We start from the raw sequence: 57,159 nt of genomic DNA on the forward strand, positions 1-57,159 counted from the left end.
CGTTGTCGGCGGGGGTGGCGGCGGAGGGGGCGGAGGCGTCGTCGTCAGAATCTCGTCCTGCACAGGCGGCGCGGACTGCGTCGTCGTCTCGGGGGTGGCCAGATTGTCGGTGTCCGTGCGGGTCACCAGCACCGAAACCGACACCACGAGGGCGATCGCGGCAACGATCGCGACGACGCCGACGACCCACGGCCAGCGCGGCGGCGGTGGCAGCTCGCTTGCATTGCCGGCGTCGTAGCTGTCGTAGTCGTACGGCACGATGTCCGACGACGCCGCGTAGGCGCTGCTGACGAATTGCTCGGACTCGGGCGCCGAATAGGCACGCGAATAAAAGTCGGTCTGACCGGTATCGGGGTTGTCACCGCTCGCGCCGCTGACATTCTGTGTCGCGTTGTCGGCAACGCTACCCGGCTCCTCACCTGGATGGCCAGAGCTGCCAGAGTCCCGCCCGGGAGGATTCGGCCCGCTCATCTACGTCTATCCTTCTCGACTGCTTCTGCAGCGCCGGTGATTGCCACAGCGGCTCGTGGCGCCCCGGCAACACTACCCAACGGCGGCACTCGATCGGATCTCCCGAGGAGGGTTGCGGGCGAAGTCATGCCCTGATTGTGACCTTGGCGTCGGTCAGTGCTTCTCGGGTCCGGTGTGGTACTCGAAGACCAGCCCCGCCACCGTCGTCAGGATGAAGCACACGCCGGCGATGATGAGCCACGGCAGCCACATCGCCATACCGACCGCGGTGATCGAACCCGACAGGGCGATCATGATCGGCCACCAGCTGTGCGGGCTGTAGAAGCCGAGCTCCCCCGCTCCGTCCGCGATCTCGGCGTCCTCGTAGTCCTCGGGCCGGGTGTCCAGGCGACGGGCGACGAAACGGAAGAAGGTTCCGGTGATCAACGTCAGACCGGTGGTCAGGGCCAAGGCGGTGGTGCCCGCCCACTCCACGCCGCCCGGATCCTGGAACAGGTGCGTCAGGACGGCGTAGACGACGGTCGACAGCGCAAAGAACGCAGTCAGAAACTCGAACAACCTGGCTTCGATATGCATCTGCTGTCCTTACCTGATCGCCTCGGGCATACCGGGCGCCAATTCACCGCGGCGGCTGTCGAACGGCTGGGTGGTGACAGCCAGCGGAGGCTGGTTGATCGCCTGCAACGCCTCGGCGTTGGTCTTTCCGGCCTCACGCTGAGCGAGGTAGGCCTTGAAGTCGTTGGGCTCCACGACCCGCAGCTCGAAGTTCATCATCGAGTGGTAGGTGCCGCACATCTCCGTGCACCGGCCGACGAAGGCGCCGGTCTGCATGATCTCGCTGATCTGGAAGATGTTGTCGGAGTTGTTCTCTTTGGGGTTCGGCAGCACGTCGCGCTTGAACAGGAATTCCGGTACCCAGAACCCGTGGATCACGTCGGCCGAGGCGATCTGGAATTCGATCCGCTTGCCCGACGGGACGACGAGGACCGGGATTTCGCTGGTGGAGCCGAGCGTCTCGATCTTGTCGAAGTTCAGGTAGGTGCGGTCCTCGGGGTTGAGTCCGTTGAGCGCGCCGACCTCCTCGATGCCGTGTTCGTCTTCGCCCTCAGGGCGCGACACCATGGCTTCCTTGCGCTCGTTGTCGACCCCGTCGTAGCTCAGCGTGCCGTCGGCGAACTCGACCTTCTGGTAGCCGAACTTCCAGTTCCACTGGTAGGCCGTGACGTCGATGACGACCTCGGGGTTGGGCTCCTTGTTGAGCATCTCTTCCTGCACCACGACGGTGAAGTAGAAGAGCACCGAGATGATGATGAACGGGATGACCGTCAGGGTCAGCTCCAGCGGCATGTTGTAGCCGAACTGACGGGGCAGCTCCGTGTCGGACGCCTTCTTGCGGTGGAAGGCCATCGTCCAGAACAGCAGGAGGTACACGATGCCACCGACGACGAACGCCGCGATGACCGAGCCGATCCACAATTCACGGTTGAGATGGGCCTCGGGGGTGATGCCGTTCGGCCACCCGAGGCCGAGGACCTCAGACCAGCTGCATCCGCTGAGTAGCACCGCCGTCCCGCCCAGGAGCAGGGACAATGCCACCAACTTCAGGCCGCGAGCGGGCACGTTGGCGCCTCCTACTAAGTCTTTTGACCGGGTGACGGTCAGACGGCTGCACTGAATACTACGCAGCGTAGACCACGCCGGCGGGCGGGAGCGAAGCGACCGGGAAATGTGGTCGGCGGGCAGCAGCGAAGCGACCGGGAAACGTGGCCGACGGGTGGGAGCGAAGCGACCGCGCGATTCGGCATACTGGCGCGGTGTGTGGACTGCTTGCGCTGGTAACCGACCCCTCGTCTGACGTCTCCCCCGCGATCGTCGAGGCAGTGTCGGGGGCGTCCGCCCAGATGCGCCACCGCGGCCCCGACGAACCCGGCACCTGGAACGACTCGCGTGTCGTGCTGGGTTTCAATCGGCTGTCGATCATCGATATCGCGCACAGCCACCAGCCGCTGCGGTGGGGTCCGGCCGAGGCGCCGGAGCGCTACACCCTGGTTTTCAACGGTGAGATCTACAACTACTTGGAGTTGCGTGAAGTACTGCGTTCCGAATTCGGCGCGGTCTTCCACACCGACGGGGACGGCGAGGCGATCCTGGCCGCCTACCACCACTGGGGCACCGACGCGCTGACCCGGCTGCGCGGCATGTTCGCGTTCGCGCTGTGGGACACGGTGGAACAGGAACTGTTCTGCGCGAGGGACCCGTTCGGCATCAAGCCGCTCTACATGGCCACCGGGGCCGGAGGCACCGCGGTGGGCAGCGAGAAGAAGTGTCTGCTCGACGTCGCCGACGAGCTCGGCATCGACCTGGCGATCGACGAGCGCGCCGTCCAGCACTACACGGTGCTGCAATACGTCCCCGAGCCTGAGACGTTGCACCGCGGCATCCGCAGGCTCGAATCGGGCAGTTACGCTCGCGTGCGGCCCGGCGCGCAGCCAAAGGTGAAGCGTTACTTCACGCCGCGGTTCGACGCCGTGCCGTTCGCGGCAGGCAGCGAGCAGGCGCGCTACGACGAGGTCACCCGGGCGCTGGAGGATTCGGTCGCCAAGCACATGCGGGCCGATGTGACGGTCGGCGCGTTTCTGTCCGGAGGCATCGACTCGACCGCGATCGCCGCGCTGGCGATGCGGCACAACCCGAGGCTCATCACCTTCACCACCGGGTTCGAGCGCGAGGGGTTCTCGGAGGTGGACGTGGCGGTGGCGTCCGCTGAGGCGATCGGCGCTCGGCACGTCACCAAGGTCGTCGGACAGGAAGAGTTCGTCGCCGCGCTCCCCGAGATCGTCTGGTACCTCGACGAACCCGTCGCGGACCCGGCCCTGGTGCCGCTGTATTTCATCGCCAAGGAGGCGCGTAAGCACGTCAAGGTGGTGTTGTCCGGCGAGGGCGCCGACGAACTGTTCGGCGGCTACACCATCTATCGGGAGCCGTTGTCGCTCAAGCCTTTCGACTACTTGCCGAGGGGCCTTCGCAAATCAGTGGGCAAGATGGCCGGTCCGTTGCCCGAGGGTATGCGCGGCAAGAGCCTGCTGCACCGCGGTTCGCTGACGCTCGAGGAGCGCTACTACGGCAATGCCCGCAGCTTCTCCGACGCCCACCTGCGGGCGGTGCTTCCGGGGTTCCGCCAGGACTGGGTGCACACCGACGTGACCGCACCGGTGTACGCCCAATCGCAAGGTTGGGATCCCGTCGCGCGGATGCAGCACATCGACCTGTTCACCTGGCTGCGCGGCGACATCCTGGTCAAGGCAGACAAGATGACGATGGCCAACTCGTTGGAGCTGCGCGTCCCGTTCCTGGATCCCGAGGTGTTCGCGGTCGCGTCGCGGCTGCCCTACGACCAGAAGATCACGCGGTCGACGACGAAGTACGCGCTGCGCCGCGCGCTCGAGCCGATCGTGCCCGCCCATGTGCTGAACCGGCCGAAACTGGGCTTCCCCGTGCCGATCCGGCACTGGCTGAGGGCGGGCGAACTCCTGGAGTGGGCCCACTCGATCGTCGGCTCGTCACAGGCAGGCCACCTGGTCGATCTTGCCGCGGTGCGCACGATGCTCGACGAACATCGAAGCGGCACAACCGATCACAGTCGCCGCCTGTGGACGGTGCTGATTTTCATGCTGTGGTACGCGATCTTCGTCGAAAAGAGCGTCACACCGCAGATCAGCGAGCCGACCTACCCGGTTCAGATCTGACCGGAGCGCCTCCCGGCGCTAGAGCGCCTGCGCGATTTCCCGACCCGCCTCCGCGCCGTAGGCATCGGAGAGGCGCTGTACCGCCGAATCCGTGTCCCAGGACCATTCCTGCGGGCCCGGCGCCTCGAGCACCAGTGTCGCCACCAGTGAGGCCAGCTGCGCCGATCGCTCCAGCGAAAGGCCGGCGTCGCGGCCGGTGAGGAAGCCTGCGCGGAACGCGTCGCCGATTCCGGTCGGGTCTTCCTTGTGGGTCTCGGGCACGACGTCGACGTGGACGAACGTGCCGTCGCGCCCGACGAGATCGACACCCTTCTCGCCGAGGGTGGTCACGCGCAGCTGGATCTGCCTCATCACCTCGGCCTCGGACCAGCCGGACTTCTGGAGCAGGAGATCCCACTCGTAGTCGTTGGTGAAAAGGTACGTTGCGCCGTCGATCAGCTTGCGGATCTCCTCACCCGACAGGCGGGCCAACTGTTGGCTCGGGTCGGCGGCGAATGCCAACCCCAGGGCGCGGCATTCCTCGGTGTAGAGGAACATCGCCTCCGGATCGTTGGCGCCGATGATCGTCAGGCTCGGCGACCCGGTCTTGGCGACGATGTCGGCGAGCTTGATGTTGCGCGATTCGGACATGGCGCCCGGATAGAACGACGCGATCTGGGCCATGTCCTCGTCGGTGGTGCAGACGAACCGCGCGGTGTACGCGGTGTCAGACACCAGCACGTTGTCGCAGTTCACGCCGTGCGAGGTGAGCCACTGCCGGTAGTCGTCGAAGTCCGCGCCGACCGCACCCACCAGCGTCGGGTTTCCGCCGAGCACGCCCATCGCGAAGGCCATGTTGCCCGCGACGCCGCCGCGGTGCATGACGAGGTCGTCGACGAGGAAGCTCAATGACACCTTCTGCAGGTGATCGGCCAGGAGCTGCTCGGAGAACTTCCCGGGAAAGCGCATCAGATGGTCAGTTGCTATCGATCCGGTCACCGCAATGGTCACGCAGTCTCACCCTTCGTCGTTTGGCGGTTCAGCCTAATGTCAGCCCGTCGAAGCTGCTCACGTCGGCAGGGTCACGGACAGGGTTCACCGGTCGAGGTGCGCTAACCTGCCTATAAGCGCCTGCTCGGCCACTGTAGATGCCGCAGGATCCGACCGACCTTCCCGGGAGCACATTGATGACTGGTCCCTACCCGCCCCCATACGGCGCTGGACCAGCAGGCCCTCAGATGTATCCGGAGCCTTACCCCCAGCAGACCTACCCGCCGATTGCGCAGCCCTACCCCGGCGGTATCGAGGCGTCCTACCCGGGGACACTTCCCCCGCCTGTGCAGTATCCGAAGCGCAAGCGCACCCCGTGGATCCTGATCGCCGTCGCGGTGGTCACCGTCCTGGCTGTGGTGGGGGTGATCGCCGCAGTTGCCCTGCGCAGCGGAGCGGATGATCAGGGGGCAACGGGTGCGCTGACGGATGCGTCCGCGCAGGCGGCCATCCAGGACTACCTGGACGCGCTGTCCAACGGGGACGACGAGCAGGTCGCGCGCCACACGTTGTGCGGGCTCTACGACGCTGTCAAGGAGCGCCGGTCAGATCTCGCACTCGCCGGGTTGTCCAGCGACGCCTTCCGCAAGCAGTACGACAGCGCCGAGGTCACGTCGATCGACAAGATGGTGCTGTCGTCGCCGACGCAGGCTCAGGTGCTGTTCACGATGCGCGTTCTGCCCGCGAGCGGTTCGACGCGCAGTCAGCCGCAGGAGACTGACGAGCAGGCAGTCGCGCAGCTGATCTCGGTCGATAACGAGATCCTGGTGTGTTCGTATCTGCCGCGGACGGCCGGCCAGTACTAGCTCAGTTGAACGAGTCGCCGCAGGCGCACGAGCCGGTGGCGTTGGGGTTGTCGATGGTGAAACCCTGCTTCTCGATCGTGTCGACGAAGTCGATCGTGGCGCCCTGCACATAGGGGGCACTCATCCGGTCGACGGTCAGCTCGACGCCGTTGAAGTCGACGGTCAGGTCGCCGTCGAGCGAGCGGTCGTCGAAGAACAGGTTGTAGCGCAGGCCGGCGCATCCGCCCGGCTGAACGGCGATCCGCAGCGCCAGGTCGTCGCGACCCTCCTGGTCGAGCAGGGCCTTCGCCTTGGCCGCCGCGGCATCCGTCAGGGTCACGCCGTGCGCAGCCTCGGTGGTCTGGCCAGCTTGCACAGCCGACTCGTCCTGAACAGTCATGGAATCTCCCGTGTGGATGTACGTGGGCGGAGCCGGTGTCCCCTGCCATTCGAGGGTGGCTCCACCTCCTCAACGGTACCTGGTTTCGGCCGTATTCCCCATCGACGGCGAGCTACTGCCATCGCGCGGCGACGTCGGCGGCAAGTCCGGTGAGCTGGTTTGCCGCGTCCTCGATGGCCTTCTGCACCGACCCGGCGTGGTCGGTAAGGGAGTAGGCCGAATCGATCCCCGCCTCCTGCAGGGCGGGCTCGGCCAGTGTGACCTGTCCTGCCAACACCAGGACCGGAATGCGGTGTGACCGCGCCCCCGCGGCCAGTGCGCTGACAACTTTTCCGTGCAGCGACTGGTCATCGAACCGGCCCTCCCCGGTGACGACGAGATCGGCGGCGGCGACGTCGGAGCTCAGGCCGGTGTGTTCGGCGATGATCGCCGCACCCGATTCGCGGCGTGCGCCGAGCGCCAGTAGGGCTGCGCCGATGCCGCCGGCCGCGCCCGCGCCGGGATCGTCGCTGACCCGCCTGCCTGCTGCGGCATCGAGCTTTTCGGCCCATGCCGTGAGCCGCTCTTCGAGCACCGCGACGGTTTCGGCGTCGGCGCCCTTCTGCGGCCCGAAAACCGCCGCGGCGCCCATCGGGCCGAGCAGCGGATGTTCGACGTCGCTGGCCGCGATGAGTTCTACTCCGTCGAGAAGTTCACGCGCGGCTGTGAGTCCCCCGAGCGCGTCGACCATTCCGCGGCCGCCATCGGTGCTGCCGCTGCCGCCCAGGCCGACGACGATGCGCTCCGCCCCTGCGGCGCGCGCAGCGGCGATGAGCTGACCGACACCCCTGCTGTGCGCGTCGAGTGCGGTGCGCACGGTCGGCGGGCCACCCAGCAGGGCGAGGCCGCATGCCTGCGCGCACTCGATGTAGGCGGTCACCGGCGGGCCGGGGTCCAGCACCCACTGCGCCTCCACGTCGACGTCCAGCGGACCGCTGACCTCGAGGGTGCGGATCTCGCCCAGACGGCTCGCGAGCACCTCGACGAATCCGGGTCCGCCGTCGGATTGCGGTGCGAGCGTCAGCGTGTCGCCGGGCCGCGACGTCCGCCACCCGTCGGCGATGGACTGGGCAGCCTGCACGGCGGTCAGGCTGTCGCCGAAACAGTCCGGGGCGATCAGCACGTTTATGGCGGGCGTTTCGGTGGCTGTCACCACGGCAGACTATCCCGGGACGGATTGGGTCCGCCGTGCGCGGAGAAGTAACCTGGGAGCCGTGAAGCTGCTGGGCCGCAAGAACGATGACGCTGGTGATTCCGGGGATTCGGTTCCCTCCAAGAACGACACGGGCGGCGCCGCCGAGGCGCCACCGATCGAACGCGTCACCACCGCTCCGAAGGGCAAACCGACCCCGAAGCGCAGCGAGGCGACCCGTCGGCGCGGTCCGGTCGCACCGGCTCCGATGACCACTGCCGAGGCCAGGAAGCGTCGCAAGGAACTGCGCGGCCCGAAGCTGTCTCGCGAGGAGCGCAAGGCCGAGCGCGCCGAACGGCGCTCCGAGATGAACCAGCGCCGCGAACGGATGATGGCCGGCGAGGACGCCTATCTGCTGCCGCGCGACAAGGGCCCGGTGCGCCGCTATGTGCGCGACGTCGTCGATTCGCGACGCAACCTGCTCGGCCTGTTCATGCCTGCTGCGCTCGGAATGATCTTCATCATGCTGGCGGTCCCGTCGGTGCAGGTGCAGGCTTTGGTCTCCCCCGCGATGCTGGTGCTGGTGGTGGTCATGGTCATCGACGGCTTCGTTCTCGGCCGCAAGGTGAACAAGATGGCGGACGCGAAGTTCCCGGACAACACCGAATCCGGCTGGAAGCTCGGCTTCTACGCCGGGAGCCGCGCCTCGCAGCTGCGGCGGATGCGCGCGCCCCGGCCGCAGGTCGAGCGCGGCACCCGCGTTGCGTGACGCCGCAGGTGGCTTACTTTCCTGACATTCCCGCACCCGATACCGACGCCGCCGCGGCGGCCCGGGACCGGCAGACGGTTCTGACCAAACCTGCGGGCGCGCTCGGTCGCCTCGAAGACCTTTCGATCTGGGTGGCGGCGTGCCAGGGCACCTGCCCGCCCAAACAGTTCGAACGCGCCAGGGTGGTGGTATTCGCCGGCGATCACGGCGTCACCTCGGCCGGGGTGTCGGCGTATCCCGCGGAGGTGACCGCGGCGATGGTCGCCAACTTCGCCTCCGGCGGAGCGGCGGTGAACGTACTCGCCGAGGTGGCGGGTGCCAGTGTCCGGGTCGCCGACATCGCGGTCGACAGCGAGGAGCCGCTGTCTGCGGCCATCGGCGCCCACAAGATCCGGCGCGCCAGCGGCAACATCGCCGTCGAGGATGCGCTGACCCCCGACGAGGTGGTGACCGCGATCGACGCGGGTCGGGCGATCGCCGACGACGAGGTCGATTCGGGAGCCGATCTGCTGATCGCCGGCGACATGGGCATCGGGAACACGACGCCCGCGACGACGTTGATCGCCGCGCTGACCGATTCCGAACCGGTCGCGGTGGTCGGCCGCGGAACCGGAATCGACGACGCCGGTTGGTCCCGCAAGACCGCGGCCGTTCGCGACGCCCTCTACCGGGCTCGCAGGATCACCGCGGATCCCATTGCACTGCTTCGTATTTGCGGCGGCGCCGACCTGGCGGCGATCACCGGCTTCCTGGCGCAGGCCGCGGTGCGGCGGACCCCGGTGCTGCTGGACGGTGTCGTGGTCACGGCGGCGGCGCTGGCGGCAGACAAGCTCGCGCCGGGCGCCCGGCTATGGTGGCGCGCAGGTCACCGCTCCACCGAACCCGCGCACACGCTCGCGCTGCGCCACCTCGATCTGGACCCGATCGTGGAGCTCGACATGCGACTCGGCGAGGGGTCGGGAGCATTGGTCGCGCTGCCCGTCCTGCGCGCCGCGGTGGCCACCCTGGCCTCGATGGCCACGTTCGAGGAAGCCGGGATCGGCAAGGGCTAGACGGTGATCCGCGCTGTGATCTCTTCCCTGGCAGGCGCTTTCGCGTTCTCGACGGTCCTGCCGATGCCGTCGCGGATCACTGCGAACGTGGGCCGCGGTGTGCTGACCGCGCTGCCAATGGCCGGCGCGGCGCTCGGCGCGCTGGCCGCCGCGACGTGGTGGGTCGGCTCGCTGGCTTTCGACGGCGGCGCTCTCGCCGGCGCGGTGACGGTGGCGCTGCTGCTGGTGGCGACCCGCGGATTGCACATCGACGGGTTGTCCGACACCACCGATGCACTGGGATGTTACGGCCCTCCCGAGCGCGCACTGGCGGTGATGCGTGACGGCAGGGCCGGACCTTTCGGGGTGGCCGCCGTCGCGGTGACGGTACTGATCCAGGCCCTGACGTTCGCCGAGTCGGGGCCCCACAGCGTGTTCGTCGCGGTGGTCGCGGGCCGGGTGGCCGTCGTCGCCGCCTGCCGGCGCGGGATTCCCGCGGCGGCGGGCAGCACGCTGGGCGGATTCGTCGCAGGAACCCAGCCGTGGTGGGTGGTGAGCGCATGGGTCGCGGTACTCGCCGCGGTGGCGGCGCTAGCGACCGAGCGGCTCTGGCAGGGGCCGCTGGTGGTGCTGGTCGCGATCGGATGCAGCGCCGCGCTGGTCGCGCATTGCGTGCGCAGGTTCGGCGGCATCACCGGCGACGTGCTCGGCGCCGCCGTCGAAGTGACGACGACGGTCGCCGCGCTGGGCCTGGCGATCGGCTAGCAAGTCCAGTTTTCGGCTCAGCTGCCGCCGTCTGCGCCCGCGTGTTCAGCCTCATGCTGGTGGATCTTGCCTGCGTACTCGGCCGCCTTGTAGACGCCGTATCCGATCAGTCCGACGGCGATCGCACCGCCAACGACATACACCATGTCCGTATCCTTCTCGTCGTATCGAAGCGGAGCCGTCGGGTCAGGCCCCGCTTCGATCGTTGCGATCACGAACACGTTCGTCGTGCGTAGTGCGCTACCTGACTTCAGGACAGCCGCGCCATCCAGCCGTGGGTGTCGACGAAGGTGCCCCGCTGAATACCGGTGAGGGTGTCGCGCAGCGCCATGGTGATCTCGCCGGGTTCGCCGTCGGCGATGGTGAACTCACCTTCGCCGTCCCCCGAGCCGTATTTGACGTGCGAAACCGGGGTGATGACGGCGGCGGTCCCGCAGGCGAACACCTCGGTGATCTCGCCCGCGGCGGCCTTCTTCTGCCACTCGTCGACGTCGATCTTGCGCTCTTCGACCGCGAACCCTGCATCGGTTGCCAACTGCAGCAACGAATCTCGCGTGATACCCGGCAACAGCGAGCCCGACAGCTCCGGTGTCACCAGGCGTGCGGTGCCGCCGCTGCCGAAGACGAAGAACAGGTTCATGCCGCCCATCTCTTCGACGTACCGGCGTTCGATCGCATCCAGCCAGACCACCTGATCGCAACCGTGCGAGGCCGCTTCGGCCTGAGCGAGCAGTGATGCGGCGTAGTTCCCGCCGAACTTCGCGGCTCCGGTGCCGCCGGGTGAGGCGCGCACGTATTCATGCGAGAGCCACACGCTGACCGGCTTGATACCGCGCGGGAAATACGCGCCCGCGGGGGAACCGATCACCATGTAGCGGTATTCGTCGGCCGGGCGGACACCGAGGCCGGGTTCGGTCGCGATGGTGAACGGCCTCAGGTAGAGCGACTCCTCGCCGCCCGCGGGCGGCACCCACTGCTCGTCGACGGCGATCAGCTGCCGCAGCGATTCGATGAACAGCTCGTCGGGCAGCTCGGGGATGGCAAGGCGCCGCGCAGAGTTGCGCAGCCGGGCGGCGTTGGCCTCGGGCCGGAAGGAGACGATGGATCCGTCTGCCCACCGGTAGGCCTTCAGCCCTTCGAAGATCTCCTGCGCGTAGTGCAGGACGATCGCCGACGGATCTAGCTCGATGGGCCCGTACGGGATGACCCGGGCGTTGTGCCAGCCTTCGCCGGCGGTGTAGTCGATCGACACCATGTGGTCGGTGTGAAACTTGCCGAAACCCGGGTTGGCCAGAATCTCGGCCCGTACCTCGTCGCCCGCCGGATTCGCATTGCGATCAACGGTGAACTCGAGGTGATCAGTCATGCAGCAGATTGTATAACCGGCTGCCCAGCGATTTACCGGGTGCGGGTGTCGACGAACGGCGGCTTGACCACCTCGCACTCGACGTGGCGGCCACGGACATCGACGGCGACACGCGCGCCGTCGGCGATGTCTGCCGAGGTGTCGAGGAGGGCCAGCGCGATGCCGACTTTCAAAGTGGGAGAGAAGGTTCCGGACGTCGTGATGCCGACGGGAGCGTCACCGTCGAGCACGGTGAGATCCGGGCGCAGCACTCCACGCCCGACCGCCTTGAGGCCTCGCAGGGTGCGTCGCGGTCCCGCCTCTTTTTCGGCGAGCAGGGCTTCACGGCCCCAGAACGCCTCTTTCTTCCATCCGACCGCCCATCCCGTCCTCGCCTGCAGCGGCGAGATGTCAAGGGAGAGCTCGTGTCCATGCAGCGGGTACCCCATCTCGGTGCGCAGGGTGTCGCGCGCCCCGAGGCCGGCCAGCTCGCCGCCGGCGAACTTCACTGCTTCCACCAGCTCATCGAAGACGACGGCGGCGTGATCCCACAGCGGCAGCAGCTCATAGCCGTGTTCACCGGTGTATCCGGTTCGGCACACCCGGACGTCGACACCACCGAACTTCGTGTCGGCGAATCCCATGTAGTCCATGTCGGTGGGCAGACCGAGCGCGCCGAGCACGAAGGCCGACTGGGGACCCTGCACGGCCAGCACGGCGCGCGAGCGGTGCTCGTCGGTGATGGTCAACCCCTCGGGGGCGCGCTCTTGTAGCGCGGCGACGACCGCGGCGGTGTTCGCGGCGTTCGGCACGAGGAAGATCTCATCGTCGGAGACGTAGTAGGCGATGAGGTCGTCGATCACACCGCCCGAGTCGGTGCAGCACAGCGTGTACTGAGCCTTGCCCGGGCCGATCCGGCGCAGGTCGTTGGTGAAGGCGGAGTTGACGTAGTCGGCGGCGCCCGTGCCCTTCACGAGTGCCTTGCCGAGGTGGCTGACGTCGAAGAGTCCGACGGTGGTTCGGGTCGCGGTGTGCTCGGCGACGGTTCCGGCGTAGGACACCGGCATCAGCCATCCGCCGAACTCTGCGAAGCTCGCGCCGAGCTCGCGATGCCGATTCTCCAGGGGGCCCGCCAACAGGTTGTCACTCACGACCAACCACCCTAGTGGCCGAGTGGTTAGGGTGAACCCTCGTGAGCACCTCCCCCGGTTACCTGTCCCCCTCCGTCACGGTCGCGAGTGCGTTGCCCAAGCGGCGGGTCGACGCGTCGGTCCTGATCGTCCCCGTGGTTTCGGGGTCGGAGGACGGCGACGGCGCCACCGTCGTCGCCGACGGTTATCTCGACGCCGAGGCGGTCGGCGAGATCGAGGCAGCGCTGGAGGCGCTGGGCGCCAAGGGCGGAAACGAGCAGCTCACACGAATTGTGGTGTCGGCCCTCCCGGTCGGCAGCGTGCTCGCCGTCGGGCTGGGCAAGTCCCGCGACGAGTGGTCGGCCGAGACGATCCGCCGCGCGGCGGGCGTCGCGGCGCGGTCGCTGTCGGGCGTCGAGAACGTCTACACCACGCTGTCGCATCTCGATCTGGGAGCGGCGATCGAAGGCCTCGTGCTGGGTGCCTACCGGTTCTCCGAGTTCCGCAGCGAGAAGACAGCACCCAAGGACGCCGGCGTCCGCAAGATCACCGCGCTCACCCCGGACACCAAGGCGGCGACCAAGGACGCGGCCGCGCGCGCCGAGGCCATCGCGACCGCCGTCGCCACCGCCCGCGACTTCGTCAACACCCCGCCCAGCCACCTATTCCCCGCCGAATTCGCCATGCGCGCAAAAGCTTTGGGTGAAGACGCCGGACTCGACGTCGAGGTCCTCGACGAGAAGGCGCTCACCAAGGACGGCTACGGCGGCATCATCGGGGTCGGCAAGGGATCTTCGCGCCCACCACGACTGGTGCGGCTGGCCCACCGCGGTGGCGGTCGCAAGGGCAAGAAGGTCGCCCTGGTGGGCAAGGGCATCACCTTCGACACCGGCGGCATCTCCATCAAGCCCGCCGCGAACATGCATCACATGACCTCGGACATGGGCGGTGCGGCCGCCGTGATCGCGACGGTCGTGCTGGCTGCCCGCCTGAAGTTGCCGATCGACGTGGTCGCCTACGTACCGATGGCCGAGAACATGCCGTCGTCAACGGCGCAGCGGCCCGGCGACGTGCTGACGCAATACGGCGGCACCACCGTCGAGGTGCTCAACACCGACGCCGAGGGCCGACTGATCCTGGCCGACGCGATCGTACGGGCGTGTGAGGACGGGCCCGACTATCTGATCGAGACGTCGACGCTGACCGGTGCGCAGACGGTCGCGTTGGGTGCACGCACGCCCGGCGTGATGGGTAGCGACGATTTCCGCGACCGGGTCGCCGAGATTTCCCAGGGTGTCGGCGAGAACGCGTGGGCGATGCCGTTGCCCGAAGAACTCAAGGACGACCTCAAGTCGACGGTCGCCGACCTGGCCAATGTCAGCGGATCGCGCTTCGCGGGGATGCTGGTCGCAGGCACCTACCTGCGCGAGTTCGTCGCCGACGGTGTGCAGTGGGCGCACATCGACATCGCGGCACCGGCATACAACTCCGGCGGGCCGTGGGGCTATACCCCCAAGGGCGGCACCGGGGTGCCGACGCGGACGATGTTCGCGGTCCTGGAAGATATCGCCGCGAGCGGCTGATCGGGCTGCAGCCGCGAGCGGCTGATCGGGCCGGCCGGCTCACATGATGTTGCCGCCGCGGGCCGCGCTGCGCATCGCCTGTGGGGCGGCGTGGGCGGCGCCGTAGACCAGGTAGGCCTCGGTGGTGACCGGGCGGACCGGCTTGTTGCTCTTCACCGCGGCCACGATCGCCTTGGCGACCTTGTCCGGCCCCACCCGCCGTACCGAGAACGCGCGGCGCGCCCTTCGCCGGATCGTCTCGGTGTCGTAGCTGCGCTCGTCGGGCAACGAGAAGCGGGTCGTGTTCACGATGTTGGTGCCGATGATGCCGGGGCAGACCGTCGTCAGACCGATTCCGTGTGAATCCAGTTCTGCGCGAAGACAATCGGAGAACATGAATACCGCGGCTTTCGACGTGCAGTAGGCGTTCATCACATTGACGGGGGTGTAGGACGCCATCGACGCGACGTTGACGATGTGCCCGCCGACGCCGCGGTCGCGCAACCGTTTGCCGAAGGACCGGCATCCGTTGACGACGCCGCCGAAGTTGATGTCGAGCACCCGGTCGTACTCCTGCGCCGGAGTGTCCAGGAAGAACCCCGCGTGGCCGACACCGGCGTTGTTGACGACGATGTCGGGCACCCCGTGCTCGGCACACAGTTGGTCGGCGAACGACTCGACAGCACCGGGATCGGCCACGTCGACGATGTAGGTGAAGGCCTGCGCGCCTTCGGCGGCGACGAGCCGTGCCGTCTCCTCCAGCCCTGCGGCGTCGACATCGCTGATCGCGATGTCGGCCCCCTCGCGCGCGAAGGCGAGCGCGGTCTCGCGGCCGATGCCGCTGGCGGCGCCGGTGACGGCGACGAGCGTGTCGCCGAATGCAGCGCGCGGCCTACCGACCTCGGCGCGCAGTAATTCGCGCGCGGCGGGAGCGCCGTCGAGATGGTCGACGAGTTGCGTCAGCGACCGCGCGAGAACGTGGGCAGTCGCGTGCCCGGCCTTGACTTCGCGTTGCCACAACCGGGGCGCTTTGGCGGTGACGTCGTCGTGGAACCGCCCACGCGCGGAGCCGCCCCCGGGTGCGAGGACCACCTGGACCGGGATGTCGACAACACCCCCGCCCGTCGCCGGTGTCCGCTTCGCGAGCCGGCCGAGTCCGTCGGCAAATCGTCGAAGACGCCCGGCGTTCGCCGTGGTCGGCGCCGAGGTGAGCGACGCGACGCGTTCGGATGCCCCGGACAGGGTCAGGTGCTGCCACACTGCCGCGGAGGCCCGACCGCGCGCCACGACGTGCACGCCTGAGGTACTTCCGCCGGCCGCCGCGTCGAGCGCGGCCGCGAACTCACCTGCGTCGGCGCGGACGATCCTGTACCGATCGGACAGCAATTCGACCACGGGATCCCAGACGTCGGGGGTGTCGGGATGCGCTTGCACCAGAAGGAGCGTCGGCCCATCGGGATTGCCTTCGTGGTGGATCCGCTGCGTGCTCACGGGCGGACAGTACCCAACCCGCTAGCGGTCGAGTTCCTCACGGGCGGCCCGCTTGCGTTCGATGCGCCTGCGCGCGTCGTAATCACGCATGCGCTGCGGATAGCCGACCTTCTGCACGTCGTACACCGGAATCTGCAGGCGCTCGGACAACCGGCGGGCGCCGGCGTCTCCGCCGGTGCGGCGCCGCGTCCATTCGCCGTCAGCGGCCACGAGCACCACGGTGAGTTCGGTGACCGTGGTCTTGGGTTCGATGAACGCTTCGACACCCTGATGCTCGGCGACCCATTGACGCAGATAGCGAAGATCCGCCTGAGGGTCGCGGGTGGCCGATCCAGCTTTGCGGCTCCGACCGCGGAGCCTGTCGAACAGTCCCACCTGGGCTTGCTCCTTCCGGCATCCCCTCGCCTCTTCCTCACTTCGATAGTGCCAGAGCACGGAGTACACCCGTCCGCGGCGAAACGTCCCGGCGGACGTGACAGGATGGGATGCGACAGCTCACATACCTCGACAGACCGTGCAAGGGAGCCACGACACTATGGCCATCTCCGTCCAGATGCCCGCACTCGGAGAGAGCGTTACCGAGGGGACAGTCACCCGCTGGCTGAAGCAAGAGGGAGACACGGTCGAGGAGGATGAGCCACTGCTTGAGGTTTCGACCGACAAGGTCGACACCGAAATCCCGTCCCCCGCCGCAGGTGTGCTGAAAAAGATCATCGCCCAGGAGGATGACACCGTAGAGGTGGGCGGCGAGCTCGCCGTGATCGGCGACGCCGGCGAGGACGACGGCGAGGACAGTGACGGCGGCGAGGAGTCCGCACCGGCCGCCGAGGAGGAGTCCGAGGCAGAGTCCGAACCCGAGCCCGAGGCGGAAGAGTCCGAGCCGGAGCCGGAGAAGAAGCCCGAGCCCAAAGCGTCATCGTCGGGCGGCTCGGGATCGGGCACGTCGGTCAAGATGCCGGAGCTGGGTGAGTCGGTCACCGAGGGCACGGTCACCCGCTGGCTGAAAAAAGTCGGCGACAGCGTCGAGGTCGACGAGCCGCTGGTGGAGGTGTCCACCGACAAGGTCGACACCGAGATCCCGTCGCCGGTGGCGGGCACCCTGCTGTCCATCACCCCCGAGGAAGACGACACCGTCGAGGTCGGCGGCGAGCTCGCGAAGATCGGCGACGCCGATGCCGAAGAGGCTTCGGAGCCCGAACCGGAACCTGAGCCCGAACCCGAGCCGGAACCTGAGCCCGAGCCGAAGCAGACCAAGCCCGAGGCGAAGCCGTCGGAGGAGGCCAAGCCGGAACCCAAGGCCGAGTCGAAGCCTGAACCGAAGTCGGAACCCAAGCCGGAGCCGAAGCCCGAGTCGAAGCCCGAGGCCAAACCTGCGGCCGCGGCGTCGGGCGAGAGCCCCTACGTGACGCCGCTGGTACGCAAACTCGCCAGCGAGAACAACGTCGACCTCTCGACGGTCAAGGGCACGGGTGTCGGTGGACGCATCCGCAAGCAGGATGTGCTCGCCGCCGCGGAGGAGAGCAAGGCTCCCAAGGCTGCCGAACCGGCCGCCGCTGCCCCGTCAAAGCCCGCGGCGCCTGTGCCGGCACCGGAGGGCGCGCTGGCGCATCTGCGCGGAACGACGCAGAAGGCCAACCGGATTCGGCAGATCACCGCGAAGAAGACCCGTGAGTCGCTGCAGACCACAGCGCAGCTGACCCAGGTTCACGAGGTCGACATGACCAAGATCGTCGCCCTTCGCGCCAAGGCCAAGGCTCAGTTCGCCGAGCGCGAAGGCGTGAACCTGACGTACCTGCCGTTCATCGCCCGGGCGGTCATCGACGCGTTGAAGCTGCACCCGAACGTCAACGCCAGCTACAACGAAGAGTCGAAGGAGATCACCTACTACGACGCCGAGCATCTCGGCATCGCGGTCGACACCGAGCAGGGGCTTCTGTCCCCGGTGATTCACAACGCCGGCGATCTGTCGCTGGGTGGGCTGGCGCGGGCGATCTCCGACATCGCCGGACGCGCGCGCTCGAGCAACCTCAAGCCCGACGAGCTCTCCGGCGGCACCTTCACGATCACCAACATCGGCAGCCAGGGCGCGTTGTTCGACACGCCGATCCTGGTGCCGCCGCAGGCGGCGATGCTGGGTACCGGTGCCATCGTGAAACGGCCCCGCGTCATCGTCGACGAGTTCGGCAACGAGTCGATCGGCGTGCGGTCGGTGTCCTACCTGCCGTTGACCTACGACCACCGCCTCATCGACGGCGCCGACGCCGGCCGTTTCGTCACCACTATCAAGCGCCGCCTGGAAGAGGGTGCGTTTGAGGCCGATCTGGGGCTGTAGACAGCAGTGTCGTTGCCATCGGATTCGGTTGTTGCGGTTGCGGGGTCGTCCGGTCTGATCGGTACCGGGCTCGTGTACGCCTTGCGAGCCACCGATCACCGGGTGATCCGCATCGTGCGGCGGGCCCCGTCGAACGCCGACGAGGTGTTCTGGAACCCCGACACCGGCGAATTCGATGCGAACTCGCTGCGCGGCGTGGACGCTGTCGTCAACCTGTGCGGCGTCAACGTCGGGCAGAAGCGGTGGTCGGGAGCGTTCAAGCAGAGCCTGCGTGACAGTCGTATCGGTCCGACGGAGGTGCTGGCCAACGCTGTCGTCGATGCGGGGGTGCCGGTTCTGGTGAACTCCAGTGCGGTCGGCTACTACGGCGACACCGGCAGCACACCCGTGGACGAAACAGCGGGACCCGGAAACAACTTCCTGGCCAGGCTCGCCGTCGACTGGGAGGCCGCGACCGCTGTCGCCGCCGAGTCCGGTGTGCGGGTGGTGCTGACGCGCACCGGTCTGGTGATGGCCCCGTCGGGCGGGATGCTGGGCCGCATCAAGCCGCTCTTCTCGCTGGGTCTGGGTGCCCGCCTGGGCAACGGCAGGCAGTACATGTCATGGATCAGCATCGAGGACCAGGTGCGGGCCATGCTGTTCGCGATCTCCCACGACGAGGTGTCCGGTCCGGTCAACATGACCGGTCCAGCGCCGGTGACCAACGCGGAGTTCACGACCGCGCTGGGCCGTGCGGTGAACAGGCCGACGCCGTTCGTCGTCCCGGGGTTCGCGTTGCGGGCGGCGCTCGGGGAGTTCGCCGACGAGGGGGTGCTGGGCGGTCAGCGCGCCATCCCGGCGGCGTTGGAGCGGGCCGGTTTCCAGTTTCACCACAACACCATCGGTGAGGCGCTGGCATTCGCCACGGCCTCTCAGCGTGAGTAGCGTCGACACCATGACGTCGTCGATCCGCTCGAGCACCGACCCGGTGCAGGTCCGCGCGCTCGGTTCGGTGGACTATCAGAGCGCGTGGGACCTCCAGCGACAACTGGCCGACGAGCGTGTGGCGGGCGGTCCTGACACGCTGTTGCTACTGGAGCATCCGCCGGTGTACACGGCGGGACGGCGCACACTCCCGGAGGAGCGGCCCTTCGACGGCACGCCCGTCATCGACACTGACCGGGGCGGCAAGATCACCTGGCACGGTCCCGGTCAGCTGGTGGGCTATCCCATCATCGGCTTGGCCGAACCGCTCGACGTCGTCAATTTCGTTCGGCGCCTTGAGGAATCGCTGATCGCCGTGTGCGCGTCGTTCGGCCTGGAGACGGGGCGGATCGAGGGCCGCTCCGGCGTCTGGGTTGCCGGCGACGGCCTCCGTCCGGACCGCAAGGTCGCCGCGATCGGCATCCGGGTGGCACGGGCGACGACGCTGCACGGGTTCGCGATCAACTGTGACTGTGATCTCGGCGCATTCGGTTCGATCGTGCCGTGCGGTATCGCCGACGCCGGCGTGACGTCGCTGACCGCGGAACTAGGCCGCACAGTAGGGGTGGCCGATGTCGTCGACCGGGTGGCCGACGCCGTTCTCGACGCACTCGACGGCCGCATCGCGGTCGGTGTCGCACCCGCCGCGAGCGTAGAATCGGCCCAGTGACTATCGCTCCGGAAGGCCGCAAGCTGCTGCGTCTGGAAGTACGCAATGCCGAGACGCCCATCGAGCGCAAGCCGCCGTGGATCAAGACCAGGGCCAGGATGGGTCCCGAGTACAAAGAGCTCAAGGGCCTCGTGCGCCGTGAGGGTCTGCACACCGTGTGCGAAGAAGCCGGCTGCCCCAACATCTTCGAGTGTTGGGAAGACCGCGAGGCCACGTTCCTGATCGGCGGCGAACAGTGCACCCGCCGCTGCGATTTCTGCCAGATCGACACGGGCAAGCCGGCCGATCTGGACCGCGATGAACCGCGCCGTGTCGCCGAAAGCGTGCAGGCGATGGGTCTGCGCTACTCCACCGTGACGGGTGTGGCGCGCGACGATCTGCCCGACGGCGGCGCGTGGCTTTACGCCGAGACGGTCCGTCAGATCAAGGCGCTCAACCCCGATACGGGTGTCGAGTTGCTGATCCCCGACTTCAACGCCGACCCCGCGCAGTTGAACGAGGTCTTCGAGACGCGCCCGGAGGTGTTGGCGCACAACGTCGAAACCGTTCCCCGCATCTTCAAGCGGATCCGGCCGGCCTTCCGCTACGAGCGCAGCCTTTCGGTGCTCACGGCCGCCCGCGACTTCGGTCTCGTGACCAAGAGCAATCTGATCCTCGGTATGGGAGAGACTCCGGACGAGGTAAGCGCCGCGTTGCACGACCTGCACGACGCCGGCTGCGACATCGTCACCATCACCCAGTATTTGCGTCCGTCACCGCGCCACCATCCCGTAGAGCGCTGGGTGCATCCCGACGAATTCGTCGAGCACCAGCGTTACGCGGAGGAGATCGGCTTCTCGGGTGTGCTGGCCGGACCGCTTGTCAGGTCGTCCTACCGGGCCGGAAAGCTGTACGCGCAGACGGTGGCCTCACGGCCTTCTCGGGCGGCCGTATCCTTGTCCAATGGCGAAATCGCGTAACCCCGCTGAGGTCAAGGCAGCCAAGGCCCAGGCCAAAGCCGCCCGCAAGGCGGCGTCCAAGCAGCGGCGCAGTCAGCTGTGGCAGGCATTCCAGATCCAGCGCAAAGAGGACAAGCGCCTTCTCCCCTACATGATCGGCGCGTTCGTGCTGATCGTCGCCCTGTCCGTGGTGGGTGGCGTGTTCGCCGGCGGCTTCACCATGTACATGCTGATTCCGTTGGGGGTTGTGCTCGGCGCGTTGGTGGCGTTCATCATCTTCGGTCGCCGCGCCCAGAAGTCGGTGTACAAGAAGGCCGAGGGTCAGACCGGCGCGGCCGCGTGGGCGCTGGACAACCTTCGGGGTAAGTGGCGTGTCACCCCCGGCGTGGCGGCGACGGGGCACTTCGACGCGGTGCACCGTGTGATCGGCCGCCCCGGCGTGATCTTCGTCGGCGAGGGGTCGGCCACCCGCGTCAAGCCGTTGCTCGCGCAGGAGAAGAAGCGCACGGCACGGCTCATCGGCGACACCCCGATCTACGACATCATCATCGGCAACGGCGAGGGTGAGGTGCCGTTGGCGAAGCTGGAACGGCACCTCAACAAGTTGCCCGCCAACATCACCGCCAAGCAGATGGACTCGTTGGAGTCGCGCCTGGCCGCGCTGGGCACGAAGGTGGGTCCGGCCGCGATGCCGAAAGGTCCGCTGCCCGCGCAGGCCAAGATGCGCGGCGTGCAGCGCACCGTGCGGCGGCGCTGACGCCGGATGTGCGTCGCGTGCGAATGGGCGCCGCATTTCGCCGCGTTCGGTCGTCGCGCAACGTTTTCGATCCAAGCCGACCGGCGGACCGTGCTGCGCGCCGCTGCGGTGACGGCCGTCATCGCGACGGCGGCCGCGTGCTCGGCTGAGCCGGCGTCGGGGACCGAGGATCCGCCCATCGAGACGAGGCCCGCGGATTTCGTCTTCCACAATGGCCGCGTCTACACGGTGGACGAATCGGCCCCGTGGGCCGACGCCGTCGCCGTGACCGGGAAGACGATCACCTGGGTCGGGGACAGCGCCGCAGCGCTGACGTTCGCCGGTCCTGATACCCAGGTCATCGACCTGAACGGCAAACTGCTCATGCCCGGCTTCGTGGAAGGTCACACACATCCGTTCCTCGGGTCTTTCCTGACATCGGGAGTCGACCTCCAGGTGCCGACGCTGGCCGAGGCGCTCGACGCCATCGCCGCCTACGCCAAGGCCAACCCGGCCGGGGCGGTCCGCGGATTCGGTTGGCGGGTGGACATGTTCGGGCCGCTCGGCCCCACCCGCGCGGAGCTCGATCGCGTGCTGCCCGACCGTCCTGGCTTCTTCTTCGCAGTCGACGGCCACAGCCTGTGGGCCAACAGCAGGGCCCTCGAGATGGCCGGGGTCGGCCGCAACACCCCCGACCCGGTCCCTGGCTTCAGCTACTACGCCCGCGACGAGGACGGCGAGCCCACGGGATACGTCCTGGAGGTGAATGCGGTCCTCGGCCTCGTCGACGCCGTCGAGCCCATCTCGCCGGAGACCATGGGGACGCTGATCGCGGGCTGGCTTCCGAAGGCCTCCGCGGCCGGCATCACCTCGGTGTTCGATGCGGGGGTTCCGCCCATCGGGGACGACCAGGGGTCGATCCTGCGGATCTACACCGACATCGAGAAGCGCGATCTGCTGCCGTTCCGGGTAATTGCGTCGTACTCGGTGCGAGAGACGCCGATCGAGGGCACGGTCGAGAAATTCACCGCGCTCCGCGACGAGATTGGGAGCGACTTGGTCTCGGTCGATGTCGTGAAGATCATCGGCGACGGCACCCAGGGCGGCTATACCGCGTGGCTGCTCGAGCCCTACGCTGACAAACCCGATTCGACCGGCGCCTCCCCGTTCACCGAGGAGCAGTGGCATCGGCTTGTAGGGGACGTCGACGCCGCAGGCTACGACGTGCACATCCACGCCTGCGGCGAACGTACGGCACGCGTGGGGCTCGACGCCATCGAACGCGCCATCGCCGCCAATCCCCCGCGCGACCGCCGCCACGCCGTCGCTCACCTGGTCTATGTGGAGGACAGCGACGCGCCGAGATTCGGGCAGTTGGGCGTCACCGCGCAGTTCTCGGCGAACTGGATGTCGGCCGACCCGGACACGATCGAGAACATGGGCGCACGTTACGGCGCGCCGCGCAAGGACCTCCTGTACCGGGCGCAGGACGTGCTGCGGTCCGGCGGCCGCGTCTCACTGGGCACGGATTGGCCCGCGGCAGGCTACTTCTCCACCTACAAGCCGCTGGATTCCATCCAGATCGGGGTGACGCGGCAGTTGATCGGTGCCCCGGGTGCGCCGGTGCTCGCTCCTGCGGATCAGGCGCTCACCGTCGAGGAGGCGGTGCACGCGAACACGTTGGGCGCGGCGTATCAGCTCAGGCTCGACGACCGGGTCGGCTCAGTGGAGGCGGGCAAGCTGGCCGATCTGATCGTGTTGGACCGCAACATTTTCGAGATCGACCCACACGACATCCACGGTGCGACGGTGACGATGACGATGATGGACGGCCGGATCCGCCATCAGGCGTAACTAGCGCCTCACCACCGCTGTTTTCGTCGCCAGGTCGTGCAGCCCGCGCAGGTCGGAATCGGTGAACAGCGCCGGGATCACGAGGGTGATCAGCAGACCGCGAGCCAGCGCGCGCCCCGATCCGACGTGGGTGCGGTTGTCGACGGCGACCACCTTGAGACCGAGCAGGAGCTGGCCCGGGGTGAAGCCGAACAGTCGCACCGAGACGATGCCGAGCACCAGCCAAACGACGAGCACCGCCGTCGAGAGGGCACCCAGGCTGATCCATCCGAACGTCATCGCCAACGCCGCCAGCCCGTAGGACACCAGCCAGTCGACGCAGAGCGCCGCGATTCGACGGCCGAAGCGGGCGATCGAGCCGGGACCCGTCTCGGGAAATCCGAGGCGTTCGCCGGGATAGGTGGATCGCTGGCCGGAATCGTCTGATTGCGACGGTCCCGAAAGCCAGGACCCAATGGTGCGGGCCATGCTGTAAGGATAGGTGGCGGCCGGGAACGCCTCGGCAGGGCCGCATATGCGGGCACGCGTAACGTCCGCGCAACATGCGGTTGACTGCCGTGCAACATCGTGTCCATAGCGTCACCGGCGGGCTACCGAGTCAAAGGAGAGCAATAAGTGGCAGAAAAGACCGCCGACGACATCATCAAGCTGATCAAGGACGAACAGGTCGAGTACGTCGACATCCGGTTCTGCGATCTGCCAGGTGTCGTCCAGCACTTCTCGATCCCGGCTTCGGCGTTCGATGAGAGCGTCTTCGAGGACGGCCTTGCGTTCGACGGTTCGTCGGTGCGCGGGTTCCAGTCGATCCACGAATCGGACATGATGCTGCTGCCGGATCCCGCAACCGCGCGCATCGACCCGTTCCGGGCCGCCAAGACGCTCAACCTGAACTTCTTCGTGCACGACCCGTTCACCAGGGAGGCCTACTCGCGGGACCCGCGCAACGTCGCCCGCAAGGCCGAGAACTACCTCGCCAGCACCGGAATCGCCGACACCTGCTACTTCGGCGCCGAGGCCGAGTTCTACATCTTCGACTCGGTGAGCTTCGACTCGCGCATCAACGGCACGTTCTACGAGGTCGACTCCGAGTCGGGCTGGTGGAACACGGGTGAGCCGCTCGAGGCCGACGGCAGCCCGAACCGCGGCTACAAGGTCCGCCCCAAGGGTGGCTACTTCCCCGTCGCGCCTTACGACCACTACGTCGACCTGCGCGACGAGATGGCCACCAATCTGCAGAACGCCGGATTCGTGCTCGAGCGCGGTCACCACGAGGTCGGCACCGCCGGCCAGGCCGAGATCAACTACAAGTTCAACACGTTGCTGCACGCGGCCGACGACGTCCTGCTGTTCAAATACATCATCAAGAACACGGCGTGGGCCAACGGCAAGACCGTCACCTTCATGCCCAAGCCGCTGTTCGGTGACAACGGCTCCGGCATGCATGCCCACCAGTCGCTGTGGAAGGACGGCAAGCCGCTGTTCCACGACGAGTCGGGCTACGCCGGCCTGTCGGATCTCGCCCGGCACTACATCGGCGGCATCCTGCACCACGCGCCGTCGCTGCTGGCGTTCACCAACCCGACGGTGAACTCTTACAAGCGTCTGGTGCCGGGTTACGAGGCGCCGATCAACCTGGTGTACAGCCAGCGCAACCGGTCGGCGTGTGTGCGTATCCCGATCACCGGTAACAACCCGAAGGCCAAGCGCCTCGAGTTCCGCTGCCCGGACAGCTCGGGCAACCCGTACCTGGCGTTCGCGGCGATGCTGATGGCCGGCATCGACGGCATCAAGAAGAAGATCGAGCCGCTCGCCCCGGTCGACAAGGACCTCTACGAGCTGCCGCCCGAGGAAGCCGCGAACATCCCGCAGGCACCGACCTCGCTCGCGTCGGTGATCGACAAGCTCGAAGAGGACCACGAGTACCTCACCGAGGGCGGCGTGTTCACCACCGACCTGATCGAGACCTGGATCTCGTACAAGCGGGAGAACGAGATCATGCCGATCCAGATCCGTCCTCACCCGTACGAGTTCTCGCTGTACTACGACGTGTAGTCGGCAACGTTTTAGTCGCTCAGCGACGGCCGGGTGGCGCATTCGGGTGTCACCCGGCTTTCGTTTTGGTCCCGATCCGGCAGGGACAGAAACGGACTGCGGTCCGTAAGAGTAGGCTCACGCGCATGACTTCCCTGGATGCGCGTCTCGCGAGTTACTCGTCGCCGGTGCTGAGCGTCTTCCGCATCGTGTTCGGTCTCGTCTTCACCTTCCACGGCACGATGAAGCTGTTCGGCTGGCCACTGGGACAGGCCGTCCCGGTCGGCACATGGCCGTTCTGGTTCGCCGGTCTCCTCGAGTTCGTCCTCGGGATCCTGATCACCATCGGCCTGTTCACCCGCATCGCAGCGTTCATCGCCTCCGGCGAGATGGCCGTGGCCTACCTGTGGCAGCACTGGGGCATCCTGGGCGGCACACCGGGAAGCTTCTGGCCCTATGACGCTCAAGCGGGCGGCAACGGCGGCGAGGCTTCGCTGCTGTTCTGCTTTGCGTTTCTGTTGCTCGCCACGCTCGGCGGCGGCGCGCTGTCGGTCGACGGGCGCCGCCGGGTCGCGGGCGGTTCAGGCGTGCGACGCGGCCGGGTCGTCACCGGGACCGCAGCTCCCCCGGTCACCGCGGCGCCTGCCGCCCAACCTGTCCGCCGCGGCGGGCTGCTGAGCCGGTTCCGCCGGCCGCGGAATTAGTCGTCTAACCGCAAGTCCTTGCGGAACCGGCGCATCCCGTCGATCTTCTGATCGAGGGATGCGTCGGGTCCGCTGTAGAACATCCACGGCATCGTGATGATGCCCGTGATCCCGCCGGCCGCCGCGCGCTCGAAATGTTCGGGCAGGAAAGCGTCGGTCAGCGGAGTAATGACCTCGAAATCGTCCATCCCCAGGCCTTTTTCGGCGCGTAGCTGCCGCACGAACGCGACCCGCTCCAGCGCCTGGTCGGTGGTGATCAGATCACCGATCCAGCCGTCGTGGCGCGCCGCGCGGCGCAGCGCGATGTCCGACAGCCCGCCGACGTAGATCGGGATCGGTGGCGGCGTCGGTTCCATCTCCAGGCGCGGGGCGTTGTAGAACTCGCCGGAGAACTCCGTCCACCCCGGCGACCACAGCGCCTTCATCAGCTCCAACATCTCGTCGGTGCGCTTGCCGCGACGCTCGAACTGCTGGCCCAGCAGCTCGAACTCCTCCCGGCACCACCCCACCCCGATTCCGAGCTCCAGCCGACCGGAGGCCAGAACCGCCGCAGTACCAATCGCTTTGGCCGCCGAGTACGGGTCCCGCATCGCAGGTAGGTACACCGTCGTCACGAAACGCAGACGCGAGGTGACCAGCGCGACCGCGCCGATCATCACCCATGGGTCCGGCCAATCGGTGAACGCCTCCCACCGCCTCTTGCCGTCCTTGGTGTACGGATACGGCGTCTTCAGCGTTTCCAGATTGATGACGTGATCGGGGATCGCCATCCCGTGGTAACCGAGATCATCTGCGGCCTTGGCGATCTCGACCGCTTCACGCGTGTCGAGAAAGGCGGTCGACACATAGAACTTCATCCGGCGTCTCGCGCCCACGCGGGTTTGATGAACACGCCTTCGGCTTCGACGGTAACGCCGTCGGCGTCCTTGAGGTAGCCGCGGGCGTAGGTCTTGACGCCCTCTGAGCGCTCGACGAATGCCTCGGCACGCACCCGCCCCAGCGGGGTTCCCCGCACGTAGCGCAGGCTGATGGTGCCCGTGAACTTCGGTTGGTTCAGACCCTCGCTGGCCACTTCACCAAGGATGTGGTCGAGTAGCAGCGCGCAGATTCCGCCGTGCACCCATCCGGGCGGCCCCTCATAGGCTTGGCCGAGTGTGAACTCGCTCCAGCACGTCCCGTCGGCCTCGTGTTCGATGATCATCGGCGGGGCGATCGCATTACGCAGTCCCACAGCCGGATTGGCCCACGCCAGCGGTCGTCCCGTGTCGGCGTGCCGCAGGGTGGATGTGGCCGTGCGACAGTCACGCTCCAGCAGTTCGGCGGCCGCGGTGAGATGGCCGAGCGCTTGCCGGACCGTCGCGTCGTCGACCGCGGTGTGGATGCTCGCGTCGATCAGCCGCCTCAGCTCGTCGGCGACCGGCACGTAGCTGGCACGCTGCCGCGCGTACTCGTCGGCGGTGATGACGTCGAACGGGAACTGCATCAGACCTAGCCTCCGAACACTCTGAGCACCACGGCTTTTGCCCTGCGCGTCACACGCAGATAGTTGTCGAGAAACTCGCCGCCGTCGCCGTTGGGCCACCCGGCGGCCACGGCCACCGCGTTGAGCAGTTTTCCTGGCCCCGGCAGCTGATCGGTGGGCTTACCCCGCACGAGCACCAGCGCGTTGCGCGCGCGGGTCGCCGTCAGCCACGCGTCGCGCAGAAGTTCGATGTCGCCCTCGGCGATCAACTCGGCCGCCCCGATGGCGTTGAGCGCCTCCAGTGTCGAGGTGTTGTGCAGCGCCGGGATTTTGTGCGCGAACCGCAGCTGAAGCAGCTGCACCGTCCATTCGATGTCGGCCAATCCGCCCCGGCCCAGCTTGGTGTGCGTCTTTGGGTCGGCACCGCGCGGAAGACGTTCGGCATCCACCCGCGCTTTGATGCGACGGATCTCCTGGACCGCCTCGGGTGACACCCCGCCCGCCGGATAGCGCGTCTTGTCGACCATGATCAGGAACCGCTCCCCCAGCTCAAGATCGCCTGCGACGCGGTGCGCACGCAGCAGAGCCTGGATCTCCCAGGGCTGCGCCCACTGTGTGTAGTAGGCCTCGTAGGACGCCAGCGTCCGGACCAGCGGACCGCTGCGCCCCTCTGGTCGCAGGTTGGCGTCGACTTCGAGCGGCGGGTCGGCGCTGGGTGTGCCCAGCCTTGCTCGGACCTGTTCGGCCACGGTTACCGACCACTTCACCGCGACCGATTCCTCCACGCCCGCATGGGGTTCGCAGACGAACATCACGTCGGCGTCGGAGCCGTAGCCGAGTTCACCTCCGCCGAGTCGGCCCATCCCGATGACGGCGATCCGCGCGGGCGGACCGCCCTCGGGTGCATTCGCCCGGATGATCGCGTCCAGCGCTGCCTGCAGCACCGCGACCCACACCATGGTGAGCTGCTTGCACACCGCGGTCACGTCCAGCATGCCCAAAAGATCGGCTGATGCGATGCGGGCCAGCTCGCGCCGCCGCAGCGACCGTGCCGCCGCGATCGCCCGCAGTGGATCGGAATGCCGGGCCGCCGAGGCCACCAGGGACTTTGCGAACCCTTCGGTGTCGACGTCACAGAGCTTGGGCCCGTTGGGGCCGTCGGCATACAGCTGAATCACCTCGGGTGCTCGCATCAACAGTTCGGGGACATACGCCGACGTTCCGAGCACGTGCATCAACCGCTTGGCCACCGCACCTTCGTCGCGCAGCGTGGCCAAGAACCAACGCTGTTCGGAGAGTTCGTCGCTGATTCTGCGGTAGTTCAGCAGGCCGGCGTCCGGGTCGGGTGTGTCGGAGAGCCAGTCGAGCAGGGTGGGCAGCAGCACCTGCTGAACGCGGCCGCGGCGGCCGGAGCTCCCGGTGAGCGCGGCCAGATGGGTCAGTGCGCTCTGCGGTCCCTCGTAGCCGAGCGCGGCGAGCTGACGTTCGGCGGCATCGGTGCTCATTCCGTCCGAAAGCCCAAGGGAGGCTTCACCAACCGACTCCAGCAAGGGTTGATAAAACAGCTTTGCGTGCAGCCTCGACACCCGGTGGCTCTGCCGCTTGAGCTCCTCACGCAAGACCCCGAGGGCGTCGTGGCGGCCGTCGGGCCGCATGTGGGCGGCCCGGGCCAGCCAGCGCATCGCCTCTTCGTCATCGGCCTCCGGCAGCATATGGGTGCGCTTGAGGCGTTGCAGCTGCAGTCGATGTTCGAGCAGGCGCAAAAACTCGTAGGACGCCGTCATGTTCGCCGAGTCGTCGCGTCCGATGTAACCACCCTCGCCCAGCGCCGCCAGGGCGTTCACGGTCGAGGCGACGTGCAGCGAGTTGTCGTTGCGGCCGTGGACGAGCTGCAGCAGTTGGACGGCGAACTCGACGTCACGCAGACCGCCTGTGCCGAGCTTGATTTCGCGGGTTCGCACGCCTGCGGGTACCAGTTCCTCGACGCGCCTGCGCATGGCCTGCACCTCGGGCACGAAGTCCTCGCGCTCGGACGCCGTCCACACCATCGGCATCAGCGCCTCGATGTAGCGGGCACCCAACTCCATGTCACCGGCGGCGGGGCGCGCCTTCAGCAGTGCCTGGAACTCCCACGTCTTGGCCCAGCGCTCGTAGTAGGCGATGTGCGAGTCCAGCGTCCGCACCAATTGGCCCTGCTTGCCTTCGGGACGCAGACCCGCGTCGACCTCGAAGAACGCATCGGATGCCAGCCGCATCATCTCACCGGCGATCCTGGTGGCCAGCGCCAGGCTGCTGTGCGAGTCGTCGTCGGTGACGAAGATGACGTCGACGTCGCTGACGTAGTTCAGTTCCCTGGCACCGCACTTACCCATCGCGACGACGGTCAGCGCGGGCGACGGCTTGTCACCGCACACCGAGGCCGTCACGACGCGAAGCGCGGCGGCCAGCGCCGCATCGGCGAGGTCGGAGAGGTGTTCACCGACGACGGTGAACGGCAGCACGGGTTCGTTCTCCACCGTGGATGCGACGTCCAGTGCGGCCAGGACGAGCAACCGGTCGCGATACAGGGTGCGCAGTGGCGGGACCGCGGCATGGGCGGAACCCGTTGTCTCGTCTGCCTGTTCGGCGAACATCTCCCGCAGTTCCTGCGCCGAGGGCAGCTTCACCGGTCCCGCGATCAGGCGCCACGACGCGGGGTTGGCGATCAGGTGGTCGCCGAGAGCCAGCGAGGATCCGAGGACCGCGAACAGCCGTCCACGCAGACTTTTGTCCTTGAGCAGTGCGGCGTCGACCTCGGCCCAGCCGGGCCCGAGCGCTTCCGACAGCCGCACGATCGACTTGAGGGCGGTGTCGGCGTCCGGCGCGCGCGACAGCGACCACAACAGTTCGACGTGGGCGTCGGTGTTCCACCCGAGGGCGTCGAGGTCGTTCTGCGCCCTGGGTTCCACGAGTCCGAGCCGACCGACGCCGGGCAGCTTCGGTCGCTGCGTCGCGGGTTTGGGCACGCTCATCAAGGTAGCGCGGCGCGCCCGCGCCTAGAGGGACAGGTAGGTCTTGAGCTCGTAGGGCGTGACGTGGCTGCGGTAGTTCGCCCACTCCTGCCGCTTGTTACGCAGGAAGAAATCGAACACGTGCTCGCCGAGCGCCTCAGCGACCAGTTCGGAGTTCTCCATCTGACCGAGTGCGTCACCAAGACTGCCCGGCAGCTCCTTGTAGCCCATCGCGCGGCGCTCTTCGGACGTCAGGCTCCAGACGTTGTCCTCGGCCTGGGGACCGAGGACATAGTTCTTCTCGATGCCGCGAAGGCCGGCCGCGAGTAGGACCGCGAACGTCAGGTACGGGTTGCAGGCCGAGTCGGGGCTGCGGACCTCGACGCGCCGTGACGACACCTTGTGCGGCGTGTACATCGGGACGCGCACCAGGGCCGACCTGTTGGCTGCGCCCCACGACGCGGCCGTCGGCGCTTCGCCGCCGTGCACCAGCCGCTTGTAGGAGTTCACCCACTGGTTGGTGACGGCGCTGATCTCATTGGCGTGCTCGAGAATGCCTGCGATGAAGGACTTTCCGACGTCGGAGAGCTGTAGCGGATCGCCGGGACTGTGGAACGCGTTGGTCTCACCTTCGAACAGGCTCATGTGCGTGTGCATCGCCGACCCCGGGTGCTCGGCAAACGGCTTGGGCATGAACGAGGCCCGCACGCCGTCGCTGAGGGCGACCTCTTTGACGAGATAGCGGAAGGTCATCACGTTGTCGGCCATCGACAGGGCATCGGCGTAGCGCAGGTCGATCTCCTGCTGACCGGGTGCACCCTCGTGGTGGCTGAACTCGACCGAGATGCCCATCTGCTCGAGCGCGTCGATCGCGTGACGGCGGAAGTTCGGTGCCGAGTCGTGGACCGCCTGGTCGAAGTAGCCGCCGTTGTCCGCCGGAACGGGCGGGGTGCCGTCGTCGGGTCCGGGCTTGAGAAGGAAGAACTCGATCTCGGGATGGACGTAGCAGGAGAAGCCGAGATCGCTGGCCTTGGACAGCTGCCGGCGTAGCACATGGCGCGAGTCGGCCCATGACGGCGAACCGTCGGGCATCGTGATGTCGCAGAACATGCGGGCGGAATGGTGCTTGCCGGAGCTGTCGGACCACGGCAGCACCTGGAACGTCGACGGATCGGGTCGGGCGACCATGTCCGCCTCTGACACGCGCGCGAAGCCCTCGATCGAGGAGCCGTCGAATCCGATGCCCTCTTCGAACGCGCCCTCGAGTTCAGCGGGGGCGATCGCAACCGACTTCAGGTATCCGAGCACGTCGGTGAACCACAGCCGGACGAAGCGGATGTCGCGTTCCTCCAGCGTGCGCAGCACGAATTCCTTCTGCCGATCCATGGTCGAAGCCTAGGTTCCGCCTGTTAATTCTGTGTTACGGCGCTGCTAGCAGCGCAATCCCGCGGGCGGCGGAGTGGCGTTGGTCAGAAATGCCACGACGGCCGTGTCGACGCAGGCATCGCCGTTGAAGACGACGGTGTGCTGGGTGCCGGTGAAAGTGATCAGGCTTGCGCCCATCTGGCGCGCCAAGCCGACACCGGCCTCATAGGGCGTCGCGGGATCTCCCGTCGTGGACACCACGACCACCTTGCCCGGACCCGGCGACCCGACCTCGCCGACCACCGACGTGGCGGGCACCGGCCACATCGCGCAGACGTCGCGCGGGGCGTACCCGGTGAACGTGCCGTAGGACACGAACGGGGCGACCTCGCGTGCGCGGCGGTCAGCCTCGACCCACGTCGCCGGGTCGGTCGGGAATTCGGCGTCCACGCAACGAATCGCGTTGAATGCGTCCTGGCGGTTCGCATAGTGCCCGTTGCGGTCGCGCTGCTGGTAGTCGTCGGCGAGCAGCAGCAGGTCGCTCGGGTCGGTGCCGCGTTGCAGGCCCAGCAGACCGCTGGTCAGGTAGGGCCAAAAGCGCTGTGAGTACAGGGCGCTGACCGTGCCTGTCATGGCGTCCTGATAGCTCAGGCCACGGGGATCCGGCGTCGGCGCGGGACGCGCGACGAGCGGATTGACGAGCTGCTGGAAACGGGTGACGAATTGGGACGGGTCGGTGCCGAGCGGGCAGCCCGGCGACTCGGCGCAGTCCGCCGCGTACTTGTCGAACGCCCGCTGGAAGCCCGCCATCTGGTTGAGGCTTTCGGTGATCGGGTCGAGGCTGGGGTCGACGGCGCCGTCGAGAACCATGGCGCGGACGCGGTCGGGGTAGCGGGCGGCGTAGACGGCGCCCAACTGGGTGCCATAGGAAAAGCCGAGGTAGTTGATCTGCTCCTCGCCGAGCGCGTCACGGACGACGTCCATGTCGCGCGCCGCGGTGGCGGTGCCCACGCTGGCGAGGAAGTCAGCCCCCATCCGATTCAGACACCGCGCGGCGAACTCGCGCATGACGTCTTCGATGTGGGCCACGCCCGCCGGGCTGTAGTCGGCAAGCGGTTCGGTTCGGTAGGCGTCGAACTCGGCGTCGGTGCGGCAGCGCAACTCGGGTGTCGAATGCCCGACGCCTCGGGGATCGATGCCGACGAGGTCGAATCGCCGCAGAATTTCGGTGCCCGCAAGGGCGGAGCCCATCGACGCGACGGTGTCCACTGCGGATGCGCCGGGTCCGCCGGGGTTGACGATGAGCACCCCGATCCGCGGTCCGGTCGCCGGAACCTTGATGACGGCGAGCTGGGCCGCAGCGCCGTCGGGTCGGGCATAGTCGACGGGCACCGCGACCGTTCCGCATTGCGCACTCGGGATCCCCGAGACGTCGCCGACGAATGCCGCGCATGAACTCCACACCGGGACAACGGAATACGGCTCGTCGACGGCGAGCGGCGCGGCCGACGCCGAGGGACACAGCGCAGCCGCGATCAGGGCCAGCGCCGCGATCGTCCGTCCGGCGCGCAGCATGGCAGCCATCGTTGCATGGAATCGCTGTGGGGGGCGCCCCCTGGAATCCAACAGTGACCGGGCTGTTATCGGGCGTCGAGTTCTCGGGTCAGCCCCGTCAGCACCGGGTGTCCGGGGCCGGGACCGTCACGTCGACCAGGTAGCGGGTGGCGATGTCGTCAATGCAGGAATCGCCCTGCAACGCAACGGTGTGCTGGGTGCCCTCATAGGTCACCAGAGTGCCGCCGAGCTGGCGGGCCAGATCGACACCCGCCTGGTAGGGCGTGGCCGGGTCGTTGGTGGTGGAGATCACCAGGATCGGCGGCAGGCCCGTCACGTTGATCTCGTGCGGGGTGCTCGTCGGCGGGACGGGCCAGAAGCTGCACGTCGACATCGGGGCGAGGCCGGTGAATTCGCCGTAGGCCATGAACGGTGCAGCCTCTCGGACGCGGCGGTCCTGCTCGACGACGGTGGCGCGGTCGGTGATCGCCGGCTTGTCCACACAGTTGACGGCGACGCGCACGTCGGTGCCGTTGTTGTAGTGGCCCTGGGCGTCGCGCCCCATGTACAGGTCTGCCAGGGCGAGCATCGTGTCGCCGCGGCCGTCCTTGATCTCGCTGAGCGCCTTGGTCAGGTGACGCCACAGCCCCGGGGAGTACAGCGGCAGGATGGTGCCGACGATCGAGTCGTTGTAGCTGAGCTTGCGCGGGTCGGCGGTCTCGGCGGGTGTGTCGACCAGGGGCCATACCAACGAGTGGTACACGTCGACCGCTTTGGCGGGGTCGGTGCCCAGCGGACACGACGGGTCGATCGCGCAGTCCGCCGCGTAGTCGTCGAACGCCTGCTGGAACGCAGCCGCCTGGCGCACGTCTGCTTCCACCGGGTCGGCGTTCGGGTCGATGGCGCCGTCAAGGATCATGGCGCGCACGTTCTGGGGGAACTCCTCGGCGTAGCTCGCGCCGATCCTGGTGCCGTACGAATACCCGAGGTATGTCAGCTTCTCGTCGCCCAGCGCGATCCGGAGGGCATCGAGATCTTTGACCACACTTGCCGTTCCGACGTTGGCGAGGAAGTCTTTGCCCGCCTTGTCGACGCAGCGCTGCACGAACTCCTTGGTGAGGTTCTCCAGGTGCGCGACGCCTTCGGGCGTGTACTCCACGACGTTGTCCGCGCGCAGCCGGTCGTTGTCGGCATCGCTGTTGCACCACACCGCGGGCGTGGAGCTCGCGACGCCGCGGGGATCGAAGCCGACGATGTCGAAGCGCTCGCGCAGCTCCGTGGGCAGGGTCGTCGCCATCGACGCGGCTGCTTCCTTGCCGGATTTGCCCGGCCCGCCCGGGTTGACGAGAAGTGAACCGATCTTCTCGCCGGTGGCCTTGACGCGGAGCAGACCGATCTGGGCCACATCGCCGCTGGGGTCGTCGGCGTTGTCCCAGTCGACGGGGACCGACAGCATGCCGCATTCGGCACCTGGCGGGATTCCGGTCTGATCCGACGCGCCTGCCTCGCAGGGACCCCACTGGATCGGTGTCCCCGGCCTCGGTACCGCTATCAGCGCGCTGCCTTCCACCACCTCGCTGCAGCCCGCGACGAGCATCACCGGCAGCGCGAGCAGGAGGCCGGGCCGAACGACCGCGGTCTTGAGCTTCATGGAAAGACATGCTGCCATGAACGGGCATCTGCGCTGGCGAGGCGCGTGGCCGCGCGCTGGAGGCTAGCGCGTCGCCGCGAGCAACTCTTTCAGTGCAGCGTCGAATCCGTCCGCCATGTCCCAGAGGTCCGGTACCAGTTCCGGGCACGACACGATCCCGACGTCGAGGTTGCCCGACAGCGACATGACCGTCATGTTCAGCCCCGAGCCGTGGAAGATCGGACCGAGCGGATACATCGCTTTGACCTGGCATCCGAGCATGAACAGCTGTCCCTGCGGGCCGGGCACGTTGGAGACGACGAGGTTGTGCACCGGGCGGGCTCCGCTGAGCCTGCTGCTCGCGTAAACCCGCATCGCGGCGCCGAACACCGCCGGCGCCGCGAACTGCGTCCAATCCTGCAGCAGGGTCGCCGATATCGCAGAACTGTGTTGTTTGGCAATGGAATTCGCTTGCGCAATGGCGCGGAGCCGCTCGGCGGGATCGTCGATGCCGGTTTCCAGCTTGGCGAACATGCCCGAAACCTGGTTGCGCCCAGGCCGATCGGACTTCTCGTGCACCGAGACGGGGACCATGGCCACCAGCGAGTTCTCCGGCAGTTGTCCGTGGTCGAGGAGGAATGTGCGCAGCACCCCGGAGACCAGGGCCATCACCACGTCGTTGACCTTGACGCCGAAGTGGTTTTTGACCGTCTTGATGTCTTCGAGGTCGAGCTGGGCGAAGGCGACATTGCGATGACTGGTCACGTTGGCGTTGAACACGGTTTTCGGGGCGGCGAACGGCGGGGCCATCGTCAGTCCGCTGCGCGCGCGTCTCACGGTGTCGACAACCGTGGCCACGGTGTTGGGCACGACGCTGACGAGCTTGAGCGGCCGGGCGGCGAAGCGCACCGCGCCGCTGACGGCGATCTCCAGCTCGCTTCCGCCTCCCGGCCCATCCACCGGATCGGGCGGCGGCGCGTCCGGCCCTGTCGTGCAGAGCTTCGACATCAGGTTCGCGCCCGTGACGCCGTCAACAGCGGCATGGTGGACCTTCGTCATCACCGCAATGCGCTCGCCGCCCTGCGCTGCGCTGACACCGCCGACGTTCTCGATCACCCACATCTCCCAGAGCGGGCGTGCCCGGTCCAGCGGGAGCGAGGCGATGTGACCGCAGATCTCGGCGAGTTCGTTGCGCCCGCCCGGGGACGGCAGACCGATGCGGTGGACGTGGCGGTCCACGTCAAAGTCGTTGTCCTCCAACCATACCGGGTGATCTAGGTTGAACGGGGTGTCGGCGATCCGCTCACGGAACTCGGGCATCGCCCGGATGCGCAGCGACAGCTGGTCGCGAAGTTTGTCGAACGTGTAGCCGCCGGGCATCGTGGTGGTGTCGAGCTCGAGAATGGAGCACACGTGCAGCGGCTGAGCGGCGGTTTCGAGATAGAGGAAGCTGGCGTCCAGTCCGCTGAGCCGTTGCATGTCGAGATGGTATGCCCACCCACCTGGGGTGTGAGCAAATCCACTTAACGCGCTGTTCAACTTCTGGTGACGTGGTGGCAGACTTGTTGTGTCAGCGAACCCGGGGACCGTCTACGGCCACGAGGATTCACAACGACCGAACCCGATGAGGGGACAACGATGTCTGAGCAGACCGTCTATGGTGCTGTCGTCGAGACCTCCAAGCCGCGCGTGAAAGTGCGAACTCACCACCTCCACAAGTGGAAGTCCGAAGGCCACAAGTGGGCCATGCTGACCGCGTACGACTATTCGACTGCCGCGGTGTTCGATGAGGCCGAGATTCCGGTGCTCCTGGTCGGCGATTCGGCCGCCAACGTCGTCTACGGCTACGACACCACCGTGCCGGTGACCGTTGACGAACTCATTCCGCTGATCCGCGGCGTCGTACGGGGCGCTCCGCACGCGCTTGTCATCGCCGACCTACCGTTCGGCAGCTATGAAGCCGGTCCTGCGCAGGCACTGGCGACCGCCACCCGCATGCTCAAGGAGACCGGCGCGCACGCGGTGAAACTCGAAGGCGGTGAGCGCGTCGCCGATCAGATCGCGGCGATCACCGCGGCCGGCATCCCGGTGATGGCGCACATCGGTTTCACCCCGCAGAGCGTCAACGGCCTCGGCGGCTTCCGCGTCCAGGGCCGCGGTGACGCCGCCGAGCAGACCATCCACGACGCGATCGCCGTTCAGGAAGCCGGCGCTTTCGCGGTGGTGATGGAGATGGTCCCCGCGGAGCTGGCCACCCAGATCACCGGCAAGCTGACGATCCCGACCGTCGGGATCGGAGCGGGACCAAACTGCGACGCGCAGGTCCTCGTGTGGCAGGACATGGCCGGCATGACCAACGGCAAGACGGCGAAGTTCGTCAAGAGATTCGGCGAGGTGGGTGACGAATTGCGCCGCGCCGCCTCTGACTACGCCCAGGAAGTGGCCACCGGAGTCTTCCCCGCCGAGGAGCACTCCTACTAGGCAGCGGGTCAGCCGAATTCGGGTTTGCGCTTCGCCAGGAACGCGTCGACGCCTTCGCGTCCGTCGGCCGACTCTGCGCGTTGGGCGATCAAGCGGCCCTCAAGCTCCATCTGCTCTTCCAAGCCGTTGGAGAACGTGCCGAGCAGCAGCGCCTTGATGCCGCCGTTGGACCCGGCCGCCGTCGCCGCCATCTTCTCGGCGAGCTCGTCGGCGCGTTCGGCCAGTGCAGCGTCGGCGACGACCTCGGTGACCAGCCCCCACCGGTACGCTTCGTCGGCAGACAGCGTTCGGTTGGTGAGCATCAGCTCCTTGGTCTTGGCGATGCCGACGAGCCGCGGCAGGTAGTACGACGAGCTGCCGTCCGGGCTGAGTCCGACGCGGGTGTAAGCCATCGTGAACGATGCCGATTCAGCGGCCAGCACCAGGTCGCCGATGACTGCCAGCGAGAAGCCGGCACCCGCTGCGGTGCCGTTCACAGCCGTGATGACCACGGCGTCCATCCGCGCGAACGTAGCGATGGCGCGGTGCAGGTCGTCGGCAACACCTTTGATGTGCCGTCCCCGGCTCGGCGCCGCCGCGAAGTCCTTGAGGTCGCCGCCCGCGCAGAAGAACCGGCCCGCCCCCGTGACGACGACGACCTTTGTCGCCGGGGTGTCGCAGCGCGCCGCGGCGTCGGCGAGTTCCCGAGTCATGGTGTCGTTCATGCCGTTTGCGGCGTCGGGCCGATTCAGTGTGATTCGGGCGACGGGGCCGGCTTGCTCGAGGGTGATGGTCTGGTAGTCAGTCACACCCCGGACTGTAACGTCCGGGGATCAGAGAGTGCCGTCGAGATAGCGCCCCCGGCAAGCGCGACGCGCGAGCTTGCCACTACTGGTCCGCGGAATCACCCCTGCAGCAACGAGTTTGACTTCTTTTACCGGCACCGCGTGTCGGCGGGACACTTCGGCGCGGATCGCCTCTTGGATCGGGGCTGCGTCCGCACGGCCCGCGCCGGGCGCACGTTCGGCCACGATCACGACCTCTTCACGCCCGTTCCCGGGAACCGAGAAAGCAGCGACGAACCCCGCCCGCACCGATTTGGACGCGCCCGCGGCGGTGGATTCAATGTCCTGCGGGTAGTGGTTGCGGCCGTCGACGATGATGAGGTCCTTGAGGCGGCCGGTGATGTAGAGGTGCCCGTCGAGGTAGACACCGAGGTCTCCGGTGCGAAGCCACAGCGCGGACTCGGCGGAACCCTCGGCGTGGCTGCCGTGCAACAGGCGCGATTGAAGCTTGTTGTGGAACGTCAACTCCGTCTCTTCGGGACGCCCGAAGTACCCGCGGCCGATGTTGTCGCCGTGAAGCCAGATCTCTCCGACTCTGCCGTCGGGCAGCTCGGACTCGGTGGCCGAATCGACGATCACTGCCCACTGACTGCGCGCCACGGTGCCGCACGAGACCTGAATGGCCGCGTCGGGGTGGTCGGCGTCGACGGGCACAGCGCGGCCCATGGTGAGCTGGCGGCGATCGAGGTGGATCAGTGTGGGCTCCGCGTCCGGAGCGGTCGTCGAGACGAACAGGGTCGCTTCGGCCATCCCGTACGACGGTTTGATCACCGTCGGCGCCAAGCCGTACGGTGCGAATGCTTCGTTGAACGCGGTGATGGCGGCGACGCTCACCGGCTCGGACCCGTTGATCAACCCTTTGACGTTGCTGAGGTCGAGCGGTTCGCCCTGGGGCGGCAAACCGCGTTGCGCGGCGAGCGCGAACGCGAAGTTGGGCGCCGCTGCGAACGTCGGACGGTCCGAGGCGCCGAGTTCACGGATCCACCGGAAGGGGCGGCGCACGAATGCCACTGGGGACATCAGCGTGAGGTAACCGCCCGCGAGCGCCGGAAACATGATCATCAGCAGGCCCATGTCGTGGAACAGGGGCAGCCAGCTGACGCTGTCGATGTCGGGATCCAGGCCGACCGAGGCGATCATCTGCACGACGTTTGTGCATGCCGAGCGGTGTGTGATCTCGACGCCGGCCGGTGCGCGGGTGGAGCCCGAGGTGTACTGCAGGTAGGCGACGTCGTCGGTGTGCAGTTGCGCCGGCTCGAACCCGGCGCCGATCGCGTCGGGCACGGCGTCCACGGCGATGACGCGCGGTCGGTGATCCCGGGGCAATGCGCGAAGGAATTCACGCACGGATTCCGCGGCGGCGCTGGTCGTCAGCAGCACCGAGGGCGTGGCGTCAGCGAGCACCGCGTCGAGCCGCTCGGTGTGGCCGGGCAGTTCGGGGGCGAACAGTGGTACCGCGATGGTGCCGGCCTGAATCGCGGCGAAAAAGCCGATGATGTACTCGACGCCCTGGGGAGCCACGATGGCAACGCGGTCGCCGGGTGTGGTCACCTGCCGCAATCGGGCGCCGACGGCCCGCAGGCGCGACAGTAGCTGGGTCCAGGTCAGCTCGACGGTTTGGTCGTGATCGAAGTCCAGATACCGATATGCAGGCGTGTCACGCAGTTCGGCGGCGTTGCGATCCAGGAACGCGGTCAGCGTGGTTCCAGCCGGAATCGCGATGGCACCGTCGTCGTCCAGATAGTCGTCGAGCCTCATCCCTAGACTCATAAAAAAATTGTAAGAGATGCTGGCGCAAAATCATGCCAACACACCGCTTCGCATTGAAAAATGATCTTGGTGCCGAGCCATGGTTCAGAGCGGCGCCTTCATCTCCGTATGGCAGGCTATGGTCCCCGACCGCGCCAGAGACATAGGTGACCATGGCCCCGAAATCGCCCGAAACCTCCAGGTACACGGAGACCGAGCGCAAGTTTGAGGTGGTCGAGTCCACCGTCTCCCCGTCTTTCGAAGGGTTGTCGTCGGTCGCCCGTATCGAGCGGTCGCCGTCACAGTCTCTGGCAGCTGTGTACTTCGACACGCCCGATCGTGACCTGGCCCGGAACAAGATCACGCTGCGCAGGCGGACCGGCGGGACCGACGCGGGGTGGCACCTGAAGTTGCCGGCGGGTGCCGATACCCGCACGGAAGTGCACGCCCCGCTCGAAGGGGACGCGGCGCAGGTGCCTGAGAGCCTTCGCGATGTCGTGCTGGCGATCGTGCGGGATCGCCCACTGGCACCGGTCGCGCGCATCAACACGACCAGGATCGTCGAGTTGTTGTACGGGCCCGACGGTGCCCCGTTGGCCGAGTTCTGCGACGACCAGGTGACCGCGAGCGCCGAAGGTGGCGAGGAGCAGTTCTGGCGCGAATGGGAGCTCGAGCTCAAGCCCGGCACCGACACCGCCGTATTCGACCGGCTGACCAACAGGCTGCTTGATGCGGGGGCGGTGCCGGCCGGTCACGGGTCAAAGCTGGCCAGGGTTCTCGCGACAAGCACCCCGGAGTCCGAGGAAAGCCCTGGGACGGCCCCGACGGAGTCGACCGACCCCGCCCGCCGGGCCGTGGCGCAGCACGTGGCCGAACTGATCGAGTGGGACCGCGCGGTTCGCTCCGACGTGTGGGATTCGGTCCATCAAATGCGGGTGACGACCCGCAAGATCCGTAGCCTGCTGCAATCTTCGGAAGGCTCGTTCGACATCGCCGACCACGAGTGGATCCTCGACGAGTTGCGGGAGCTCGCGGCGGTCCTCGGCGTGGCCCGCGACGCAGAGGTTCTGGCCGAGCGCTACGAGCGTGCGATCGATGCGCTGCCCGAGTCCAATGTGCGGGGCCCGGTGCGGGAGCGGCTCGTGGAAGGCGCCAAGAAGCGGTACCAGATGGGTTGGAAACGCTCGCTGACCGCCATGCGCTCCCAGCGCTACTTCCGCCTCCTCGACGCGCTCGAAGCGCTGGTCGCCTCCGATCCCGCTCCGTCTGCTACCGGCGAGGAACCCGCACAGCTGACGATCGATTCGGCGTACAAGCGAGTCCGCAAGGCGGCCAAGGCGGCGCGCACTGCGGCGGAGGATCCCGACGTGAGCGTCGAGGACTCGAACGAAGCGTTGCATCGAATTCGTAAGCGCGCCAAAGCTCTTCGCTATACCGCCGCCGCTACGGGCGAAGCGAAGGTGGCCGACCGCGCCAAGGCCATTCAGTCGCTTCTGGGCGACCACCAGGACAGCGTCGTGAGCCGGACCCATCTGAGCCGTCAGGCGGAGGTCGCACACGCCGCCGGCGAGGACACGTTCACCTATGGCCTGCTGTATCAGTTGGAGGACGATCTGGCCCGCCGCTGCGAGGAACAGATCGAGGATGCGCTCAAGGCGCTCGACAAGTCGGTCAAGTCCTGAGCACGCCCGAGGGCGGATGAGCCGGCCTGTAAGCCGGATTCTGTTCCTCGCCGCCTGATCGGGCAGCGAGGCGGCGACCATCCATCTGGACACACCGTCGCCGGGTGCCTCAAGCGGCCTACCCGCAGGCTCGGGCGAGCAGCCCTCGGGCGCCTGCGCGGCCGCAACCAGGTTGCGGCCTTCTTGGCCTTGCTTCGGGTGGGGTTTACCTAGCCACTCCGGTCACCCGGAATGCTGGTGCGCTCTTACCGCACCTTTTCACCCTTACCTCCCCGTCGTCCGAAGACTCCGTGGCGGCGGTCTGTTTTCTGTGGCACTTTCCCGCGAGTCACCTCGGATTGCCGTTAGCAATCACCCTGCTCTGCGAAGTCCGGACTTTCCTCGACACCAGGTGCCGCGGCCGCCCGGCCAGCTCATCCGCCCTAACAAGGTAATGGGTCAAGGGCTGTTTGAGGTAATGAATGCCTACCTCGCCGCGGGGCCATACTGAGTGCATGGCGCAGGCTCCTCCCGCCCGCTACCTGATGCGGGCCAAGGACTTCGTGGATTCTCGATATTCGGAGCCGATCACCGTCGATGATCTCGCGGCGGCGGCCGGTTTGTCGCGGGCACACTTCAGCCGCATGTTCACGAGGACGTTCGGCGAGTCACCGAGCGCGTATCTGCAGACGCGCCGACTTGAACGTGCCGCATCGCTGTTGCGCCACACCGACAGATCCGTTGCCGACATCTGCGTGATGGTGGGGCTGCAGAGCGTCGGATCGTTCACCACAGCCTTCGCCCGCGCCTACGGATTACCGCCGGCGGCGTATCGGGCGTCGATGCCGCCGGCCGCCATCCACGCACGAATCCCCAGTTGCATCTTGGCTCGGGACACCCGAAAGACAGCACACGCGGAGAAGACGGGGTGAGCTCCGCGGCCGTAGCGTCGGGCACATGATCAAGATCGCAAGCGCCCATCTGTGGGTCCACGACCAGGAAGTCGCTTTGAAGTACTGGACCGACAAGGTCGGTATGGAAGTGCGCCAAGACGTTTCACTGCCCGACGTCGACGGCATCTTTCGCTGGCTGACCGTCGGCCCGCCAGGACAGGACGACGTGTCCATCGTGCTCATGGCCGTGCCCGGCGAGCCCGTCATGGACGAGTCCACCAAGAAGCAGGTGCTCGACCTGACCGCCAAAGGGTTCGCGGGCACCGTCTTCCTGACCACCGATGACTGCCAGGCCAGCTACGAGCAACTCAAAGCCCGCGGCGTCGAGTTCACCGAGGAGCCCCACCAGATGCCCTACGGCATCGACTGCGGATTCCGCGATCCGTCCGGAAACAGCGTGCGACTCACCCAGTTGGCGGAAGTGCCTGCCGGCACCTGACCCTCGACGCTAGGCGGCTTCGAAGGTGACGAGGTCGATGCTGAGTTGGCCCTCGAGGAGGCTGATCTTCTGACGCACCGGGATGGCGGGCAGCGGCGGCGCCAGGGAGTAGTACCTGGCCCCGGTGGGCGTGACGAATTCGGCCCGGTGGGTGCCGCCGCGGTCGCGGGTCGTCACCCGCCAGCCGGGTGCTTCTTTGGCGTAATTGCACGCCTCGCAGGCCCCCAAACCATTGACCGCACTTGTCTTTCCACCGTCACGGTCGGGGGTGGCGTGGTCGTGGTGGCGGATCGGGGCGTTGCAGTACGGATTCCGGCACGTGCGGTCCCGGATTCCGATGAACGCGCCCAACCCTTTCGGGAAGATCCGCGACCGCGATTCCATCGCGACCAACTGCCCCGATGTCGGGTGGCGGTAGAGCCGGCGCAGGATCGCCTTCGCAGCCTTATCAGTGGCGGCGTCGCCGGTGAGCTTGCACGCGAACCCCGCCGGGATGGGTCCATAACCGTCCAGCCACGCCGGCTCGGCGTCATCACCGGCCAGTGTGGTGTCGGCCATCACCAGGTTCAGGCTCACATCGACCGGTGCGGTACTGCTGCGACCCGTCACCCGCTCATAGGCGGTATCGCACATGAACTGCCCGCGAGAGCGGCCATCCCCGCACACGTCGGCTTCACGTTTCAGCGCGGCGTACATGCCGATGCCCTGCGCCAGCGGCATCAGGAACGTCACGTAGACCATTCCGTTGGGCGCAGGCCGGGTGGTGACGCAACGGTCCTTGACCGCCTTGTTGTTGCGTTCCACCACCGCCGCGGCATCCAGGCGGGCGGTGATCCGTTTGGCCTCAGCAGCTACGCGCCGATTGCCCCAGCCCTGGAACCCGTGGGCTTCCTCGGCTAGTTCGGCATCCAGCGTGCGGCGATCCTCGACCGACAGGCACGCGGATTCCCGCACGATCAGCAACGCCCGGTACTCCGAGAGCTGGCCTGCCTCCAACGCCGCCAAGGTGCGCGGCATCTCATGAACCAGCGCTTTCGCCATCCCGAGGTGGGTGTTCCCGCAGGCCGGGGCATCGCGGCGGGCCAGCGCGATCTCCGAGGCCAAGCCTTTCCCGCGTCGGCGTGCCGGTATCCCGGCAGCCCGCTCGGCCGCCGTGCGCTTCCGAGCCCACAACGCCGTCGCACGGGCCTGCGCGGCCGCAGCCTTCGACTTCAGCTCCTCAAAGCGCTCGACGAGGATCCGCAGGTCCTTCTCGGACGCCTCCGGATCTACTTCGAACAAACGTTCGATCATAAGACCGACGCTACGCCCACCCCCCGACAACTAACCTTCGGACAACCGGCGCAGCACGATCAGGTTGTCGATCAGCACTCCGGCCTGGCCGTCCGGCCCGACGGCGTCGCGTTCGACGGTGCCGACACGGACGTGCTCCCACTGCCCCGCACCGAGGTCGATCGTTCCGAGGACCTCGTCGACCGTCGGGAATACGTGGTCTTTGATGTGCTTGGCCCATGGCGGCGCCGCGCCATGGTCGACGACGACCAGCAGACCGCCCGGCGCCACCGCGCGCGCGGCGGAGGCGAAGATGCGTTCCCGGTCGAGATGCACCATCGACTGCAGGAACTGCGCCGACACGAGGTCGAACCTGCCAGCCGGGAACGACTCCGAAAGGTTCATCTGCACCAGCCGCACGCGGTCGGTCAACCCTCGCCGGGCCGCCTCCTCGGCGGCACGGCAGATCGCAGTGTCCGAGATGTCCACACCGACGACCTCCCAGCCGTTTTCGGCCAGCCACAGCGAGTCGCCGCCTTCCCCGCACCCGAGATCCAGCGCCCGTCCCGGCGCCAGAGGCGTGGCAACCTCGGCCAGCCACCGGTTGACCTTGCCGCTCCAGATCCGGTCCCGCTCGGAGTACCTATCCTCCCAATGTTGTTTGACCTCAGACATTGTGCTCCTCCATGAAACTCGCCACCATCGATGCGGCCGCGGCAGAACCAGCCGCGATCGCCGCCGCTACTTGCGGCAGTTGTGCGCTTACATCACCCGCAGCGAAGACACCCGGCACCGAGGTGCGATACATCGCATCGGTCTCGATCGCCTCCGGCGATATCGGGTTGGTCGCAGCGAACGCGACTCCCAACTTTTCGGCCAGCGCGCCACGTTGGCGCAGGGTCGTCGCAACGAGCAGGCCATTGCGCGCCAGACTGGCGCCGTCGGTGAACATCACGGCCTGCAATTCGCCTGCCAATGAGTGCAATTCGCTCACCACTCGCTCATCGACATCGACTCCCACATGCGCCAGGCGCGACCGATGGTCGGCGGTGAGCTCGGCGGGCCCGCCTGTCAGCAGGACGACATCATCACTCCACCCGCGCAGCAGCGTCGCCATGTGCACCGCCCGATCCCCGTCGGCAAGTACGGCAAGTGGCTTGTCACGCACTTCCCATCCGTGACAGAACGGGCAGTGGAAGACCGAATTGCCCCACAGCTCTGTCAAACCCGGCACGTCGGGCGACTCGTACCGCATCCCCATGGCCAACAGCACCCGACGAGTCCGCACCACGCTGTCATCGGCCAACTCCACGGCGAAATCGCCAACGGCCCCGTCCGCAGTGATGACCTCGCCGGAGCGAATCTCGATACTCGGGTAGGCCGTCAACTCGTGCCGACCCTGGGCATACAACTGCGCAGGCGGGACGCCGTCGAAGCTCAACAACCCACCGATGCCGTGGGCGGCTAGGTTGCTCTGCGCTCCGGCGTCGATCAGCAGCGTTTCTCGACGCGCCCTGCCCAGGACCAGCGCCGCACTCAACCCGGCGGCGCCTCCGCCGACGATCAGGCAATCCCAGATCTTGTCCATGCCACGACCTTGCCCGTGCTAGGAGCGATCTGCCAAGCTGATTTGCCATGAAGGCAAATGAGGGCGAGGAAAGCGTTGATGCCCGTGTGCGGCGGCGGCTGCGGGACCTTCGAGTCCAGCGTGGCATGACCCTCGAAGACGTCGCCAGGCGGTCCAGCATCGACATCTCGACACTGAGCCGTCTGGAGTCCGGGAAGCGGCGCCTCGCTCTCGATCACCTGCCGCGGCTGGCCGCCGCATTGTCGGTCAGCACCGACGAACTGTTGCGCACACCTGAGGTCGAAGACCCGCGCATTCGCGGACAGTCCCACACGCACAACCAGATCACGTTCTGGCCGTTGACCGGTCAAGGTCCCGCCGGAGGGCTTCACGCCCACAAGATCCGGATCAGCGCCCGCAGGCGCACCCCACCCGCGGAACTTCCCGTCCACGAGGGGCACGACTGGATGTACGTGCTCTCGGGTCGGCTCCGACTCATCCTCGGCGACCGCGACTTCACCATCAAACCCGGTGAGGCCGTGGAGTTCTCGACGTGGACTCCCCACTGGTTCGGCGCGGTCGACGGCCCGGTCGAGGCGATCGCGCTATTCGGATTGCACGGCGAGCGGGTGCATTTGCACACCGATCACAGATAGGCCGTCTGGTTGACCAAGCGCACGGATGCTGCGCCGTCGGGGTAGAACTCTGCGATCGACAGTGACGCCAGATCCAGATGCAGCCGATACAGAATCGACGGTCCGGCCGCGAGCGCCATCCTCAACAGGGTCTTGATCGGCGTCACGTGTGAAACCACCAACACCGTCTGGCCCGGGTAGTCGGCGATGATGCGTTTCTGGGCGCGCAGAACCCGTGCCGCGACGTCGTCGAAGCTCTCGCCGCCCGGCGGCCGAACCGACGTGTCGCGAAGCCAGCGGCGATGCAGATCGGGGTCGTACTCGGAGGCCTCCTGGAACGTCATGCCTTCCCAGGCACCGAAATCCGTCTCGATCAGGTCGTGGTCGACGGTGACGTCGAGACTGAGAGCTTTCGCCGCTGCCGCCGCGGTGTCGTACGCCCGCTGCAACGGTGACGCAAGTACGGCATCGACGCCACCCCTGTCCCCGAGGTAGCGCGCGGCGGCGCCCGCCTGACGAGTGCCGAGTTCGGTGAGCTCCGGGTTCCCGCGCCCCGAGTAGCGACGCTCCACCGACAGCGCTGTCTGCCCGTGACGCAACAGCAGCAGCCTGGTCGGCGCTCCTCTGGCACCTGTCCATCCCGCCGGGTTGGTGGTCACCGCTGTGGTCGCCGAATGTTCTTCCGCGCCCGCCGCATCCATCGCCTCGTTGGCGAGCCTGTCGGCGTGGCCGTTCTTCTCCCGGGCGATCCACGCGTAGCTCACGGACGAGAACCCTCCAGCGAGTTGGCGCGCCTGCTGGTTCAGCGGGATCAGGTCGGGATGTTTGACCTTCCAGCGGTTGGACATCTGCTCCACGACGAGCTGGGAATCCATGAGGACCTCGACCTCGGAGGCGCCGACCTCAGCTGCGGCCTGAAGGCCCGCAATCAGCCCTCGGTACTCGGCGACGTTGTTGGTCGCCGTGCCGATCGCCGCCTTCGCCTCGACGAGGAGGGATTCCCGGTCACCTGACCATACGACCGCGCCGTAGCCGGCGGGACCCGGGTTGCCACGGGAACCGCCGTCGACCTCGACGATCACTTTCACTTGCGAAAACCAGTCACCCGCAACAGGATCGCCGCACATTCCGGGCAGCGCACCACGTCATCGTCGGCCGCCGCGGCGATCCGCGCCGACTCCCCCTGGTCGATCTCGATCCGGCACGCACCGCACCGCCGGCCCTGCAACGGCGCCGCTCCGACACCTGTGCGTGACCGCTGGCGCTCGTAGAGCGTCACAAGCGCTTCGTCGATATGCGCGACCAGCTCGGCACGCCGGACCGCGGATTTCTCGATGAGCTGAGTCAGTTCGGCGCGGGCGTCGTCGCGCGAACGCTGCGCATCCGCCAGCGCCTTCTGCAGGTCCTCGAGGCCCGCCAGTTCTCGGTCCTGATCCGCGGACAACTCCTCGCGTTTCTCCATCAACTCCAGCTGGGCGTCCTCCAGGCTGGACTGTCGCCGCTCCAGGGTTTCGAGCTCGTGCTGCAAGTCGTTGAGCTGCTTGGGGTCCACCGAGCCCCCGGCCATGAGTGCGCGGTCGCGGTCCTCTCGCTGCCGCACACCGTCGATCTCTGTTTCCAACTTCGCGACCTGCGCGTCGATGTCGGCCAGCGCGAGTTGCAGTGCGGCGAGTCGGTCGGCTGCCTCGCGGTGCGACGCCTGAGCTTCCTCCACCGCCTTCTGCTCGGGAAGGTTCTTCGTCCGATGCTCGGCCCGGCTGACTTCGGCGTCCAATTCTGCTAGCTGCAGCAGCGAATTCTGTTGAAAAACATCAGCTTTCATAAGGGGACCCCTCGACATTCCATGGATCTGTGCGCACATCCGAAACCGTGACCGGCATTGACGCACCGAAGTGCGTGCGCAGCAACGCGGCGGCCTGCTGACACCACGGGAACTCACTGGCCCAGTGCGCGACGTCGACCAGTGCGACGTCGGAGGACCGTCGGTGTTCGTCGGCGGGATGGTGCCGCAGATCGGCCGTCACGTACACCTGCACGCCTGCGGCGGCGACCTCGGCCAGCAGCGAATCCCCGGCGCCTCCGCATACGGCCACGCGGGACACCGTCGCATCCGGGTCACCGGATGCGCGCACTCCCCATGAGGTCGCAGGTAGTGCGGTACACACGCGAGACACGAACGCCGACAACGGTTCCGGACTGGGCAGCGTAGCGATCCGGCCGAGGCCGACGTCTCCCGGCGGGGTCTGCAACTCGATGAGGTCGAAGGCCGGCTCCTCGTACGGATGGGCGGCCCGCAAGGCGGCGATGATCGCACCTCTCCGCGAGGCGGGTGCAACCATCTCCACCCGGTCCTCCGCAACGCGCTCGACAACACCGACTTCACCGATTGCCGGTGTCGCACCGTCGCCGGGCAGAAACTGCCCCGTGCCGGGCACACTCCAGCTGCATTGCGAGTAGTCGCCGATGTGGCCCGCCCCGGCGGCGAACATGGCCGCCCGGACGGCGTCGGCGTTGGCGGCGGGGACGAACACCGCCCACTTGTCGAGAGCGGGACCGGACGGCACCGGCGAGAGCACCTCGACAACCTCCAGCCCCAAGGTGTCGGCCAGCGCGTCCGAGACCCCCGGCGACGCACTGTCTGCGTTGGTGTGAGCGGTGAACAGCGACCGACCCGTACGGATCAGGGAGTGGATGAGGGCGCCTTTGGCGGTCCCCGCGGCCACGGTGTCCACACCGCGCAGCAACAGCGGGTGGTGGGCGAGCAGCAGGCCGCCGTCGGGCACCTGCGCGACGACGTCGGCGGTCGCGTCTACGGCGATGGTCACCGACTCGACGGGCTCCGAGGGATCCCCGCAGACCAGCCCGACGGAATCCCAGCTCTGCGCCAGGCGAGGCGGGTAAGCAGCCTCGAGCACGTCGATGACGTCGACCAGCCGGACACTTGCCACATCACGACAGTAGTGCGCACGGGCCCACGATCCCGGCAGCCACCCGTCTCAGGGACAATGGCCATGTGACGGACATGCTGGACAGCCCCCGCAGCGCCACCCCGGTGGGCCGGGGTGATCTGGTGATCTTCGATCTCGACGGCACCCTCACCGACTCCGCCGAAGGCATCGTCGCCAGCTTCCGGCACGCCCTGCATTCCGTCGGCGCGACCGTCCCCGACGGCGACCTGGTGAGCCGCATCGTCGGGCCGCCGATGCATGTCACGCTGCAGCAGATGGGTCTGGGAGAGTCCGCCGATGCCGCGATCGCCGCCTACCGGGCCGACTACATGTCGCGCGGTTGGTCGATGAACCGGCCGTTCGACGGCGTGGCCGGGCTACTGACGGACCTGCAGGCCGTCGGCGTCAGGCTTGCGGTCGCGACGTCGAAAGCAGAGCCCACCGCGGCGCGCATCCTCGCCCACTTCGAGCTCGACACGTACTTCGAGGTCATCGCAGGCGCCAGCCCCGACGGTGTCCGCTCGACCAAGGCCGACGTGGTCGCCCACGCGCTCCGGCAGCTCGCGCCGCTTCCCGATCGGGTCGTGATGATCGGCGACCGGTCGCATGATGTCGAAGGCGCCGCCGTGCACGGCATCGGGACGATCGTGGTCGGCTGGGGCTACGGGCACCGTGACTTCGCCGACGGCGACAGCGGCGCGTTCGCCCACGTCGCCAGCGTCGACGACCTGCGGGAGGTGCTCGGTGTCTGACCTGTTGCACGTCACGTTCATCTGCTCCGGCAACATCTGCCGCAGCCCGATGGCCGAGAAGATGTTCGCCCACCAGATCGGCGAGCGCGGACTCGCCGACGTCGTCAGAGTCACCAGTGCCGGCACGGGTCACTGGCACGAAGGCGAACCGGCCGACCGGCGCACAGGTCACACGCTGCGCGAGCACGGGTACCCGACGGCCCACCGTGCCGCCCAGATGACCGACGACCATCTCGCCGCGGACCTCGTCGTCGCATTGGGGCGCAACCACCTGCGGATGCTGCAACATGCGGGCGTGCCCGCCGAGCGACTGCGCATGCTGCGGTCCTTCGATCCGCGATCGGGCGTTCACGCGTTGGATGTCGAGGACCCCTACTACGGCACACAGGACGACTTCGAGGAGACGTTCACCGTGATCGACGCCGCGCTGCCCGGGCTGCACAGCTGGGTCGACGACCGGCTCGCGCAGCGAGAGCAGGCCGGCTGAGATGCGGCGGTGGGCGTTCCTGCTGCGGCCGCAATGGCTCGCGCTGTTGGTCGTGGTCCTCGCGTTCGCGTACCTCTGCTTCACGGTGCTGGCGCCCTGGCAGCTCGGCAAGAACACCAAGACCTCACGGGAGAACGCCCAGATCTCCCGATCGCTGGACGCCGATCCGGTACCGGTGACGACGCTTCTGCCGCAACAGGATTCGGCGGCCCCCGACGACCAGTGGCGGCGGGTGACGGCGACGGGCCGGTACCTGCCCGACGCGCAGGTGCTCGCACGCCTGCGCCTCATCGACGGCGACCCCGCGTTCGAGGTCCTCGTACCGTTCGCGGTGGACGGCGGCCCTACCGTCCTCGTCGATCGCGGCTATGTACGGCCGGTCGCGGGTTCGGCGGTGCCGCCGATCGACGCACCCCCGGCGGGCACCGTGACGATCACCGCGCGGTTGCGCGATTCCGAGGGCCTGGCCAGGGACAAGGCACCGTTCGAGGCCGAAGGCGGCACGCAGGTCTACTCGATCAACATCGAGCAGATCTCGTCGCTGACCGGTGTCCCGCTGGCGGGTTCATACCTGCAGCTGGTCGACGGCCAGCCCGGCGGGCTCGGCGTCATCCCCCTGCCGCATCTCGACGCGGGACCGTTCCTGTCGTACGGCATTCAGTGGATCGCGTTCGGGATCATCGCCCCGATCGGCGTCGGCTACTTCGTGTACTCCGAGATCCGCATCCGCAGGCGCGAGAAGGCGGCGGCAGAAGCCCTCTCCGCCGAAACCGCTGACACCCCCGCGCCGCTCACCACCGAGCAGAAGCTCGCCGACCGCTACGGCAAGCGGCGCTGACCGCGATGAGAGCACCCAGCGCCTGAACGGCCCGCGACAATCGGACGGCACGCGCCAGGTCCTCGACATCGGGCACCCGCCCGTCGCCGAGCGTCGGTCGGATCTCCAGCTCGTGGGCGTACTGGGTGGGCCCGCCGAGGCGTATCCCCAACGCTCCGGCGAACGATGCCTCCGCGACTCCGGCGTTCGGGCTGGGGTGTTTGGCCGCGTCCCGTCGCCACGCGCGGCAGGCGCTGGCAGGCGACCCTCCCACAAGCGGCGCGGCGGCCATCACCAGAAGCCCCGTGACCCGCGCCGGCGCCAGGTTGACCAGGTCGTCGAATCTGGCGGCCGCCCAGCCGAACCGGGCGTAACGCGGCGAGCGGCTGCCGATCATCGCGTCGAGGGTGTTGGCGACGCGGTACACCAGCACCGCGGGCGTGCCGCCGACTGCCGCCCACATCAGGGGTCCGATCTGGGCATCGGAGGTGTTCTCCGCGATGGATTCCAGCGCCGCACGAGTCAACCCAGGCGCGTCGAGCACGGACGGATCGCGACCGCACAGCGAGGGCAGCAGGCCGCGGGCTCCGTCGATGTCACCGGCGCGGAGAAGTTGCGCCATGCGCTCACCGGTGCGGCACAGCGTCGTGCCCCCGGCTGCGACGAACGTCGCCGCGGCGACGCACGCAGCCTCGACGACCGTGCCGCGACGCCGTCCCGCCCGTTCGGCCGCCGCGCCCATGACACCGACGGCGGTCAGCAGCGTCGCGGTGTGCAACACCCCGGCACGCCGGTCGTCGGAGTAGGTTCGGCGTTCCAAAGCGGCTGCCACACTGCCGAACACGGCCACCGGATGACCCCGCCGCGGATCACCGAGCAGAGCGTCCGCCACCACACCTGCCCCGATGCCGATCGCGAGAGCGAACACCCAGGCAGCGTCTCACAGCGCATTTCGGCCGAGCGCGAGAGGCCGGGATGACACACTGTGGCCATGGGCGACGTGATCCTGACAGCAACCACGATCATCACGATGAACGACAGCGCTCCACGCGCTCAGGCCGTCGCCGTGTCAAGCGGCCGGATCGTCGCTGTGGGCAGCCTCGACGACTGCCGGGCCGCGTTGCCCGGCGCCGAGGTCGTCGACACCGGCGTCGCCGCGTTAGCACCGGGATTTGTTGAGCCGCATGGTCATCCACTGATCAGCGGGATTGCCACCCAGGCGCCCGCTCGGTCAATCGCACCATGGGACTGCCCCTCGTGGGACGACGTGCAGAAGGTGTTCGCCGACGCTTCGGCAACCAGCGATGCGCAGACCCCATTGTGGTTCGCCGGATATGACGCGCTGCTCCACGGCCACCCTGCACCCGATGCCGCTGAACTCGACGAGATCTTCGGTGACCGTGTCACCGTCGTGACGGACAACTCCGGTCACGGCGTGTACTTCAACTCCGCACTCATCAAGAGGTACGGCTGGGATTCCAACCCGCCTGCCGATCCGGTCGCGTCAAATTACGGACGCAACGCCGACGGCTCCCTCAACGGCCAGGGGTTCGAGCTTCCCGTCGTCACCGCCGTAACCGGTCCCCTGTTGGCTCAGATGGGTGATCCGCTGACATCGGCGGCGATGTATTTCGCGCTGATGTCGCGCGGCGGCTACACGTCGACGTCGGACATGACCTACGACCCGAAGTTCGCCTCGGGATACGAAGCGCTGGCCGCTGCCCCGTCGTGTCCACTGCGGGTCAGCATGTGGGAGATGTCGATCACCGATAGCTTTTGGGAGCCAACCTCTTTCGCCGCCGGGGAGGACTGGCTCACCAAGGCCGGCGTCAAGCTGTGGACCGACGGCTCACCCTGGGTGGGCAACATCGCGATCTCGTTCCCGTACCTCGACACCGAGACGACCCGAACCGCCGGAATCGACCCGGCCACCGCGGGCGGCGTCGACTCGATGAACTACAGCCGCGAGCAGCTCGACGCGATCCTTGACCGCGCCGCGCCCGCAGGCTGGCAGATGGCATTCCACGCCAATGGAGACCTGGCCCTGGACCTGGCACTCGACGCCTACGAGGCTGCGTTGGATCGCCATCACCTGCTCGGCTCGGATCACCGCTGGCGCCTCGAGCATTGCGGTGCGGGGACCCGGGAACACTTCGACCGTGCTGCCCGGTTGGGCGTGCACGTGTCCCTCGCGCCGTTCCAGTACTACTACTGGGGCGATCTGCTCGACGGCGACATCTTCGACCACGAGCACGGTTCCCGGTGGGCCGCGTTCAACGACGCGGTCAGCTCGGGTGCGTGCGTCTCGCTCCACAACGACGGCTCGGTGTCCCCGCCGACGCCGGTGGTCAACATCGCGACCGCCGTCACACGGCGCACGCGTGCCGGTGGCGTGCACGGAGCAGACCAGGCCATCACGTTGGACCAGGCGTGGCGTGCCCACACTGTCGACGCCGCGCGCACCCTGCGCCGCGAACACCTGATCGGTTCGCTGGAAGTGGGGAAACTCGCCGATCTCGTCGAGCTGACGGCGGATCCGTGGACGGTCGACCCGGGGGCCCTGATCGACTCCGTGAAGGTGACCGGGACGTGGTTGGGTGGCCGCCGGATCGACCTGGACGAATTTGTGTCAGCGGTCGAAGGCGCAGACACCGCCGCGCACGCGCACCTGGCCGAGCGCCCCGCCAAGGGGTGCTGCTGAGGGGTATACCTGGAGTCGTGCTTGAGAAGATCACCGACACCGCGCTGCAGATCGTCGAGGGCGTCGGCGCCCTGGTCGGCATCCGCAGCGGAACCGAAGAGCCGATGCATGTGCGTGAGGCGACCCTCGGCGACGTCGAGATCCGCCGCTACGGTCCGCGGATCGCCGCGCAGACGACGGTCTCCGCCGACGAGGAACGCGCCCGCAACGAAGGGTTCCGAAGACTCGCCAGGTACATCTTCGGCGGCAACCATCGACAGGCCAAGATCGCGATGACGGCGCCCGTCGCTCAGCAGAACGAGAAGATCGCGATGACAGCGCCGGTCGCACAGTCGCGCGGAGCCGACGGGGAGTCGGTGATCCGGTTCTTCATGCCGTCGAAGTGGTCGATGGAACTGCTTCCCGAACCCGATGACGAGCGAGTCGAGCTGGTCGAGGTGCCGTCGGAAACGTACGCGGTACTGCGCTTCAGTGGCGACCGCAGCCCTGCAGCGGTGGCGTCCAAGACCGCGGCCCTGCTCGATGCGCTGCAGGACAGCCAGTTTCAGCCCCACGGCGAGCCCATCGCGTGGTTCTACGACCCGCCGTGGACGTTGCCGTTCCGGCGGCGCAACGAGGTCGCCGTTCTGGTCGGCTGACCGGCCACATGTTTGGTGGTGGGCGCGGACGGTTTCGAACCGCCGACCGCTGGTGTGTAAAGGGATCGGAACGTGTGAACCCGCGTGCGGCGCTGTCCACTACGACCAGTTCAGAGGCAGTTCGGGTGTCCGCTGTGTCCACCGCGTCCACGTCGTTCGGGCACGTCTTGGGACAGTGTTGGGACACTGGCGAACGCGCATCCGACACGCCAGCGGTAGTGCGGAGACCGACACGCCCGAACGTGTCAGGGGCTCACGCCACAATCGGTTGATGGCCTCACCGAATGCCGCCGACACTGCGCTCAACATCCCGTCGGACGGACCCCACGCGAAGTTCGTGCGATACGCCCGCGCAGTTGCCAAGGACCATCAGCCGCTTTTCCCCATGACCCCCGCGACTCGCCCACTCGTTGTCGGGCTCGACCTGCGCACGCTGGGACCGCAGCCGTCGGACTACGAGGACCTGGTGCACGTCCTCCGACGTGATGTCGTCACCCCGATGTTGATGGTGTTCGAGGATGCCGACGACGCACTGGCCACGGCCTGGATCGAGGCGTGCGAGGTCGAGGAGCACTACGTCATCCACTACACCGACCCGCAGAGCGTCGGCCGGTTCCTGGACTCGGTGGAGTTCAGCGTCTCGACCATGCGCGGCGAGGAGAGGACGGGCTGGCGCAGGTGCAATTTCTTCGACATCTACGCCCTGCTCGATGCGCAGAGCACGACGGCGGACGATCTGAGCAACGATGACCGAATACGCGGCGCGGTGCTCGCGTCTGCCGGGTTCGGGCTCGGCACCGACGTGGTGGTCTCGCTCGCACCGTCGGTGGGCCGGGCCGATGTGGGCGACAACGACATCGTCACGTCGGTTACCCCCGACGACCTGCACCCGGTGTTCGGTCACTACCTGCGTATGACCGGCAATCGGACGGTTGCCGAGTATCGGTACAGCACCTCCTACGGCAGTGCCACCGAGAAGATGGAACCCCCGTCGATCAAAGAGGTGTACGACATCGGGCTGGGCAGCCTGGTCGCCTGGCTCGACATGTTCCGCCTCGTCGCCGCACAACTCGGGGACATTCGGGCGCTCGCAGAGATCGACACCCTACGCACACGAATCCGCCGCGCCGCTCGGGCGCTCGATGAGGTGATCGCTGCCCTGAGCCGCACCAACGGTCACGACGCCGCACCGACGACGGACACCATCGAGTCCGTCAGCGAGGCGTTCGACCGCGAAATGCTGTACCTCGTCGCGGTGTTCGACGGGTACGGACGTGCGTTCGTGCGCTGGCTCGACCCCACCTCGGGCAAAACCCTGCGTACGTCGTTGTCGTCGGTCAAGACGCTCGACAATTACGTGGACCCCCATTACCCCGGCGCACCACAACTCCCCCGGCTGCGCGAGTTGCAGCGGTTCGCATTCGCCTGCTCACAACTCCGCAATCGCATCCACGATGCCGTCCTGCCCACTGGTTCGTTCACGAACCGGACCTACGGCAACAGCCAGGCCATCGCCATCGACCTCGGCCAGACCGATGTCGAATTGACCCAGGAACTAGTAAATCGACTCGGGGTGTGGCGGGCCACACCGCCCAACGCCATCTTCGGTCGGCCGACGACCGTGGCCGAGGTCGCAACCACCGCCGTCGAACTGTTCAGGGCCAGCCTGGAATACATCGACCTGTTCACCCACCTGGTCATGTGCACCAAGCCGGTTGACGCGCCCAACGCCATCGACCTGCTGGGCAAGGTCACCGACACCGGGTACCGCCCACCGGAACTTCATCCGACCGAGGCGCTCTACCGTCAGTTGTTCCGTTGGGACTGCGCCATCACGCGGCCCTCCGTTGTTTGGACTCGAAACCGGCGGACTTGGCGGTCCACAGGTCGTGTCGCTGCCACTGGTGCCCGCACCCGCCGCACTCGTAGCGGCACACCGCCCACGTCCCGCCGCCTTGAGTGACCTCGGTTGGCTCGGTCAGGGTGGCGCGGCGCACCCGGCTGTCGGCGTGGTGCCCGGCAGGGTTGCACCGGGGGCAGTAGTCGTCCAGGAATTGCAGGCGACGGGTGTCCTGCGCGGTCGTCGTTGTCGTCGTCACGGTGTCTCCTCGTTGTCGTTGGTGAGGTGGCCCCGCGTGGTTGTGGTCGGTCGTCAGGTCAGGGGCGGAACGGGGCGCATACCGGCCCGCAGTCCGGCCAGTTGCGAACTGCCCGGCCCGCCTCCGTCGGTGATGCCCAGCGCCTCACACACGGCGGTCTGGGTGACCTCCCCGGTGCGGTGAAGCTGTTTGGCCACGCGAATCACGGCGGG

Annotated in this window: 53 protein-coding genes, 1 other RNA gene and 1 pseudogene (1 of these 55 only partly in view); 25 read left to right on the plus strand and 30 right to left on the minus strand. The window is 67.4% G+C overall.

Translation table 11 applies throughout. The features are described 5' to 3' along the window. The 3 genes and pseudogenes from AWC12_RS09445 to ctaC form a co-directional block, all read right to left on the minus strand. Positions 1–471: pseudogene (locus tag AWC12_RS09445) on the minus strand (hypothetical protein); the annotation flags it as partial. A 153-nt stretch (positions 472–624) separates the two neighbouring features. Next, positions 625–1,047: a cytochrome c oxidase subunit 4 gene (locus AWC12_RS09450; RefSeq protein WP_024445422.1), complete on the minus strand. Its 423-nt coding sequence runs from the start codon at positions 1,045–1,047 to the stop codon at positions 625–627. Between the two features lie 9 nt (positions 1,048–1,056). Continuing rightward, positions 1,057–2,148: an aa3-type cytochrome oxidase subunit II gene (gene ctaC / locus AWC12_RS09455; RefSeq protein WP_235065396.1), complete on the minus strand. Its 1,092-nt coding sequence runs from the start codon at positions 2,146–2,148 to the stop codon at positions 1,057–1,059. 137 nt (positions 2,149–2,285) lie between these two features. Here ctaC and asnB point away from each other — a divergent pair, with 137 nt between their 5' ends. Then, the gene (asnB, locus tag AWC12_RS09460; protein WP_024445420.1) at positions 2,286–4,217 is read left to right on the plus strand and encodes an asparagine synthase (glutamine-hydrolyzing); all 1,932 of its coding nucleotides are present in this window, start codon (positions 2,286–2,288) and stop codon (positions 4,215–4,217) included. Between the two features lie 18 nt (positions 4,218–4,235). Here the strand turns inward: asnB and AWC12_RS09465 are convergent, their stop codons facing one another. Beyond that, entirely contained in the window at positions 4,236–5,207 is a 972-nt protein-coding gene (locus AWC12_RS09465; protein WP_024445419.1) for a carbohydrate kinase family protein, read from the minus strand. A gap of 176 nt (positions 5,208–5,383) precedes the next feature. Here AWC12_RS09465 and AWC12_RS09470 point away from each other — a divergent pair, with 176 nt between their 5' ends. Continuing rightward, the gene (locus AWC12_RS09470) at positions 5,384–6,052 is read left to right on the plus strand and encodes an Rv0361 family membrane protein (RefSeq protein ID WP_085174150.1); all 669 of its coding nucleotides are present in this window, start codon (positions 5,384–5,386) and stop codon (positions 6,050–6,052) included. 1 nt (position 6,053) lies between these two features. Here the strand turns inward: AWC12_RS09470 and AWC12_RS09475 are convergent, their stop codons facing one another. Together AWC12_RS09475 and AWC12_RS09480 are read right to left on the minus strand one after the other, a co-directional pair. Beyond that, the gene (locus AWC12_RS09475; protein WP_024445417.1) at positions 6,054–6,431 is read right to left on the minus strand and encodes a HesB/IscA family protein; all 378 of its coding nucleotides are present in this window, start codon (positions 6,429–6,431) and stop codon (positions 6,054–6,056) included. Positions 6,432–6,543: 112 nt separating this feature from the next. Further along, entirely contained in the window at positions 6,544–7,623 is a 1,080-nt protein-coding gene (locus AWC12_RS09480) for a glycerate kinase family protein (RefSeq protein WP_085174152.1), read from the minus strand. 61 nt (positions 7,624–7,684) lie between these two features. Here AWC12_RS09480 and AWC12_RS09485 point away from each other — a divergent pair, with 61 nt between their 5' ends. The 3 genes from AWC12_RS09485 to AWC12_RS09495 are packed head-to-tail and all read left to right on the plus strand — an operon-like array spanning position 7,685 to position 10,167. After that, the gene (locus tag AWC12_RS09485) at positions 7,685–8,371 is read left to right on the plus strand and encodes a DUF3043 domain-containing protein (RefSeq protein ID WP_207576406.1); all 687 of its coding nucleotides are present in this window, start codon (positions 7,685–7,687) and stop codon (positions 8,369–8,371) included. Continuing rightward, positions 8,368–9,423, plus strand: a complete 1,056-nt coding sequence (gene cobT / locus AWC12_RS09490; protein ID WP_234813924.1) for a nicotinate-nucleotide--dimethylbenzimidazole phosphoribosyltransferase — start codon at positions 8,368–8,370, stop codon at positions 9,421–9,423. Before AWC12_RS09485 ends, cobT begins: the two co-directional genes overlap by 4 nt. A gap of 15 nt (positions 9,424–9,438) precedes the next feature. Next, positions 9,439–10,167, plus strand: coding sequence for an adenosylcobinamide-GDP ribazoletransferase (locus AWC12_RS09495; protein ID WP_085174158.1), 729 nt, complete (start codon positions 9,439–9,441; stop codon positions 10,165–10,167). Between the two features lie 17 nt (positions 10,168–10,184). Here AWC12_RS09495 and AWC12_RS09500 read toward each other — a convergent pair whose 3' ends face one another. From AWC12_RS09500 to gcvT, 3 genes are read right to left on the minus strand one after another with little or no spacing between them, the layout of a single operon-like run. Beyond that, positions 10,185–10,382, minus strand: coding sequence for a hypothetical protein (locus tag AWC12_RS09500; protein WP_133057322.1), 198 nt, complete (start codon positions 10,380–10,382; stop codon positions 10,185–10,187). Between the two features lie 35 nt (positions 10,383–10,417). After that, positions 10,418–11,533: a branched-chain amino acid aminotransferase gene (locus AWC12_RS09505; RefSeq protein WP_085173880.1), complete on the minus strand. Its 1,116-nt coding sequence runs from the start codon at positions 11,531–11,533 to the stop codon at positions 10,418–10,420. Positions 11,534–11,565: 32 nt separating this feature from the next. Continuing rightward, the gene (gcvT, locus tag AWC12_RS09510; RefSeq protein ID WP_085173882.1) at positions 11,566–12,663 is read right to left on the minus strand and encodes a glycine cleavage system aminomethyltransferase GcvT; all 1,098 of its coding nucleotides are present in this window, start codon (positions 12,661–12,663) and stop codon (positions 11,566–11,568) included. Between the two features lie 41 nt (positions 12,664–12,704). Here gcvT and AWC12_RS09515 point away from each other — a divergent pair, with 41 nt between their 5' ends. Further along, positions 12,705–14,225 carry a leucyl aminopeptidase gene (locus AWC12_RS09515; RefSeq protein WP_085173884.1) on the plus strand — a complete coding sequence of 507 codons (1,521 nt, stop codon included), beginning with the start codon at positions 12,705–12,707 and terminating at the stop codon, positions 14,223–14,225. Positions 14,226–14,264: 39 nt separating this feature from the next. Here AWC12_RS09515 and AWC12_RS09520 read toward each other — a convergent pair whose 3' ends face one another. Together AWC12_RS09520 and AWC12_RS09525 are read right to left on the minus strand one after the other, a co-directional pair. Continuing rightward, positions 14,265–15,695 (minus strand): SDR family oxidoreductase, encoded by a 1,431-nt coding sequence (locus AWC12_RS09520; protein ID WP_024445408.1) that lies wholly within the window; start codon positions 15,693–15,695, stop codon positions 14,265–14,267. A 21-nt stretch (positions 15,696–15,716) separates the two neighbouring features. Beyond that, positions 15,717–16,070 carry a hypothetical protein gene (locus tag AWC12_RS09525; protein ID WP_024445407.1) on the minus strand — a complete coding sequence of 118 codons (354 nt, stop codon included), beginning with the start codon at positions 16,068–16,070 and terminating at the stop codon, positions 15,717–15,719. 160 nt (positions 16,071–16,230) lie between these two features. Between AWC12_RS09525 and sucB the strand changes: the two genes are divergently transcribed. The 6 genes from sucB to AWC12_RS09555 are packed head-to-tail and all read left to right on the plus strand — an operon-like array spanning position 16,231 to position 23,188. Continuing rightward, positions 16,231–18,027: a 2-oxoglutarate dehydrogenase, E2 component, dihydrolipoamide succinyltransferase gene (gene sucB / locus AWC12_RS09530; protein ID WP_085173886.1), complete on the plus strand. Its 1,797-nt coding sequence runs from the start codon at positions 16,231–16,233 to the stop codon at positions 18,025–18,027. A 12-nt stretch (positions 18,028–18,039) separates the two neighbouring features. Further along, positions 18,040–18,951, plus strand: a complete 912-nt coding sequence (locus AWC12_RS09535; RefSeq protein ID WP_024445405.1) for a TIGR01777 family oxidoreductase — start codon at positions 18,040–18,042, stop codon at positions 18,949–18,951. A 10-nt stretch (positions 18,952–18,961) separates the two neighbouring features. After that, entirely contained in the window at positions 18,962–19,660 is a 699-nt protein-coding gene (gene lipB / locus AWC12_RS09540) for a lipoyl(octanoyl) transferase LipB (RefSeq protein WP_024445404.1), read from the plus strand. Continuing rightward, positions 19,657–20,619, plus strand: coding sequence for a lipoyl synthase (gene lipA / locus AWC12_RS09545; RefSeq protein ID WP_085173888.1), 963 nt, complete (start codon positions 19,657–19,659; stop codon positions 20,617–20,619). Before lipB ends, lipA begins: the two co-directional genes overlap by 4 nt. After that, entirely contained in the window at positions 20,603–21,355 is a 753-nt protein-coding gene (locus AWC12_RS09550; protein WP_024445402.1) for a DUF4191 domain-containing protein, read from the plus strand. Before lipA ends, AWC12_RS09550 begins: the two co-directional genes overlap by 17 nt. A gap of 6 nt (positions 21,356–21,361) precedes the next feature. After that, complete coding sequence (locus AWC12_RS09555) at positions 21,362–23,188, plus strand: amidohydrolase (RefSeq protein ID WP_085173890.1); 1,827 nt, start codon at positions 21,362–21,364, stop codon at positions 23,186–23,188. On the opposite strand, the gene AWC12_RS09560 is transcribed toward AWC12_RS09555, so the two are convergent. Then, positions 23,189–23,656, minus strand: coding sequence for an RDD family protein (locus AWC12_RS09560; RefSeq protein ID WP_085173892.1), 468 nt, complete (start codon positions 23,654–23,656; stop codon positions 23,189–23,191). A gap of 147 nt (positions 23,657–23,803) precedes the next feature. On the opposite strand from AWC12_RS09560, the gene glnA (AWC12_RS09565) reads away from it, so the two are divergent. Both glnA (AWC12_RS09565) and AWC12_RS09570 read left to right on the plus strand, forming a co-directional pair. Next, positions 23,804–25,240, plus strand: a complete 1,437-nt coding sequence (gene glnA, locus AWC12_RS09565) for a type I glutamate--ammonia ligase (RefSeq protein ID WP_024445399.1) — start codon at positions 23,804–23,806, stop codon at positions 25,238–25,240. A 125-nt stretch (positions 25,241–25,365) separates the two neighbouring features. Continuing rightward, positions 25,366–25,923 carry a DoxX family protein gene (locus AWC12_RS09570; RefSeq protein WP_085173894.1) on the plus strand — a complete coding sequence of 186 codons (558 nt, stop codon included), beginning with the start codon at positions 25,366–25,368 and terminating at the stop codon, positions 25,921–25,923. On the opposite strand, the gene AWC12_RS09575 is transcribed toward AWC12_RS09570, so the two are convergent. The 7 genes from AWC12_RS09575 to AWC12_RS09605 all read right to left on the minus strand — a co-directional run bounded on the left by AWC12_RS09575 (position 25,920) and on the right by AWC12_RS09605 (position 36,403). Beyond that, positions 25,920–26,780: a TIGR03619 family F420-dependent LLM class oxidoreductase gene (locus AWC12_RS09575; RefSeq protein WP_024445397.1), complete on the minus strand. Its 861-nt coding sequence runs from the start codon at positions 26,778–26,780 to the stop codon at positions 25,920–25,922. The two genes, AWC12_RS09570 and AWC12_RS09575, sit on opposite strands and share 4 nt — an antisense overlap. Further along, the gene (locus AWC12_RS09580) at positions 26,777–27,406 is read right to left on the minus strand and encodes a PaaI family thioesterase (protein WP_024445396.1); all 630 of its coding nucleotides are present in this window, start codon (positions 27,404–27,406) and stop codon (positions 26,777–26,779) included. Before AWC12_RS09580 ends, AWC12_RS09575 begins: the two co-directional genes overlap by 4 nt. Positions 27,407–27,411: 5 nt before the next feature. Continuing rightward, on the minus strand, positions 27,412–30,396 hold the full coding sequence (locus tag AWC12_RS09585; protein ID WP_085173896.1) for a bifunctional [glutamine synthetase] adenylyltransferase/[glutamine synthetase]-adenylyl-L-tyrosine phosphorylase: 2,985 nt from the start codon (positions 30,394–30,396) through the stop codon (positions 27,412–27,414). Positions 30,397–30,420: 24 nt separating this feature from the next. After that, on the minus strand, positions 30,421–31,761 hold the full coding sequence (gene glnA / locus AWC12_RS09590) for a type I glutamate--ammonia ligase (protein WP_024445394.1): 1,341 nt from the start codon (positions 31,759–31,761) through the stop codon (positions 30,421–30,423). A gap of 45 nt (positions 31,762–31,806) precedes the next feature. Next, complete coding sequence (locus AWC12_RS09595) at positions 31,807–33,324, minus strand: alpha/beta hydrolase (protein WP_085173898.1); 1,518 nt, start codon at positions 33,322–33,324, stop codon at positions 31,807–31,809. Between the two features lie 88 nt (positions 33,325–33,412). Beyond that, on the minus strand, positions 33,413–34,945 hold the full coding sequence (locus AWC12_RS09600; protein WP_207576407.1) for an alpha/beta hydrolase: 1,533 nt from the start codon (positions 34,943–34,945) through the stop codon (positions 33,413–33,415). Between the two features lie 63 nt (positions 34,946–35,008). Beyond that, positions 35,009–36,403 carry a WS/DGAT/MGAT family O-acyltransferase gene (locus AWC12_RS09605; RefSeq protein WP_085173902.1) on the minus strand — a complete coding sequence of 465 codons (1,395 nt, stop codon included), beginning with the start codon at positions 36,401–36,403 and terminating at the stop codon, positions 35,009–35,011. Between the two features lie 159 nt (positions 36,404–36,562). Here AWC12_RS09605 and panB point away from each other — a divergent pair, with 159 nt between their 5' ends. After that, positions 36,563–37,405 carry a 3-methyl-2-oxobutanoate hydroxymethyltransferase gene (panB, locus tag AWC12_RS09610; RefSeq protein ID WP_085173904.1) on the plus strand — a complete coding sequence of 281 codons (843 nt, stop codon included), beginning with the start codon at positions 36,563–36,565 and terminating at the stop codon, positions 37,403–37,405. Between the two features lie 8 nt (positions 37,406–37,413). Here the strand turns inward: panB and AWC12_RS09615 are convergent, their stop codons facing one another. Both AWC12_RS09615 and AWC12_RS09620 read right to left on the minus strand, forming a co-directional pair. After that, on the minus strand, positions 37,414–38,193 hold the full coding sequence (locus AWC12_RS09615) for an enoyl-CoA hydratase/isomerase family protein (protein WP_024445389.1): 780 nt from the start codon (positions 38,191–38,193) through the stop codon (positions 37,414–37,416). A 24-nt stretch (positions 38,194–38,217) separates the two neighbouring features. Continuing rightward, positions 38,218–39,999 carry a fatty acyl-AMP ligase gene (locus AWC12_RS09620; RefSeq protein ID WP_036464444.1) on the minus strand — a complete coding sequence of 594 codons (1,782 nt, stop codon included), beginning with the start codon at positions 39,997–39,999 and terminating at the stop codon, positions 38,218–38,220. A gap of 152 nt (positions 40,000–40,151) precedes the next feature. On the opposite strand from AWC12_RS09620, the gene AWC12_RS09625 reads away from it, so the two are divergent. Further along, positions 40,152–41,660, plus strand: coding sequence for a CYTH and CHAD domain-containing protein (locus tag AWC12_RS09625; protein WP_085173906.1), 1,509 nt, complete (start codon positions 40,152–40,154; stop codon positions 41,658–41,660). Between the two features lie 13 nt (positions 41,661–41,673). Here the strand turns inward: AWC12_RS09625 and rnpB are convergent. After that, positions 41,674–42,076, minus strand: an RNA gene (rnpB, locus tag AWC12_RS09630) — RNase P RNA component class A. Positions 42,077–42,154: 78 nt separating this feature from the next. On the opposite strand from rnpB, the gene AWC12_RS09635 reads away from it, so the two are divergent. Continuing rightward, positions 42,155–42,571, plus strand: a complete 417-nt coding sequence (locus tag AWC12_RS09635; protein WP_085173908.1) for a helix-turn-helix transcriptional regulator — start codon at positions 42,155–42,157, stop codon at positions 42,569–42,571. Positions 42,572–42,596: 25 nt separating this feature from the next. After that, positions 42,597–43,031, plus strand: a complete 435-nt coding sequence (locus tag AWC12_RS09640; RefSeq protein ID WP_024445381.1) for a VOC family protein — start codon at positions 42,597–42,599, stop codon at positions 43,029–43,031. A 9-nt stretch (positions 43,032–43,040) separates the two neighbouring features. On the opposite strand, the gene AWC12_RS09645 is transcribed toward AWC12_RS09640, so the two are convergent. Genes AWC12_RS09645 through AWC12_RS09655 form a run of 3 tightly spaced genes read right to left on the minus strand, consistent with a single transcriptional unit; the run spans position 43,041 to position 45,891 of the window. Further along, the gene (locus AWC12_RS09645; RefSeq protein WP_085173910.1) at positions 43,041–44,324 is read right to left on the minus strand and encodes an HNH endonuclease signature motif containing protein; all 1,284 of its coding nucleotides are present in this window, start codon (positions 44,322–44,324) and stop codon (positions 43,041–43,043) included. A gap of 30 nt (positions 44,325–44,354) precedes the next feature. Then, positions 44,355–44,978 (minus strand): class I SAM-dependent methyltransferase, encoded by a 624-nt coding sequence (locus AWC12_RS09650; protein ID WP_024445379.1) that lies wholly within the window; start codon positions 44,976–44,978, stop codon positions 44,355–44,357. Continuing rightward, positions 44,971–45,891: an NAD(P)/FAD-dependent oxidoreductase gene (locus tag AWC12_RS09655; protein WP_085173912.1), complete on the minus strand. Its 921-nt coding sequence runs from the start codon at positions 45,889–45,891 to the stop codon at positions 44,971–44,973. Before AWC12_RS09655 ends, AWC12_RS09650 begins: the two co-directional genes overlap by 8 nt. A gap of 47 nt (positions 45,892–45,938) precedes the next feature. Here AWC12_RS09655 and AWC12_RS09660 point away from each other — a divergent pair, with 47 nt between their 5' ends. Then, the gene (locus tag AWC12_RS09660) at positions 45,939–46,526 is read left to right on the plus strand and encodes a helix-turn-helix domain-containing protein (protein ID WP_024445377.1); all 588 of its coding nucleotides are present in this window, start codon (positions 45,939–45,941) and stop codon (positions 46,524–46,526) included. On the opposite strand, the gene AWC12_RS09665 is transcribed toward AWC12_RS09660, so the two are convergent. From AWC12_RS09665 to AWC12_RS09675, 3 genes are read right to left on the minus strand one after another with little or no spacing between them, the layout of a single operon-like run. After that, positions 46,517–47,593 (minus strand): bifunctional RNase H/acid phosphatase, encoded by a 1,077-nt coding sequence (locus tag AWC12_RS09665; protein WP_085173914.1) that lies wholly within the window; start codon positions 47,591–47,593, stop codon positions 46,517–46,519. The two genes, AWC12_RS09660 and AWC12_RS09665, sit on opposite strands and share 10 nt — an antisense overlap. After that, positions 47,590–48,327, minus strand: a complete 738-nt coding sequence (locus AWC12_RS09670; protein WP_085173916.1) for a zinc ribbon domain-containing protein — start codon at positions 48,325–48,327, stop codon at positions 47,590–47,592. The genes AWC12_RS09665 and AWC12_RS09670 overlap by 4 nt, the downstream gene beginning before the upstream one ends. Continuing rightward, positions 48,317–49,453, minus strand: coding sequence for a Nif3-like dinuclear metal center hexameric protein (locus tag AWC12_RS09675; protein ID WP_085173918.1), 1,137 nt, complete (start codon positions 49,451–49,453; stop codon positions 48,317–48,319). Before AWC12_RS09675 ends, AWC12_RS09670 begins: the two co-directional genes overlap by 11 nt. 74 nt (positions 49,454–49,527) lie before the next feature. Here AWC12_RS09675 and AWC12_RS09680 point away from each other — a divergent pair, with 74 nt between their 5' ends. The 3 genes from AWC12_RS09680 to AWC12_RS09690 are packed head-to-tail and all read left to right on the plus strand — an operon-like array spanning position 49,528 to position 51,530. Next, on the plus strand, positions 49,528–50,205 hold the full coding sequence (locus tag AWC12_RS09680) for an HAD hydrolase-like protein (protein ID WP_085174160.1): 678 nt from the start codon (positions 49,528–49,530) through the stop codon (positions 50,203–50,205). Then, positions 50,198–50,692, plus strand: coding sequence for a low molecular weight protein-tyrosine-phosphatase (locus AWC12_RS09685; RefSeq protein ID WP_085173920.1), 495 nt, complete (start codon positions 50,198–50,200; stop codon positions 50,690–50,692). The genes AWC12_RS09680 and AWC12_RS09685 overlap by 8 nt, the downstream gene beginning before the upstream one ends. A 1-nt stretch (position 50,693) precedes the next feature. Then, on the plus strand, positions 50,694–51,530 hold the full coding sequence (locus AWC12_RS09690; RefSeq protein ID WP_085173922.1) for an SURF1 family cytochrome oxidase biogenesis protein: 837 nt from the start codon (positions 50,694–50,696) through the stop codon (positions 51,528–51,530). Here the strand turns inward: AWC12_RS09690 and AWC12_RS09695 are convergent. Further along, positions 51,484–52,437 carry a cobalamin biosynthesis protein gene (locus tag AWC12_RS09695; RefSeq protein WP_085173924.1) on the minus strand — a complete coding sequence of 318 codons (954 nt, stop codon included), beginning with the start codon at positions 52,435–52,437 and terminating at the stop codon, positions 51,484–51,486. The two genes, AWC12_RS09690 and AWC12_RS09695, sit on opposite strands and share 47 nt — an antisense overlap. Before the next feature lie 63 nt (positions 52,438–52,500). Here AWC12_RS09695 and AWC12_RS09700 point away from each other — a divergent pair, with 63 nt between their 5' ends. The 3 genes from AWC12_RS09700 to AWC12_RS31050 all read left to right on the plus strand — a co-directional run bounded on the left by AWC12_RS09700 (position 52,501) and on the right by AWC12_RS31050 (position 56,811). Then, complete coding sequence (locus tag AWC12_RS09700; RefSeq protein ID WP_085173926.1) at positions 52,501–54,210, plus strand: amidohydrolase; 1,710 nt, start codon at positions 52,501–52,503, stop codon at positions 54,208–54,210. Positions 54,211–54,227: 17 nt separating this feature from the next. Further along, positions 54,228–54,848 (plus strand): SOUL family heme-binding protein, encoded by a 621-nt coding sequence (locus AWC12_RS09705; RefSeq protein WP_085173928.1) that lies wholly within the window; start codon positions 54,228–54,230, stop codon positions 54,846–54,848. 271 nt (positions 54,849–55,119) lie between these two features. Next, positions 55,120–56,811 (plus strand): hypothetical protein, encoded by a 1,692-nt coding sequence (locus tag AWC12_RS31050; protein ID WP_165762791.1) that lies wholly within the window; start codon positions 55,120–55,122, stop codon positions 56,809–56,811. A 189-nt stretch (positions 56,812–57,000) separates the two neighbouring features. Here AWC12_RS31050 and AWC12_RS09715 read toward each other — a convergent pair whose 3' ends face one another. Further along, positions 57,001–57,159, minus strand: the final stretch of a protein-coding gene (locus tag AWC12_RS09715) for a hypothetical protein (RefSeq protein WP_085173933.1). It continues 531 nt past the right edge of the window; only the last 159 of its 690 coding nucleotides appear in the window; the start codon falls outside the window, past its right edge — the gene reads right to left on this strand; its stop codon occupies positions 57,001–57,003.

Source organism: Mycolicibacterium iranicum, assembly GCF_002101705.1.
GTDB lineage: Bacteria > Actinomycetota > Actinomycetes > Mycobacteriales > Mycobacteriaceae > Mycobacterium > Mycobacterium iranicum.

Coding starts and splice junctions, on each gene's coding strand:
- AWC12_RS09450 (WP_024445422.1), bottom strand. CDS start 1,047: ATGCATATCGAAGCCAGGTTGTTCGAGTTTCTGACTGCGTTCTTTGCG.
- AWC12_RS09470 (WP_085174150.1), top strand. CDS start 5,384: ATGACTGGTCCCTACCCGCCCCCATACGGCGCTGGACCAGCAGGCCCT.
- AWC12_RS09475 (WP_024445417.1), bottom strand. CDS start 6,431: ATGACTGTTCAGGACGAGTCGGCTGTGCAAGCTGGCCAGACCACCGAG.
- AWC12_RS09505 (WP_085173880.1), bottom strand. CDS start 11,533: ATGACTGATCACCTCGAGTTCACCGTTGATCGCAATGCGAATCCGGCG.
- sucB (WP_085173886.1), top strand. CDS start 16,231: ATGGCCATCTCCGTCCAGATGCCCGCACTCGGAGAGAGCGTTACCGAG.
- lipB (WP_024445404.1), top strand. CDS start 18,962: ATGACGTCGTCGATCCGCTCGAGCACCGACCCGGTGCAGGTCCGCGCG.
- AWC12_RS09550 (WP_024445402.1), top strand. CDS start 20,603: ATGGCGAAATCGCGTAACCCCGCTGAGGTCAAGGCAGCCAAGGCCCAG.
- AWC12_RS09555 (WP_085173890.1), top strand. CDS start 21,362: ATGTGCGTCGCGTGCGAATGGGCGCCGCATTTCGCCGCGTTCGGTCGT.
- AWC12_RS09560 (WP_085173892.1), bottom strand. CDS start 23,656: ATGGCCCGCACCATTGGGTCCTGGCTTTCGGGACCGTCGCAATCAGAC.
- AWC12_RS09570 (WP_085173894.1), top strand. CDS start 25,366: ATGACTTCCCTGGATGCGCGTCTCGCGAGTTACTCGTCGCCGGTGCTG.
- AWC12_RS09575 (WP_024445397.1), bottom strand. CDS start 26,780: ATGAAGTTCTATGTGTCGACCGCCTTTCTCGACACGCGTGAAGCGGTC.
- AWC12_RS09580 (WP_024445396.1), bottom strand. CDS start 27,406: ATGCAGTTCCCGTTCGACGTCATCACCGCCGACGAGTACGCGCGGCAG.
- AWC12_RS09585 (WP_085173896.1), bottom strand. CDS start 30,396: ATGAGCGTGCCCAAACCCGCGACGCAGCGACCGAAGCTGCCCGGCGTC.
- glnA (WP_024445394.1), bottom strand. CDS start 31,761: ATGGATCGGCAGAAGGAATTCGTGCTGCGCACGCTGGAGGAACGCGAC.
- AWC12_RS09595 (WP_085173898.1), bottom strand. CDS start 33,324: ATGGCTGCCATGCTGCGCGCCGGACGGACGATCGCGGCGCTGGCCCTG.
- AWC12_RS09600 (WP_207576407.1), bottom strand. CDS start 34,945: ATGAAGCTCAAGACCGCGGTCGTTCGGCCCGGCCTCCTGCTCGCGCTG.
- AWC12_RS09605 (WP_085173902.1), bottom strand. CDS start 36,403: ATGCAACGGCTCAGCGGACTGGACGCCAGCTTCCTCTATCTCGAAACC.
- panB (WP_085173904.1), top strand. CDS start 36,563: ATGTCTGAGCAGACCGTCTATGGTGCTGTCGTCGAGACCTCCAAGCCG.
- AWC12_RS09620 (WP_036464444.1), bottom strand. CDS start 39,999: ATGAGTCTAGGGATGAGGCTCGACGACTATCTGGACGACGACGGTGCC.
- AWC12_RS09625 (WP_085173906.1), top strand. CDS start 40,152: ATGGCCCCGAAATCGCCCGAAACCTCCAGGTACACGGAGACCGAGCGC.
- AWC12_RS09635 (WP_085173908.1), top strand. CDS start 42,155: ATGGCGCAGGCTCCTCCCGCCCGCTACCTGATGCGGGCCAAGGACTTC.
- AWC12_RS09640 (WP_024445381.1), top strand. CDS start 42,597: ATGATCAAGATCGCAAGCGCCCATCTGTGGGTCCACGACCAGGAAGTC.
- AWC12_RS09645 (WP_085173910.1), bottom strand. CDS start 44,324: ATGATCGAACGTTTGTTCGAAGTAGATCCGGAGGCGTCCGAGAAGGAC.
- AWC12_RS09650 (WP_024445379.1), bottom strand. CDS start 44,978: ATGTCTGAGGTCAAACAACATTGGGAGGATAGGTACTCCGAGCGGGAC.
- AWC12_RS09655 (WP_085173912.1), bottom strand. CDS start 45,891: ATGGACAAGATCTGGGATTGCCTGATCGTCGGCGGAGGCGCCGCCGGG.
- AWC12_RS09660 (WP_024445377.1), top strand. CDS start 45,939: ATGAAGGCAAATGAGGGCGAGGAAAGCGTTGATGCCCGTGTGCGGCGG.
- AWC12_RS09670 (WP_085173916.1), bottom strand. CDS start 48,327: ATGAAAGCTGATGTTTTTCAACAGAATTCGCTGCTGCAGCTAGCAGAA.
- AWC12_RS09680 (WP_085174160.1), top strand. CDS start 49,528: ATGCTGGACAGCCCCCGCAGCGCCACCCCGGTGGGCCGGGGTGATCTG.
- AWC12_RS09690 (WP_085173922.1), top strand. CDS start 50,694: ATGCGGCGGTGGGCGTTCCTGCTGCGGCCGCAATGGCTCGCGCTGTTG.
- AWC12_RS09700 (WP_085173926.1), top strand. CDS start 52,501: ATGGGCGACGTGATCCTGACAGCAACCACGATCATCACGATGAACGAC.
- AWC12_RS31050 (WP_165762791.1), top strand. CDS start 55,120: ATGGCCTCACCGAATGCCGCCGACACTGCGCTCAACATCCCGTCGGAC.